The sequence below is a fragment of the uncultured Mobiluncus sp. genome, assembly GCF_902488535.1.
Taxonomy (GTDB): Bacteria; Actinomycetota; Actinomycetes; order Actinomycetales; family Actinomycetaceae; genus Mobiluncus.
The window spans coordinates 1-57,671 of sequence record NZ_CABTWO010000008.1 but is presented as its reverse complement, the minus strand read 5'-3'; the positions used below and the strand labels follow the sequence as shown (position 1 = coordinate 57,671).

Annotated in this window: 46 protein-coding genes and 1 tRNA gene (1 of these 47 running past the window's edge); 20 read left to right on the top strand and 27 right to left on the bottom strand. The window is 56.9% G+C overall.

The annotated features are described in order from the left end of the window. Positions 1-776, bottom strand: the 5' portion of a protein-coding gene (gene aroA, locus RDL66_RS04195; RefSeq protein ID WP_308535408.1) for a 3-phosphoshikimate 1-carboxyvinyltransferase. The gene continues 610 nt to the left of window position 1, outside the view; 776 of the gene's 1,386 nt are visible here — the first part of the coding sequence; it begins with the start codon at positions 774-776; its stop codon lies beyond the left edge, outside the window. Between the two features lie 68 nt (positions 777-844). Between aroA and RDL66_RS04190 the strand changes: the two genes are divergently transcribed. From RDL66_RS04190 to RDL66_RS04180, 3 genes are read left to right on the top strand one after another with little or no spacing between them, the layout of a single operon-like run. Then, positions 845-1,639 carry an inositol monophosphatase family protein gene (locus tag RDL66_RS04190; RefSeq protein ID WP_308535407.1) on the top strand — a complete coding sequence of 265 codons (795 nt, stop codon included), beginning with the start codon at positions 845-847 and terminating at the stop codon, positions 1,637-1,639. 60 nt (positions 1,640-1,699) lie between these two features. Beyond that, positions 1,700-2,950 carry an exonuclease SbcCD subunit D C-terminal domain-containing protein gene (locus tag RDL66_RS04185; protein ID WP_308535406.1) on the top strand — a complete coding sequence of 417 codons (1,251 nt, stop codon included), beginning with the start codon at positions 1,700-1,702 and terminating at the stop codon, positions 2,948-2,950. Then, positions 2,947-6,123, top strand: a complete 3,177-nt coding sequence (locus RDL66_RS04180) for an SMC family ATPase (protein ID WP_308535404.1) — start codon at positions 2,947-2,949, stop codon at positions 6,121-6,123. Before RDL66_RS04185 ends, RDL66_RS04180 begins: the two co-directional genes overlap by 4 nt. Here RDL66_RS04180 and RDL66_RS04175 read toward each other — a convergent pair. The 3 genes from RDL66_RS04175 to RDL66_RS04165 are packed head-to-tail and all read right to left on the bottom strand — an operon-like array spanning position 6,120 to position 8,591. Then, positions 6,120-6,638 (bottom strand): hypothetical protein, encoded by a 519-nt coding sequence (locus tag RDL66_RS04175; protein WP_308535402.1) that lies wholly within the window; start codon positions 6,636-6,638, stop codon positions 6,120-6,122. The genes RDL66_RS04180 and RDL66_RS04175 overlap by 4 nt on opposite strands. After that, the gene (locus RDL66_RS04170; RefSeq protein ID WP_308535401.1) at positions 6,631-7,959 is read right to left on the bottom strand and encodes an ATPase; all 1,329 of its coding nucleotides are present in this window, start codon (positions 7,957-7,959) and stop codon (positions 6,631-6,633) included. The genes RDL66_RS04175 and RDL66_RS04170 overlap by 8 nt, the downstream gene beginning before the upstream one ends. After that, positions 7,956-8,591: an SAF domain-containing protein gene (locus RDL66_RS04165; protein WP_308535400.1), complete on the bottom strand. Its 636-nt coding sequence runs from the start codon at positions 8,589-8,591 to the stop codon at positions 7,956-7,958. Before RDL66_RS04165 ends, RDL66_RS04170 begins: the two co-directional genes overlap by 4 nt. Positions 8,592-8,697: 106 nt before the next feature. Here RDL66_RS04165 and RDL66_RS04160 point away from each other — a divergent pair, with 106 nt between their 5' ends. Beyond that, positions 8,698-8,916 (top strand): helix-turn-helix domain-containing protein, encoded by a 219-nt coding sequence (locus RDL66_RS04160; protein WP_297722843.1) that lies wholly within the window; start codon positions 8,698-8,700, stop codon positions 8,914-8,916. 67 nt (positions 8,917-8,983) lie between these two features. Here the strand turns inward: RDL66_RS04160 and RDL66_RS04155 are convergent, their stop codons facing one another. Next, positions 8,984-9,493, bottom strand: a complete 510-nt coding sequence (locus tag RDL66_RS04155) for a hypothetical protein (RefSeq protein ID WP_308535399.1) — start codon at positions 9,491-9,493, stop codon at positions 8,984-8,986. Between the two features lie 184 nt (positions 9,494-9,677). On the opposite strand from RDL66_RS04155, the gene RDL66_RS04150 reads away from it, so the two are divergent. Then, positions 9,678-10,496: an Rv3235 family protein gene (locus RDL66_RS04150; RefSeq protein ID WP_308535398.1), complete on the top strand. Its 819-nt coding sequence runs from the start codon at positions 9,678-9,680 to the stop codon at positions 10,494-10,496. 10 nt (positions 10,497-10,506) lie between these two features. Here RDL66_RS04150 and secA read toward each other — a convergent pair whose 3' ends face one another. From secA to mtrA, 6 genes are all read right to left on the bottom strand, one after another. Beyond that, positions 10,507-13,347, bottom strand: a complete 2,841-nt coding sequence (gene secA / locus RDL66_RS04145; RefSeq protein WP_308535396.1) for a preprotein translocase subunit SecA — start codon at positions 13,345-13,347, stop codon at positions 10,507-10,509. A gap of 247 nt (positions 13,348-13,594) precedes the next feature. Then, positions 13,595-14,218, bottom strand: a complete 624-nt coding sequence (hpf, locus tag RDL66_RS04140) for a ribosome hibernation-promoting factor, HPF/YfiA family (protein WP_308535394.1) — start codon at positions 14,216-14,218, stop codon at positions 13,595-13,597. 164 nt (positions 14,219-14,382) lie between these two features. Then, positions 14,383-15,162, bottom strand: coding sequence for a phosphoribosyltransferase family protein (locus RDL66_RS04135; RefSeq protein WP_308535392.1), 780 nt, complete (start codon positions 15,160-15,162; stop codon positions 14,383-14,385). Positions 15,163-15,180: 18 nt separating this feature from the next. After that, positions 15,181-16,857 carry an LpqB family beta-propeller domain-containing protein gene (locus tag RDL66_RS04130; RefSeq protein ID WP_299293445.1) on the bottom strand — a complete coding sequence of 559 codons (1,677 nt, stop codon included), beginning with the start codon at positions 16,855-16,857 and terminating at the stop codon, positions 15,181-15,183. Next, positions 16,851-18,515: an MtrAB system histidine kinase MtrB gene (gene mtrB / locus RDL66_RS04125; RefSeq protein WP_308535438.1), complete on the bottom strand. Its 1,665-nt coding sequence runs from the start codon at positions 18,513-18,515 to the stop codon at positions 16,851-16,853. The genes RDL66_RS04130 and mtrB overlap by 7 nt, the downstream gene beginning before the upstream one ends. Positions 18,516-18,595: 80 nt before the next feature. Beyond that, positions 18,596-19,279: an MtrAB system response regulator MtrA gene (gene mtrA / locus RDL66_RS04120; RefSeq protein ID WP_299293451.1), complete on the bottom strand. Its 684-nt coding sequence runs from the start codon at positions 19,277-19,279 to the stop codon at positions 18,596-18,598. 139 nt (positions 19,280-19,418) lie between these two features. On the opposite strand from mtrA, the gene RDL66_RS04115 reads away from it, so the two are divergent. Genes RDL66_RS04115 through RDL66_RS04095 form a run of 5 tightly spaced genes read left to right on the top strand, consistent with a single transcriptional unit; the run spans position 19,419 to position 24,984 of the window. Beyond that, positions 19,419-20,711, top strand: a complete 1,293-nt coding sequence (locus RDL66_RS04115) for a glycerophosphoryl diester phosphodiesterase membrane domain-containing protein (RefSeq protein ID WP_308535389.1) — start codon at positions 19,419-19,421, stop codon at positions 20,709-20,711. Between the two features lie 32 nt (positions 20,712-20,743). After that, positions 20,744-21,481: a DUF4129 domain-containing protein gene (locus tag RDL66_RS04110; protein WP_299293457.1), complete on the top strand. Its 738-nt coding sequence runs from the start codon at positions 20,744-20,746 to the stop codon at positions 21,479-21,481. Beyond that, positions 21,481-22,638 carry a DUF4350 domain-containing protein gene (locus RDL66_RS04105; RefSeq protein WP_299293460.1) on the top strand — a complete coding sequence of 386 codons (1,158 nt, stop codon included), beginning with the start codon at positions 21,481-21,483 and terminating at the stop codon, positions 22,636-22,638. Before RDL66_RS04110 ends, RDL66_RS04105 begins: the two co-directional genes overlap by 1 nt. Further along, complete coding sequence (locus RDL66_RS04100; protein ID WP_299293462.1) at positions 22,639-23,598, top strand: MoxR family ATPase; 960 nt, start codon at positions 22,639-22,641, stop codon at positions 23,596-23,598. A gap of 51 nt (positions 23,599-23,649) precedes the next feature. Beyond that, positions 23,650-24,984, top strand: a complete 1,335-nt coding sequence (locus RDL66_RS04095; RefSeq protein WP_299293465.1) for a DUF58 domain-containing protein — start codon at positions 23,650-23,652, stop codon at positions 24,982-24,984. A gap of 8 nt (positions 24,985-24,992) precedes the next feature. On the opposite strand, the gene RDL66_RS04090 is transcribed toward RDL66_RS04095, so the two are convergent. After that, positions 24,993-25,490 (bottom strand): metallopeptidase family protein, encoded by a 498-nt coding sequence (locus RDL66_RS04090; protein ID WP_299293468.1) that lies wholly within the window; start codon positions 25,488-25,490, stop codon positions 24,993-24,995. Between the two features lie 163 nt (positions 25,491-25,653). Between RDL66_RS04090 and RDL66_RS04085 the strand changes: the two genes are divergently transcribed. Then, a complete protein-coding gene (locus RDL66_RS04085; protein ID WP_308535387.1) occupies positions 25,654-26,085 on the top strand; it encodes a DUF3499 domain-containing protein in 432 nt (143 codons plus the stop codon). Between the two features lie 48 nt (positions 26,086-26,133). Here the strand turns inward: RDL66_RS04085 and RDL66_RS04080 are convergent, their stop codons facing one another. Next, a complete protein-coding gene (locus RDL66_RS04080) occupies positions 26,134-26,649 on the bottom strand; it encodes an inorganic diphosphatase (protein ID WP_308535437.1) in 516 nt (171 codons plus the stop codon). Positions 26,650-26,835: 186 nt separating this feature from the next. On the opposite strand from RDL66_RS04080, the gene RDL66_RS04075 reads away from it, so the two are divergent. The 6 genes from RDL66_RS04075 to RDL66_RS04050 all read left to right on the top strand — a co-directional run bounded on the left by RDL66_RS04075 (position 26,836) and on the right by RDL66_RS04050 (position 36,351). Further along, positions 26,836-28,518, top strand: a complete 1,683-nt coding sequence (locus RDL66_RS04075; protein WP_308535386.1) for a D-alanyl-D-alanine carboxypeptidase — start codon at positions 26,836-26,838, stop codon at positions 28,516-28,518. A gap of 231 nt (positions 28,519-28,749) precedes the next feature. Next, positions 28,750-30,123: a PLP-dependent transferase gene (locus RDL66_RS04070; RefSeq protein ID WP_308535385.1), complete on the top strand. Its 1,374-nt coding sequence runs from the start codon at positions 28,750-28,752 to the stop codon at positions 30,121-30,123. A 33-nt stretch (positions 30,124-30,156) separates the two neighbouring features. Then, complete coding sequence (locus RDL66_RS04065; protein ID WP_308535384.1) at positions 30,157-31,176, top strand: methylenetetrahydrofolate reductase; 1,020 nt, start codon at positions 30,157-30,159, stop codon at positions 31,174-31,176. A 90-nt stretch (positions 31,177-31,266) separates the two neighbouring features. Then, on the top strand, positions 31,267-33,582 hold the full coding sequence (gene metE / locus RDL66_RS04060) for a 5-methyltetrahydropteroyltriglutamate--homocysteine S-methyltransferase (RefSeq protein ID WP_308535383.1): 2,316 nt from the start codon (positions 31,267-31,269) through the stop codon (positions 33,580-33,582). A 30-nt stretch (positions 33,583-33,612) separates the two neighbouring features. Then, positions 33,613-34,746 (top strand): homoserine O-acetyltransferase, encoded by a 1,134-nt coding sequence (locus RDL66_RS04055; protein WP_308535381.1) that lies wholly within the window; start codon positions 33,613-33,615, stop codon positions 34,744-34,746. A 135-nt stretch (positions 34,747-34,881) separates the two neighbouring features. After that, positions 34,882-36,351 (top strand): alpha/beta fold hydrolase, encoded by a 1,470-nt coding sequence (locus RDL66_RS04050; protein WP_308535379.1) that lies wholly within the window; start codon positions 34,882-34,884, stop codon positions 36,349-36,351. A gap of 45 nt (positions 36,352-36,396) precedes the next feature. On the opposite strand, the gene RDL66_RS04045 is transcribed toward RDL66_RS04050, so the two are convergent. From RDL66_RS04045 to RDL66_RS03995, 11 genes are all read right to left on the bottom strand, one after another. After that, a complete protein-coding gene (locus RDL66_RS04045; RefSeq protein ID WP_308535377.1) occupies positions 36,397-36,720 on the bottom strand; it encodes a hypothetical protein in 324 nt (107 codons plus the stop codon). 9 nt (positions 36,721-36,729) lie between these two features. Next, entirely contained in the window at positions 36,730-39,051 is a 2,322-nt protein-coding gene (feoB, locus tag RDL66_RS04040) for a ferrous iron transport protein B (RefSeq protein ID WP_308535376.1), read from the bottom strand. 7 nt (positions 39,052-39,058) lie between these two features. After that, positions 39,059-39,448, bottom strand: a complete 390-nt coding sequence (locus RDL66_RS04035; RefSeq protein ID WP_308535374.1) for a FeoA family protein — start codon at positions 39,446-39,448, stop codon at positions 39,059-39,061. 144 nt (positions 39,449-39,592) lie between these two features. Next, a complete protein-coding gene (ppdK, locus tag RDL66_RS04030) occupies positions 39,593-42,325 on the bottom strand; it encodes a pyruvate, phosphate dikinase (RefSeq protein WP_308535373.1) in 2,733 nt (910 codons plus the stop codon). Between the two features lie 282 nt (positions 42,326-42,607). Beyond that, positions 42,608-44,239: a hypothetical protein gene (locus RDL66_RS04025; protein WP_308535371.1), complete on the bottom strand. Its 1,632-nt coding sequence runs from the start codon at positions 44,237-44,239 to the stop codon at positions 42,608-42,610. A 155-nt stretch (positions 44,240-44,394) separates the two neighbouring features. Further along, positions 44,395-44,895: a sigma-70 family RNA polymerase sigma factor gene (locus RDL66_RS04020; protein ID WP_308535369.1), complete on the bottom strand. Its 501-nt coding sequence runs from the start codon at positions 44,893-44,895 to the stop codon at positions 44,395-44,397. 180 nt (positions 44,896-45,075) lie between these two features. Then, positions 45,076-47,730: an ATP-dependent Clp protease ATP-binding subunit gene (locus tag RDL66_RS04015; protein ID WP_308535367.1), complete on the bottom strand. Its 2,655-nt coding sequence runs from the start codon at positions 47,728-47,730 to the stop codon at positions 45,076-45,078. A 77-nt stretch (positions 47,731-47,807) separates the two neighbouring features. Continuing rightward, positions 47,808-48,290, bottom strand: a complete 483-nt coding sequence (dtd, locus tag RDL66_RS04010; protein ID WP_308535365.1) for a D-aminoacyl-tRNA deacylase — start codon at positions 48,288-48,290, stop codon at positions 47,808-47,810. 49 nt (positions 48,291-48,339) lie between these two features. Continuing rightward, positions 48,340-48,696, bottom strand: coding sequence for a DUF2516 family protein (locus RDL66_RS04005; protein ID WP_308535363.1), 357 nt, complete (start codon positions 48,694-48,696; stop codon positions 48,340-48,342). 1 nt (position 48,697) lies between these two features. Beyond that, a complete protein-coding gene (locus RDL66_RS04000) occupies positions 48,698-49,801 on the bottom strand; it encodes a folate-binding protein (RefSeq protein WP_308535361.1) in 1,104 nt (367 codons plus the stop codon). A 46-nt stretch (positions 49,802-49,847) separates the two neighbouring features. Then, positions 49,848-50,798 carry a beta-carotene 15,15'-monooxygenase gene (locus RDL66_RS03995; protein WP_308535360.1) on the bottom strand — a complete coding sequence of 317 codons (951 nt, stop codon included), beginning with the start codon at positions 50,796-50,798 and terminating at the stop codon, positions 49,848-49,850. 449 nt (positions 50,799-51,247) lie between these two features. On the opposite strand from RDL66_RS03995, the gene RDL66_RS03990 reads away from it, so the two are divergent. Further along, on the top strand, positions 51,248-51,868 hold the full coding sequence (locus RDL66_RS03990; RefSeq protein WP_308535358.1) for a DUF47 family protein: 621 nt from the start codon (positions 51,248-51,250) through the stop codon (positions 51,866-51,868). 12 nt (positions 51,869-51,880) lie between these two features. Further along, entirely contained in the window at positions 51,881-52,915 is a 1,035-nt protein-coding gene (locus tag RDL66_RS03985) for an inorganic phosphate transporter (protein WP_308535356.1), read from the top strand. A gap of 74 nt (positions 52,916-52,989) precedes the next feature. Here RDL66_RS03985 and RDL66_RS03980 read toward each other — a convergent pair whose 3' ends face one another. The 3 genes from RDL66_RS03980 to RDL66_RS03970 form a co-directional block, all read right to left on the bottom strand. Next, positions 52,990-53,979, bottom strand: a complete 990-nt coding sequence (locus RDL66_RS03980) for an NUDIX hydrolase (RefSeq protein WP_308535354.1) — start codon at positions 53,977-53,979, stop codon at positions 52,990-52,992. A gap of 119 nt (positions 53,980-54,098) precedes the next feature. Continuing rightward, a complete protein-coding gene (locus RDL66_RS03975; protein ID WP_308535353.1) occupies positions 54,099-56,585 on the bottom strand; it encodes an RNA degradosome polyphosphate kinase in 2,487 nt (828 codons plus the stop codon). A gap of 98 nt (positions 56,586-56,683) precedes the next feature. Next, entirely contained in the window at positions 56,684-57,319 is a 636-nt protein-coding gene (locus RDL66_RS03970; RefSeq protein ID WP_308535351.1) for a hypothetical protein, read from the bottom strand. Positions 57,320-57,580: 261 nt separating this feature from the next. On the opposite strand from RDL66_RS03970, the gene RDL66_RS03965 reads away from it, so the two are divergent. Next, positions 57,581-57,653, top strand: a tRNA-Lys gene (locus RDL66_RS03965). Positions 57,654-57,671: the final 18 nt, after the last annotated feature.

The window sequence follows — 57,671 nt, the reverse complement described above, 5'->3', positions numbered from 1 at the left end:
TCCTGGCCGATAACTGGTTCTGAGGCCACGTGCCAGAAGGGATTGCCATCCTCGGAGCTGCCCGGTGTAACGGTAACTCCGTGTTGAGACAGGCATTCTAAGGTCATCTCAATGTGCGGCAGCGAAGGCAGCGCTCCGGTTTTGGAACGAACGGTACAGCCGCCGGGTAACAGCGGAGCCGCCAACAACAGGGCAGATACGAACTGCGATGAAGCCGTAGCGTCTATGGTGATTTCCGCGGCAAGACGCCCTTCGGGAGGATAAATCGTACAGGGAAATACCCTCCCATCCGAGGATTCGTACTCGATATGGGCTCCCCACTGCGTCAGGGCATCCAAGAGAGGCCGCATCGGGCGCGTATTTGCTTGTGCATCGGCGACCAACCGCACGGCGCGCCCCAGCGCCACCGCCACGGCGGGGATAAAGCGCATGACGGTTCCAGCCAAACCGCAATCCACCGTAACGGGTGCATTATCCCGCAAACCGCCCGGAGAAACTGTGGAAGTAGACTGCGACCACAGTTGGGCCAGAGGCGTAATCTGTACCGGTTGGTCCACAACTGGGGGCCACGGCTCGATAATCGCCCCCAATGAGCGCAGTGCTTGTACCATGAGGTCCGTGTCACGAGCGAACAGGACTCCTGTGAGGGAGGCCTCGGTATCGCTGATGGCACCCAGCAACAATTCTCTGGCGCTCAATGACTTGGAACCCGGCAACGTCACCGCACCGAAAACGGGACCCTTCGCGCGGGGAGCTCGCCAAACTGTTGCTTGCATAAGTTCAGCTTAATGGAAAAATCGCGCCGTTGACCGTTTCTAAGCGTTTCTAGGGATAGGTTTAGAACATGAGTAGTCGCTGGGAAGAAGATTTACAGTTAGCACTGATTATGGCAGACCAGGTAGACGCCCTGACCACCAAGCGTTTCTTGGCTCCCGATTTGGAAGTCAGCGATAAACCGGATTTGACACCGGTAACCGATGCGGATCAAGCTGCTGAAAAGCTCATCCGGCGGCATCTGTCACATTCGCGAACTCGGGATGCCATCGTGGGCGAGGAAGAGGGCAGCACCGGTCTGGCAGCCCGGAAATGGGTCATCGACCCGATTGACGGTACTGCGAATTTTCTCCGCGGGGTTCCGGTGTGGGCCACACTGATTGGGCTAATGGAGGACGGCAAGATGGTGATGGGGGTGGTCAGCGCACCCGCCCTAGGATTTCGGTGGTGGGCTGCCGCGGGCAGTGGGGCGTGGACCGGCCGGTCGCGTTCCTCGGCACGCCAGCTGCAAGTTTCACGTATCTCTAACCTGAATCAGGCTTCCTTTTCCTACGCGCTTATCGGCGAATGGGCCGAGGCTCATCGTTTGCGGGGCTTCATGAATCTCTCTCAGCAGGTGTGGAGGACTCGTGCCTACGGCGATTTTTGGTCCTACATGCTACTGGCGGAAGGCGCGGTGGACGTCGCGGCGGAACCGGACTTGAATCTGTGGGACATGGGGGCGCTGTATCCCATCGTGACCGAAGCTGGCGGTAAGTTCACGTCCCTCACCGGTGAGGATGGCGTGAACGGACCGGGGGCAGTAGTTACTAACGGCCGTCTGCATTCCCAAGTTTTGCAGTATATTGGCTCAGAAACAGACTAATTTGCAAGGTTTTCAAAACTCTTAAATTTTCGCCTTCGGGGTTGCTCTTATGCTTGAGCCATGAAGTTTTTACACACCTCTGATTGGCATCTCGGCCGGGACTTTATGAACTATGACCTGGCCCCCTACCAGGACGACTTCCTGAGGCAAATCCTGGCGCAAATTAAAGCGCATCGTCCCGATGCTTTGCTGATTTCGGGCGACGTATTGGACAAACCCAATCCGGGAGACGCGGATTTAGACAAACTGTCCGGTTTTCTGAATGAGGCACGGCAAATGACTCGAATCATCCTCATTGCCGGAAACCACGACGGAGCCTCCCGGCTAGGTTTTGCCAAGGGATTCACTCTGCCGGAAGTCAATATCGTGACGAAAGCTGCCCAGGTTGGCACCGCTATCGAGGTTCCGGGACCCGACGGTGAACTCGGCGCGCTGGTCTACCCCATCCCCTACCTGTCTCCGTATCAGGATCGCGCGGAGCTATCCAAGTGGGTTGATGATGACGGGGTTTGTCATCTCGATGACACTTTGGAGCAGCCCGCCAGCAAAGACGACACGGCGCCGTTGCTCCCGGGAAAACCTGAAGTACTGTTTGCCGCGGCCCTGCGCCGCATCGGGAGGGATCTGGAACGGAGGAACACAGACGTGCCGATCCTCGCGATGGCTCATGACTATGTAACACAGGTAGATCCGAATAAGGAAGTGGAACCGCTGGGAAATCTCTATCCGATTCCGGTTTCCCTGTTGGATGAGCTCGCCGATGGACTGAAAGGAGGCCGCGGCATTGACTATCTAGCTCTAGGACACATTCACGGGGCGTATCCGGTAGATGGCACTGAAGTCACGGCCTGGTACGCGGGGTCTCCCCTGCCTTATCGGGTCAGTGAGAGCAACGAGAAATGCATCCTTTTGGTCGAGGTTGACCCAGATCACCAGGTCGAGGTTGAGAAGCTACCCTTGGAATTGCCTTATCAAGTGACACGGCTACAGGGCAGTATCGAGGACCTCACGAACCCCGACGACTCCCGCTACCAGCCCTGGCATCAGGCCTTTTGTAGCATCAACCTGACTGAAACGACCTTGCCACCTAACGCTTATAACCGACTGAAAGCGGTTTTCCCGCGAATGTTGAAGCTCACTCATTCCCAGGGCACCCTGACCGGGGCGCTGCAATCTGGTGCAGAGTTTCGGGAACTTTCTGAATTAGAGATTGCCACCGAATTCTTACGTACCTGTGGCATTGACACAAAGGAAGACCTCGCTTTGCTAACCGAAATATATGAAGACACCGTTGGGGGGACAGAGAAATGAAATTCCATAAACTTACTCTTGAAGGAGTGGGGAGTTTTTACGAGCGCACCACCTTGGACCTGGATGCACTAGCGGAATCGGGACTGTTCTTAATTACGGGCAATACCGGATCGGGAAAGTCCACTATCCTGGACGGAATTGTCTACGCTCTGTATGGAGACGTAGCTGGTGAGAGAGATTCCACAACAGATCGTATTCTCTCCTACTACTGGGACAAAGACTATCCTCCTGAGGTAGTGCTGGTGTTCTCTGCCCACGACAAGTTCTATGAGCTGCGTCGCACGGTGACCTTTACGAAGCCAGGGCGTAAGACTTTCACTCAATCCATCGCCCAGCTTAAGATGTCAGCTACCCCGAATTTTGACAACATTACCGAACCCATTGCGATAGGTAGAGACGTAACGAAAAAGGTAGTGAGTATCCTCGGCCTGGAGAAATCACATTTTCTGCAGACGGTCATACTTCCCCAAGGCCAGATTCAGCAGTTCCTGACCGCAGGGGCTGCCGAACGGCATGAGGTTTTATCCAATCTTTTCGGGGCAGAAAGCTTTATTGCCATGGAAAAAGCCGCTAAGGAACGTGCCTCAAAAGGCAAGGAAACCACCAAAGAGTACACCAGGCGTCTAGGTGAGCTGCTCACAACTGTGTATGCGGATCTTTCCAACGTTGAGATTACTGGTGAAAATGAAACCGCTTGGAACGAAGCTTTGGGGGAATTTGCGGCGGCAAAGGACGGGGCGGCTCAGTCGATTTCTGCCTTGGAGCAAGCCGGAGAGCCCCTCTTTGCTAGCGCCGCCAAAATTTTGCGCGAAGAAGCCGCTAAGGTTAGGGACGCCGCCGAACAAGCTCAGGTGCAATCCCAAGCGGCTCAGACAGTACTTACTAAAGCGGAAAATGAGCAGCGCATTATCTTAGAGGCGAAACAGCTTACTGAAAAACTTAAAAAACTCGTCGATAAGGAAACTGAGATTGCACAACTGGATCAACGCAACCAGAAAGCCGTGCACGCCAACGCCGTCATGGACACCGAGAAAGCAGAGCAGAAACCTTACCGGTCAGCTGAGCACCAGCGTGGCAGTATTCTTGCTACTTTGACTCAGCTGGTCGATAACGATGTGGATTTAGCCGAATTTAGGGACCAAGTATCCAAGCTGTCGGACACAAAATTGCAAACCTGGTTGGAAGGGGAGGAACCCAGTACCAAGTTGGCTGATCTGCGTGATGAGATGAGCGAAAAGATTAATGACAACCAAAAGAGACTAGAGGCCATCAAAGCCAATCTCACCCTCCAGAGTGAGAAAACTACCGCTGCCAACAGTAAGAAAGAAGAGCTGGAGTCCCTGCGCAGTCAGATTAGCCAGCTTCGTAACACCGCTGACAAAACCGCAGAAGCGTTGAACAAACAGCGCCTGCTACTGAAAGAGAAGAAGCAGCTTGCGGACGGGTTAGCCAGCCGGCAGACAGAGCTGAAAAATGCCCAGGAGCACCACGATTGGGCGAAATCGGCTGAAAAGTTAGCCAAGGATTTGAAAGCTGCCACTAAAAACGCTGCCCGTCTGCAAGAAAGCTACGACCGGGCACAGGAAAACGCCGAGTCCGTTTTACGAAAATGGTCTGATACCGCAGCATCTCGCTTGGCATCACAGTTGCAGGACGGGGAGTCCTGTCCGGTCTGCGGCTCTCTGGATCACCCGCATCCTGCAGTCGAAACAGCTGAAAAGACAACGTTTCAGGACTATGAAGCAGCTGCGAGCGAAGCCAAAAAGGCTCACGATAAGCTGTCTGAGGCAAACAATAAGGAAACTGAGATTAGCACCAGATTGCAAACAGTTACGGAACAGCTCCAGGGCCAGGATATAAAGTCCCTGACTGCGGCCCTCTCTGTAGCTGAGAAGGCCGTCAGTGAATCCACCACAGCGAGCAACCAAGTACCCGAGTTGGAAAAGAAAATTTCCGAACTGGAAGAATCAGACAAACAAAACCAAACCGAGCGTGAAAATCTCATTAAACAGGAAGCAGGATTAAGCGCGGAGGTGGAAAACCTCCACGAGGAAATTCAGGCGTATGCTGAAAAAATTCGGGCGGAGTTGGCAGATTTTGATCCCGATTCTGACCCGCAAAACTTGTTAGATACGAACCAGCACAGTCTGGACGCGGTCAAACAGCTCGCCAAGTTTTATGATTCCTGGCTTCCGATCCGACAAGAGTGGATTAGCGCTCACGAAGCGTTGCGCAAGTCTTTGACAGACCACGGTTTCGAGTCAGTAGCCGAGGCCCAAGCCTGCGCCAAGCCACGCCAGGAACTGGAAGCTGACCAAAAGACCGTCACTTCCTATCATGAAAACGTACATGGTTTGCGCTCGCAACTGGACACCGATGCGTATCGAGACAAAGCCGCAGCCAAACTCCCCGACCTGGAGAACCTTCGTTCTGCGGCGAAAACCAGCGAGCAGAAGTATCACTCTCTCACCCAAAAGTCGGCGTCTTTGGACAGTTCCCACCAGAATTTGTGCACCCTCAAGGAAAGGTACGAAAAGACCAAACAGGAATGGGACAAGGAAGCATCAAAGATTGCCGGATTTGAACGCTTGTCCCAAGTGCTCAATGGAGAAAACCCGATGAAAACTACTTTGAGCGCTTACTACTTGAGCAAGCGTCTGGGACAGGTGACTTTTGTAGCTAACCAGTTGATCTCTGATGTTTCCGGGGGGTACTACGAAATCAGGCATAACGAAAACTATGAGTCTGACCGCAATCAGAAATATCACGGACTGGGCATCGAAATGTACAACGGCGCTCAGGACAAGGTGGTACCGCCAAAGTCGCTGTCCGGGGGCGAAAAATTTTACTGTTCACTCGCTATTGCCCTGGCTCTTTCCGAAGTCGTGCAACGAGAAAGGGGCGGCATCACCCTGGAAAACATTTTCATCGATGAAGGTTTCGGCACCTTGGACAATGACACCAGAGAGGCAGTCATGTCCGCGCTGCACAGTCTGCAGAGGGAGGGAGGACGCTGCGTAGGAATCATCTCACACGTCAATGAATTGCAAGAGGAGATTCCCCTCCAGGTTCAGGTGCGAAACTATCAGAGCGGCAATACCACGGAACTGAAACCAAGCGGGAAACGCAAGATTGGCTCCTACCTACAAATCAACGGTTTGGATGCAGTCTAGCTCAAGCCCAGGAATTCTCGCAGGATCTCCAGCTCGGAGCCGTCAAACCACAGCAGTTCCGGTAACTCCAAGTCCTGAGGGGACTTCCCCGTCTGCTCCGCGCGCAGCTGCGCCAGTTTTGCCACTTCTGCGCCAGCCGCTGGCTCGTCTACGTGGTAGGAAACCACTTCAGAATACTGAATCGGGCGAGTCAAGATGTATCCTCCCGCCATTTCCGGGCGGCAGGGTTGCAGGTCAGTATCCGCGACTTCCGCCACCGCCACCACCCGAAGCGGCTGGGAACTTTCGGTTTGCGCGTCTAACGATTTCAAAGCGGCGGCATGTAAAGCCTCGTCTTCCGCCACTTCTCTGTCCTCCCCATGCAGCTCGCTGGGGGCAGGAAAACCGGCAGCAGCACACCAGGCTTTGTCCACGACCGTGACCAGCGCCCCCTCCCACGTTTTGTCCCGCAGGGATTGAGGGCAAAGCGCGATGTAAGCACGAATCTTTTTTGCCTGACGGGGGGCTTCACTCATTTTCAGGTTCTTTCTGTTCGCCGCGTTTGAACTTCAACAGTTTGTTCTCCCGGAGCTTTTTTCGTCCCGAACCGCGCCGGGGCAACAAACCGAGTTGTTTATAAATCTCATTTTGTAGCCCTTCCAAGTCCTCCAGCACCCCAGCGTGAGGATTAGCTGTCATCACGTCACAAGCAGCCACCAGGGCACGGTCAAAATCTTCTCCGGCTTCTCGCACCACCACCACCGGCAGGTTCGGAACCGAAGCAGCCACGACACGAACTATGGAATTTCGCCAGTTCGCTCCTCCCACAGAAGCCCGCCCGCGATTCACTACCGCCAAGGTCGGGCAGCTCCACAGTTTCTGTTCACGAGCCCAATTGTGATTGACCAACAGCCGGCGGATTCCCACCGGGTCGGCCAGACCGACCTCTACAACCAGGTCGGCAACGTCAAAAGTGCCCAAGGCAGCCCCGTAACGGGTCGGCCCCATCGCGGCCAACAAATCCGACTGGTCGTCTGCACCGCTCGACAAATCCACCAGAATCCAACGGTAGTTAATCCGAGCCATCTCTAAAAGGGCTGACAACGAGTGCTGGCCGACCTCACGCCAACGCTCCGCCTTGGTCAGTCCAGTCAACAGGTCAACTCCGAAACCCACCCGCGTCACCAACTGCGGGAAACTTTCCGGTTTCAACTTTCCTTGTTCCGCTAGACGACATCCAGTCACCACCCCGGAAGTGTCTAAGGCAATCCCCAGCATCTGCACCAAAGACGACTCGACCGTATCGGCATCGACCAGCAGGACCCGACCATAGTTACGCAAACGCGAGGCGATGTTCAAAGCTAGCGTAGACTTTCCCGGTGCTCCCACCGGACCCCAAAAAGCGATTATCTGACCTACTGAACCGGCCAAATCCGCATTTTCGGTGCCGAATTCTTCACGAGGATTGGGGGGTGGTGGAGGCATAAGGGTGGACATCATCTGCCCCAGCAGACGAGCCGCCTCGCTCTGTTCAGGTTCCTCCACTCGGGGATCCGCTTTGGCTAAAACCGAAATTCCCCCTCGACTGTTCAACTGATCCACGTCTTCCAGCGGAGCAAAAGCAATGATGGCAACGTTTTCGGCGGCTAGCTCCTGGACAGTGGCACCCTCCAGTTCCAGCATCTCGGTGTCCACCGCTACCAGCTGCACTAGGTGTGCCTTGGCTATCGATAACAGCTCCGTGGCATCACGGCAGCGCCGAATAACTTGCAGAGGCAGAGAATCTGACTCAATAGTCCGGATAATATCCGCTTCCAAATCCGGATTCAGGCAAGTCGCTACCCCGATGAAACTCATGATGACACCGGTATCGCCATCAGCGGGGTTTTCGTTCCGACAGCAGCGAGGATAGGCGACAAGTCCTCTTCCGGTACGCTAATTTCCACATTCGTCTGATTTTTCGATCCGAGAGCCGTTTCAGACTTTTTCTCTGCTAGGAACACGGCTTTGTCCGCCAGTTTCTGAGCATTTTCCGGCGGGGTATCCTGCTCGAACGTGCTGGCAGATTTTTCGTCAGGGAGCTGCCAAATTTCGAGGTAATCGCCTTTCTTCACGCTGCTTGGCAGAGGCGCGGCGAGATTGAGAACAATCCGTTTGTTGTAGGGCTTGGTTTGGCTCAGTGAGGCTTTGGGGAGCAGCTGTCCCACGGCAATAGTTTGCACGACCACAGTGCCTTCCTTCAGCTCACCTTCGCGCAAGTACTGCCCCGCCGCCCGACCTGGATTTGCTGAAATAACCTCAACATCGTCGGATTGAACGGTTTGTCCAGCAACGAGCGTTGTCTTTGCCGCTAGGTAACCCTCAAGGTGACTGGCCAGCCGCACCGTAACGATGACCAGGATTACAGCCAGTACCATCAGGGCAATCCCCAGTATGGTACGCCGATTTATGTACCGAGATTTACTTGATATTTCCGAACCAATAGGCATACGAGACCTCCCTCGAAAACCTGCTTATAGGCTTTATATCATTAAAATATAGAAGCATAGGACTGTTTTTGTGGTGGTTTTATAGCATTTGATGTATCATGATTATATGGAATATAACTTTTACACCATTGCTGATGTTGCCGATATGTTGAAAGTTTCCCACGGTGCCGTGCGTAACCTCATCAACAACGGAGAGCTCAAAGCTATCCAAATTGGCGGGCGCGGCCTCTGGCGCATCGAGGAATCCGCGATGGAGGAATACATCAAAGGACAATACGCCCAAAGTGAGGAAAAAATCGCCTCCGGGGCGGCTCTGGTGGAGTAAATCCCCTTATCTGGCAGCCCCCGAAATCAGACCCAATCAAGACAGGGGTTATTGCCAGTAGTTTTCCTCAGCGCGGGCAAGATACATAGAGCAGCGCTGAGAGTGCAATGGCTTCATGGCGGCCGTGGTCGACAATATCCACGAAGTCGGCACCCACTCGCTCAATACAACCTTTCAGAGTCTGATTCCGGGTGGTGAACTGAATCTCACGGCGGGCGGCGGCAAACTCACGCAGTTTCACCGTGCCTGGAATTCTGGCCTCAACCAAAGTGGGCCACCGCGGAGCGGGTCCTAAGCTAGAAACGACTTCGATGGCTGGATACCTGATAAAGATGTCCACGCGCAGCAGGCGCAAAATCAGCCAATTCGCCGCGGCGTCAGCGACTTCGCCACGCAACGACTCCCCGTTGATGAGCTGAATCTCGACCGTAGTGCCTACACTGGCTAATAAACGACCGGATAGAGTCACTTCCGCGGCATCCGCCGCCGACAGCTCGGTAGCCTCCACTTGGCGCTGCGCCCGCAGTTTTGCAGCGAAATCAGCTGAGAGATCATCCAGAAAATCGTCGTGTTCCACGCGCTCCAGTCTAGCTCACTTGATTTGTCTACAGCAGCAAACCTTCCTACAAAGTATCAAAAATGCTGTAAATACGCTCAAAATGCCAAATATTGACAAAGTAACCGGCATGACACTATGATACGGAATCAAACGTTATCAAACGTACTATAACTAAATAGAACTCACTACCAAAGGGAAAACTATGGAAACCACACTTCTTGAACCTAACGCTGCTGAAACCAATGCCTCTCCCCGGACGACTCACGCTGAACTCAATGCGGGACCCACCCCCGAACCCGCAACGCCACTACTTGCTGGCGCACCCTCACAACTGGCCGCCGGCGCCACCGAGAACCTGCTGATGGAAACTGAACGAGGATTCCAACAGGAAGTCAAGCGTCATCAGCCTGATTCGAATGACCTCAAGCACGCTGCCGCACTCGTGACGAACCAGCGGCCTCAACCGATGGTGGGTCCCGCCTGGAAACGCCGTCAGGTCGCCAAGCCATCTCTGCGGAGCTTGGTTCAGGCAACTTATGCGCAACGTGGTCAGGCAGTGAAATCAGTGCCGCCACAGCACCAAACGGGAAAATCAGGGAACACCAGAACCGATCTGGCCGACCAAGCCCGCGCCAGTTCCCGGGAAAACTCTTCCATCGAAGACGTCCAACACTCCCCTCGCGTTTGGGCCGCTCAAATGGCTCGGTGCGGGCTGGAAATCATTGAGGGAATCCGTCCTTTGTCCCAGATGACCCGCTGGGCCTCGCCGCAGGCTTATCGATACCTCGAACAGCGGCGAAACGCTATTGGCTCTAAACAAAAGCCACAACCCGGACTGATTGGAGGCAAAACGCGCCGGGTTTCACCGGTGAGGGTGCTCAGTGCCCACAGTCGGGCGACCTCAGCGACAACGCACGAAGCGGTCATCGTGCTAGACGATGGGCAGCGCACTCGTGCCGCCGCGCTAACTTTAGAAAACCGCTGCAATCAGTGGATGATTGCCGCGATTCGCCTGGGCTGAACTGAGAAACTCAGCCCCGCCGTTTTGCCGCGCGGCGCTGTGCCCGGTTGCCCTGCGGAGCCGACTCAACCGTGCCATCACTGGAATAGGAAATTTGAGCGTTCATCGCCTGATGACCGGTATCTCCCATAACCGTGCGATTCGCTGATACCGATTTCAGACCGGCTCTGCGCCCGGATTTCTTAAAGTTGCGGGCTTTCTTTTTTGCCGCGCTCTTAGAGATAGGCTCTTCCTTGGCCGGTGTTGGTTCTTCTGCCGCCTGCGCCTGGCCTTCCCCGTCCCCTGAGGCTTCCTCAGCTGCCGCCCGCTGCATAGCGTCAACAAAGGCCTTGACATACCCAAACACATTCTGGACGGTCTCTTCCTTGATGCGTCCCATCATGGCGCTGAACATGAGGTAGCCCTCAGTCTTATACTCCACCAGGGGATTGCGCTGTCCCATCGCCCGCAGCCCGATACCTTCCTTCAGGTAATCCATTTCGTACAGGTGCTCGCGCCACAACCGATCCACCACCGAGAGCAGAACCCGCCGCTCCAACTCTTTCATCGGCTCATCGCCCAGCTGGGCTTGAGCTATGGGATTATCCGCCAAAGACTTGCCGGCTAACTCATATTGCAGCTTGGCGTCGTCAACCAACTGTTCGGTGATGAAATCCGTGGTCAAAGCCGATTTCCCGCCGACCGCATTTTCTAAGTCTTCTACCGAAAGCGACACCGGGTACAGATTCTTTAACCCCGCCCACAAGGTCTTTAAATCCCATTCGCTGGTATCGGGAAGGTCTGTGGCCTGCGCAACCGCGTCCGCAATGGTGCCCTCGATGAAAGAGTCAACCGTGGCCGAAAGATCCTCCCCACGCAGCACTCGTCCCCGTTCTCCGTAGACAGTTTCGCGCTGCTCAGTCATCACGTCGTCGTACTTCAAAACGTTCTTGCGGATTTCCGCGTTGCGGCCCTCCACCTGGGTTTGCGCCGAACGAATCGCGCCGGAAACCATCTTAAACTCCATGGGAATATCCTCGGGCAGTCCCGAACGCATCATGTTGCCCAGCCAACCTTGGTTGGCAAAACGCATCAGCTCGTCCTCCATAGACAGGTAGAAACGAGAGCGACCGGGGTCGCCCTGACGCCCCGCACGGCCTCGCAGCTGGTTGTCGATACGGCGTGATTCGTGGCGTTCCGTCCCCAAGACATAGAGCCCGCCAAGTTCCACAACTTCGTCATGTTCCTGAGCCACCTTGGCTTTGGCATCTTTCAAGGCTTGGGGCCAAGCGGCCTCGTATTCTTCGGAGTTTTCCTCCGGGTCCAGCCCGCGGTCCTTCAAATCCTGTACCGCCAGGAATTCGGCGTTGCCGCCCAGCATAATATCGGTACCGCGCCCAGCCATGTTGGTCGCGACCGTGACTTGGCCTTTCCGGCCAGCCATCGCCACGACCGCGGCTTCACGTTCGTGCTGTTTCGCGTTCAACACCTGGTGGGGAATCTTCCGCTGGTTCAGCAAGTGCGAAAGGTATTCGGATTTCTCTACCGAGGTGGTGCCGACCAGGACAGGCTGACCACGGTGATAGTTTTCTTCGATGTCTTCAACGACTGCGTTGAACTTCGCTTCGGCGGTTTTATACACCAAATCGTCTTTGTCCTCGCGAATCATGGGTTTGTGCGTGGGAATCGGCACCACGCCCATCTTGTAAACATCGTTAAACTCGGCGGCCTCAGTCTCGGCGGTACCGGTCATCCCGGCACGCGAACCTTTCGGGTAGAGACGCACGTAGTTCTGCAGGGTAATCGTGGCCAAAGTTTGGTTTTCCGCCTTAATCTCCACGCCCTCTTTGGCTTCAATCGCCTGGTGCATCCCTTCGTTGTAGCGCCTTCCCGGCAAGACACGCCCGGTGTGCTCATCCACAATCAGCACTTCGCCTTCGGGAGTCACAATGTAGTCTTTGTCCAGCTTAAACAGCTCTTTAGCCTTGATGGCGTTATTCAAAAAACCAATCAGGGGCGTGTTGGCAACCTCGTAGAGATTATCGATACCCAGGTAGTCCTCAACTTTGTCAATACCCGGTTCCAAGACCCCCACGGTACGTTTCTTTTGATCCACCTCGTAATCTTCGCCGGCATGTAAATCTTGGACAATCTTGGCGAAATCCGTATACCAGTGGTTCACGTCTCCTTGAGCCGGACCGGAAATAATCAGAGGGGTACGGGCTTCGTCAATGAGGATGGAGTCCACCTCGTCGACGATGATGTAGTTGTGTTCCCGCTGCACCAAGTCTTCGACTCGCTGCGCCATATTGTCACGCAAGTAGTCAAAGCCGAACTCGTTGTTGGTGCCATAGGTGATGTCGCAGTTGTACTGTTTGCGACGTTCCTCCGGATCCATCTGAGCGATGATGATGCCGGTGCTCAGACCCAGGTAACGGTACACGCGACCCATCAATTCGCCCTGGTAAGAAGCCAGGTAGTCGTTAACGGTCACGACGTGTACGCCTTTGCCGCTCAGAGCCCGCAAGTAGCACGGCAGCGTAGCTACCAGGGTCTTGCCTTCACCGGTTTTCATTTCGGCAATGTTGCCCCAATGCAAGGCCGCCCCGCCCATAATTTGTTCCCGGAAGTGACGCAGTCCGAGCACCCGATCGGATGCTTCACGCACCGTTGCGAAAGCTTCAACCATGAGGTCGTCGAGTTTCTCTCCCTCTTCTAGGCGCTGCCTAAACTCGTCGGTCTTCGCCTTTAGCTCGCTGTCGCTCAGCTCGCGGTATTCATCTTCAAGCAGGTCCACCGCATCAGCAACTTTCACCAGCTTTTTGAGAACTTTACCTTCACCGATACGCATGAACTTATCAAGTAAGGACACGTTTTGCCTTCCTTTTCAGGTCTTTAGGATTGCCTTACAGGCCTATCCATTGAGGTCAACAGCCTTTTATCCACGATTGTCAAGAGTTTGACCCAATCGTGATGACTCAGCCTTGACTATTTTAGTTGAAAGCGCCTATTTTCGCGAAAGCGAGCGGCGAAACTCTGGTTCTTGGCGGCAGCCACATCGGCACACCGGGGATAAAAAAGAGGGACCCCGGGACGGTGCCCCAGGGTCCGGTCCTATCTCAATTGTTCAGCGTGCAGGTCGCGTCTAGGCGAATCACGCCATAGGTCCAGCCTTTCCGGTGGTAAACCACTGCTGGCTGCTTCGTCTCGGAGTCAATGAACAGGTAGAACGGGTGACCCACCAATTCCATCTCATCCAGAGCTTCTTCGACACTCATGGCCCGGCTCTCGTGCAACTTTTCGCGCACGATGACAGGGGAATCACCCAACTGTTCCTCACGAGACTCGCCCAGTTTCAAAGGCGGTTTCGCGGCGGGAGCCGGGGCGGTTCCCGGAAGCTGCACGTCCAGTTCCACATCCGGGGGAATCTCATACTTGCGGTGGTCCTTGGCCCGATCCCGAGCTCGGCGCAGACGCTCAAAAAGTTTCCCGGCGGCGATGTCCACAGCGGCGTACCGGTCTGACGAAGATGCCTCCGCCCGCACCACGGGTCCTTTGCCGAGAACAGTCAGTTCGATGCGTTCCGCAGTATCAGCTTGTCGCGGATTCTTTTCATGTGTCAATTCCACATCGACACGCTGCGTACGGGGAGCCAGCTGCTCCACCTTGGCCATTTTTTCCTCGATGTATTCCCGAAAATTCGGGTGGATTTCAGCATTACGTGCTTTCACGGTGATTTCCATGAGGGCCTCCTTAGGCTAAGAATTGGGTTCCAACTATCATTTGCTGGGACGGAGTGTTCGGTTCTCACCTCTTTCTCACGCGGGTGCACTCCGGTGTGTCACCTGCGATTTTTGCGTGTGCTTTATATTTTAGAGCACACCGCAGAGCCGTGCAGGACTTCCACTTATTTTTCGGAATTCTGTGGGGGTGTTGAGGGCATTTCACTCCGAGATGAAGCAAAAACCAGCCCCGCGAGCACTTCAGCATCTAAGCCTGACAAAACGCGAATCATTTCTCTGAGCGTCGCTCCGGTGGCGCTAACATCATCGATTATCAGCAGGGCCTTACCGGCAAGTTCTTGTTTCGCCACCGCCGCACTGCCGCGAATCTGCATTTTGCCGTGCCGGTTCAGGTTACGGGCCTCCCATCCCAAATCGGCCTGGGTCGTCGAGCCTGCCGCCAGTTCCAGGATTTCCAGCACGGATGCCTGACGGCACAGTCCCGCGCGGACCGCTCCCCGCGCCGCGCCCTGGGCAAAGGCGGCGGCAACCTCAGACGGATCTCGGGGATGGGCGGATGGAGCCGGAACCACAAACATTTCCCCCCGGATTGTACCATCCGTTCCAGATTCGTCCCTAACCAGCAGCCCCTCTGACACTAAGCCCTGCACTGCCGATTGGCCAGCCGCTGTGAAATATCGGCGTAAATCCCGCCGTTTATCATGCTTACCAGTCAGAACCACGCGCCGCATCGGACCGTCATATTTGGCGATGGCAAATATTGGAACGTCTGTTACATTATCTTCGTTCTCGCTGATTTCCAACGGGAACGGACGCCCCAGCATCTGCGCCAAACAGTTGTCACAGATTTCTTCGTCCCAAGCTCCACAACCCACGCATTCCGTAGGCAGCAGCACCTTTCCCAGTTCCCCTGCGGCATCCCATAAACTCGAAAAACCCACCATAACGCGTCCCTAACGAGGCTAACCGGGGTAACTCGGGTCGGCGACTCCGTTTAGAACTTGCTGCCAGTTTCTGCCGGAGCGCTTGTATAAATCACCGCCTGCGGTAACCAGATAAATCTGATTTTCTTCCTCACCAGCAGCCAAATCCACCGCGTTCTTAACCCCCGGCAATGTTGATATCGGTCCGAACAGCGGAGCGATTCGGACGGTGGTGCTGTCTCCCGTGCCGGTCAGTAACACCAGGGAATCTCCTTGCAGCCACGCTATTGCGGAAACAACTTCGTTTCCGGCCTGCAAAGCCACGGGTGCGGAAAAAGATTTGGGAGTCCCCGTCCCGTCCCGGATTACCACCGCTACACTGACAATGTCGGCCTGACCTACGTGGTGTACGAAAGCGATTCGCGTCCCGTCAGGGCTGACGGTGAAAGCATGAACGGGGTCTCCGGTCTCCCACGGCACTTCCAAATTCACCCTGGTTCCATCGGGACGCAGCGCGACAACCTGGCGCGGATTAGCCGTATCCAGGGTCCAAATCCAGCCGTTTCGATCGATGGCAGCAGCCAGCAGTTCTCGCCCGCTATACAGCTGCGTCGCCGCCCCACGCGCCCACAGATAGAGCCGGCGATAACTGGAGTCTGTAAAGGCGATTTCGTCACCGGCAGTGGAAATAGCCGGGTTCGTAATCTCACCGGAAGTCACCGCACCGGCAGGAACCAGGACTTCGGTGGCGCCGGAATTCAGACGCACCACGTTGCCGTCCTTTACCATGATGGGGAATTGTGGCGTGGTGCTTTGTGTGATGGGATTCGTGTTTTCCAAAGGAACTTTGCCGATGCTCAAACTGACGGTAGAAATTCCCGAAACGTCGCGCAGGGTCGATTCCATCTGCCAGTAAGCCAAATTAATCGTGGTGGGGTCGTTGAGAGCGTCCGGGACATTTAAAGACACGTTAGCGACCCCGTCAAAGACATCCACCGCTCCCCCAGCCAAAGTGCTGCCGGTGGGGAACGCGGAACGAACCGCCCCTTTGAAAGCGTTTTGCGGCCCGGCCAAGAGCGCATTAACCAGGTAGGTTGGCAGCCGTCGGCGCGGATACCAACGCAAATCCGGGACCAGGGCTCCCCCGTCCATGGTGAGGAAGTACACCGGAGCCGAAGCGTAAATCGAGCTAAAAGCTGATTGGGAAAGCACCACCCCATCCTCTAGAGCCGCGATACGCCACTGGTTGTCAGCGGGCTTCACTAGGGAAAACACGGTGCGGACCCGTTCGGTCGGACCCGCCACGGTATAGTTTCCGTGTTCGTCGACACTTCCTAGCGCGCGGGCGGTCACTTCGACAGAGCCATCGCCCAGCTGACGGGTTTCCAAGGCGGAATCCGTGTCAAAAATCTCTACTTGGGCATCAGGGCGCCAATCCATCGCCGCTTTGGGAGCCAGGAACGAACGCGCCACGGTGAAATCATCAGAGTACCCCGCGGAGCAGGCGCGAATAAAACCGGTCACGATTTGTTCCACGGTTGCATTCGGGACCGGTCCGGGGGCGCTTAAACCTAAGAGCGGCTGGTTGGAACCGACTCTCACTTGTGAATCATTGACCGGTCCGGCAGTCGGCAGTGCGGCGCAGCCGACCAGACTGAGGGTGGAAATCCCCACGAGGACAGCTCCCCACCACCGGGTTCGACGTTTGTTTAGCATGGCTCCTCCCCATTCTTCCCAAGCGTCCGGGTCGCGTTCGTCGAGGTTTCTGGCTGCTCCGGGGCGGCCTGAGGGGGAACGTAACTGTCTAGAGTCGGTTCCACGTAATCGGTGATGTCCAGCGGTGACGCCCCCATCTCCATGTCGTGACGCCGCGGCAGGGTCAGCAGGAAAGACGAGCCATAACCGGTCTTGCCCCACGCCTGCAGGGTGCCTCCGGACAGGCGAGCGTCCTCCAGAGAAATAGCCAAGCCTAACCCGGTACCGCCCGTGGTCCGCGCTCGTGCCGGGTCAGCACGATAGAAACGGTCAAACACGCGGCTGGTCACTTCCGGTGACATCCCCACCCCGTGATCAGAAACCCGCAAAGCCACGGCGGTTTCACTGGAATCGGTAGTAATTACTACTGGATTTCCCTCGGAATGCTCGATGGCGTTTACCAGCAGATTACGCACGATACGCGTCACTCGGCGAGCATCGAGCTCGGCTGCGCAAGGGTACTTTGGCGGGTTAAGAATGACCTGGCAGCCCACCTTTTCAGCCAAAGCGGCGTTGTCCTCCACGACCTGTTCAGCGAGCTTGTTCAGATTCACCATCTCATAATCGAGCCGGGCAGACCCGGAGTCGATACGCGAAATTTCGAGCAAATCGGCCAGCATGGCATCGAATCGATCAATTTGGTCATGCAGCAATTCCGCGCTTCTCAAGGCGGCAGGGTCGAGTTCTTCGCGCGCGTCATAGATGACGTCATCGGCAATCCGCATAGTTGTCAGCGGGGTGCGCAGCTCGTGAGACACATCGGAAACAAAACGCTGCTGCAGCCGGGACATTTGACCCAAAGTATTGATCTTGGACTGCAAAGAATCCGCCATCTTATTGAAAGAATCGGCCAGTTGTGCGGTTTCATCCTCACCTTGTGAGAGCACGCGCGCGTTCAAGTCCCCAGCCGCTAAACGTTCCGCGGTGCGCACCGTGCGGCGCACCGGCACCAGCACGGAATAGACCACCACCCAGGTCATGCCCGCCACCAGCACCAGAACGGCGACTCCGCCACCGCCTAAAACCCCCATCACCAGGTTGATTGCGGCTTGCTCATCAGCCAGGGAGTACACCAAGTAGAGTTCGTGAGCACCCGCTAGGGGCAGGCTCACGGCAGTCCCTACCACGATACCGGGATGTCGTTTGCCTTGCGCGTCCGTAATTTCGATGGACTGCCAATGCTGGCCGCTCTTTTGCTGTACCGCCTCACGTAGTTGGGAGGTAATGACTTCCCGCATATTTTGGGTGGCGATTTCGTTAATCACAAAGGAAGAGGTTTCGCTCGGATTACGTAAAATCAGCACGGCTGGAGCGCTAGAGCCGGAGGTGAGGGTGGAGATTGAGGTGACCACGTCCTGAGCGAGGGACTGTACCTGTTCCACGGTCGAAGCCGGAGCCTGGTCGAAACGATTTTGCGCCGACCGCGCTTGGGTGGCCGATTCTTCTAGCACCTGATTCAACCGTTCTTGAAAGATACCGTTTTTGATGGCTGTGGAAGCATAAATCCCTACCGCGAACAGAATCACCAACGTCGCGACCAGCATGATACTGGCCATCCGCAGAGCCAGTGAACGCCGGAGCCGTTCCGGTACCCACGTCGATTCATTAAAACCAACCAAATAGCGGGTGGCGCTGCCGAAGAACTGCGAGATTCTTCGCTGTCGGCGCGTCCGGCGAAAAGTCAGAGATTGCGGGGAACTCACTGAGGTTCAGTCCCAATCCGATAACCCACCCCGCGCACCGTGCGAATCACAGTCGGGTTGTCCGGGTCCAGCTCGATCTTGGCCCGCAACCGTTGCACGTGCACGTTGACCAAACGCGTGTCGGAGGCGTGGCGCAGTCCCCAGACCTGTTCCAGCAATTCTTCACGGGAAAACACCCGTCCTGGTTTAGTGGCGAGAGCGACCAAGAGGTCGTACTCCAAGGGAGTGAGGTTCAAAGATTTTCCGTCCCGACTCACTTCATGGGAGGCTAGGTTGATTTCTACCCCCGCTGCTTTCAGGACGTCATGTTCAGCGGCTTCTAAACTGCGCAGCCGCGCGGCGACCCGTGCCAGCAGCTCCTTGGGCTTGAAAGGCTTGGGAATGTAGTCGTCCGCTCCCGCTTCCAGACCCGCCACCACGTCGGTGGTGTCGGATTTTGCGGTCAGCATGATGATGGGGACATTAGAAAACTCGCGGATTTTGCGACAAATCTCGATGCCGTCCATTCCCGGCAGCATCAGGTCGAGCAGCACTAGGTCAGGTTCAACTTCGCGGAACTTGTCCACGGCTTTCGCGCCATCGGCACAAAAACTTGGCTCGTAGGCGGATGATTCCAAAATAATGCCAATCATCTCGCTCAAGGCTTGGTCATCGTCTACTACCAGGATTTTTGCACTCATACTCCTATTTTGACACGATTTCACAATTTGCGGGGAGACCCGCAGCCAAGCTCGGCATTAAAAGGGTTTTTCGGTTTGAACGAGCGCATCTGCGCCGTGTCGTGGCAATATTAAGTGAACCATGTATTGGAAAGGCATCATGAGCGACAACTCTTATTCCTCTCAAGACACTCCTCCCGGAAACAACCCCGGCGAAACCGCTCCGGTATCGAGCCAAGGCAGCCCGGTGCCGCAGCAACCTCCGTTTACACCGCCAACCGCGGCTGCCCCGGGCAGCTTCGACGCCGGCTCGTGGACGCTGACCCCGGAGGACAGCACCAGTAAACCGCAGTCTTTCCCAAATCCTCTTCCGACCCCGTACCCCGCTGGGGCCGCCCCGCAAACCCCCGCCCCGAACTTTAGAACGAGCGGTACAAACAGCTTCAACGGTACAAACCCAGCAAACAACACTGGATTCGACCCCTATGGTTTGAACTATCAGCAGGTCCAGCCCGGAATTATCCCGCTGCGTCCACTGAGTCTTGGCGATATTTACAACGGAGCTTTCTCTGCTATCCGTCAGGCCCCTTCTGTCATGTTCGGTCTGGTTTTGGCTCTCTGGGCGGTACTTGGAGGGGTAATGGGAGCGCTGTTTTATTTACTCACTCCCGACATCAACACCTACCTTTCCAACGACTTCAATTTTGACAGCACGGAAGCTTCGTTGGACGGTTTGCTGGAGTTTACGGAATCAACGATGCTCATAAGTGTCATCACGAGTCTGCTCCAGATGTTCGTCCTCTTTTTGACCTTGGGAGTTTGCGTGGCTGGATTGGGGCCGTTGGTTTTGGGTCGCCGCCCTTCGGTCGCTGATGCGTGGCAAACTTTGAAAGGCCACGTCTGGGGGATCGTCGGCTATTCTCTGTTGCTCATCTTGGGGTCAGCCCTGTTGCTGGGGCTGGGTCTGCTTCCGCTGGGTGGGTTTTTCCTGATTAACATCAAAGATGTCGGGGCATCGCTGGGCTTACTGGGTCTCACTTTCCTCACCCTCGCAGCCGTCGCGGTATTTTCCGCCTGGTTCTATATCAAGCTAGCTTTTACCATCCCCACTGCCATCATGGAAGATATCGGCATCATTCCCGCCCTGAAACGCTCTTGGAGACTGACCAAAGGCAGCTTCTGGAAGATTTTTGGCGTCATCTTGCTAACTTCCCTCATTGTTTCATTCCTGACCTACGGATTGAATGCTGTAATCAGCTTGATTATCTCAGCGGCCATGATGGTTAGTCAGAATTTCTCGGTAATGATGTCTCTCTCCGCCATTTTAGGCACCATCATTACCGGGCTGGCGATGCCGTTCTATGGAGCAGTTTTAGGTCTGCTCTATGTTGATACGCGGATGCGTCGCGAGGGTCTGGCAGTAAGCCTGCTCCAGGCGGCTCAGCAGGGCTGACGGCGGCACTGCAGAAAGGACTTTGGGTAAGGATGCTGAACATTTCAACGCAACTGGGGAGCTTGTGGCTCCATCATGTTGATTTGTTCAGCCAAGTGTTGGCGGATGTGTCAGACCGGGAGGGGCGCGACAAGCTCGAAGATGAGCTGTCCAAACCGGTATACCAGGAACGCCCCTCCCTGCTGAAAAAAATCTTGGAGTGGTTTGCCGACAATTTTTCGTCCGCAAACGTCAATCCCATCTTGCCTTCTTGGCTGTGGCTGATTGCCGCTCTGATAGTGGCGGTGCTGGTCATCGTCATCATGATTTTGTTCACTGGAAACTGGAGGTTCCACGAGCAAATCAAGCCGACCCTCACTGATGAGGCTGCGGTTTTCGAGGATGACCGCAACGCGGTGCAGTACCTGGCGGCAGCCAAAAATGCTCTCTCACGCGGAGACTACTCGACGGCTTTCTTGGAGCAATTCCGCCACCTGTTGCGTCTTTGTGAAGCCAACGAACTGCTGGTAATCACCCCCGGACTCACCGCCGGGGAAGGCAGCACCGCCCTAAGCCGGGCAGTTCCTGCCCAATCAGAGGAATTATCTTGGGCAGCCAGCGTGTTCAACGCGCTACGGTATGGGCGACGACAGTCGGACAACGCCCAGGTGCAGAGGCTTATTTCCCTAGATTCTCGCCTGGATTCTTTCGTTTCTAATCGTTCCCACGCCCGCGGTGGCGTCGCCGTCTCGCCGCAGGAAGCTTTGGCACCGGCGGGAGGTGCAGTCTGATGAGTAGCGCGACCCCGCCTACAGCCACCCCGCGTATCTCGGAAGCGATTTTTCGGGGTCGCTGGGTTATCGGCGGTCTGGTATTGCTGGCAGTTTTTTCCTTTCTCAGCGCTGTGCTGCGCGCGCCTACCGATGATGTCAATCTCTCGATCCGCAATCCGAAGGGCAGCGGGACGATGGCTCTGGCCGAAGTACTGCGCCACCAAGGTGTGCTGGTCAGTGACCTGTATTCGGTGCGTGACCTCGAGTCCTACAGCTCCAAGGACACTGTAGTCATCACCAATACCAACCAAATCGACGATGCCACCCTGCGGAAAATCCTGCACACTCCCACAAATCTGTTGATTATAGGAACTTTGGCGCAAGGAAAACGTTTCGACCCCTACGTACAATCCGTACCCGCGGGATCTCCCAAGGAAATCAAGGCTCAATGTGATTTCCCCGGCGCAAAGGCAGCCCGCACCATTTCTTCCAGCCGTGGCTCGCTCCGCCCTCTGCGCCAGCCCGAAGCCGCGTGCTTTCCGCTGCAGGACAACGCTTTTGCCTATGTATCGTTTAAACGTCCCGAAGGTTTCCGCCTAGCTTTGCTCTCCGAGGATAGCCTGGCGCGCAACGACACCATCACCGCGGCCGGTAATGCCGCTTTGCTGTTGAATCTGTTGAGTTCCAGCCCGCGGGTCGGTTGGGTCAACGGCACCACGTTCCAGCAGGGTGTTGACCAGAACGGTAAGGCTCAGCCCCTCCTTCCCGATTTCTTCCTCAGTTCCCTGGTGTATTTATTCGTGGCAGCATTCGTGTTTACGTTGGCACAAGGGCGCCGCTTGGGTCGCGTAGTTCCCGAAGAGTTACCGGTCGTGGTGCATGGCGCCGAGGCGGTTTACGGTCGCGGACACCTGTACGAAAAATCCGGGGCTGTGGCAGTGGCGGCTCGTAAGGCTCGGGAATACACCGCCCGACGTCTAGGCACGGCTTTGCACATTCCGACCCCGACAACCCCGCCAGTCATGGTGCGGGAAGTGTCGCAATACACCGGGGTTGACGAATCTCAGGTCTATGACCTTCTCTACGGTGAGGTGCCTGTCACCGACCGTGGGCTGGGAAACCTATTGCACGACTTATACTTACTCACCAAAACAAATCCGCGAAAGGAAAGCTAAATGGATATCCAAGACCCGACTTTGCGCAAGCTCATCGCGTTGCGTACCGAAATCAACAAGGTGGTGAAAGGCCAGGATGCGGTGGTAACCGGGCTGGTTATCGCGTTGTTGGCGGAAGGGCACGTGCTGTTGGAGGGCGTCCCCGGTGTCGCCAAGACCCTGCTGGTGCGAACTTTGGCGAAGTCGCTGGACCTGAACCACAAGCGGGTCCAATTCACTCCGGATTTGATGCCCGGCGACTTGACCGGTTCACTGATTTTCAATGCCCAAGAGTCTTCGTTTACTTTCCGGGAAGGTCCCATTTTCACGAACTTGCTGCTAGCGGATGAAATCAACCGCACCCCTCCGAAAACTCAAGCTGCCTTGCTGGAAGCCATGGAGGAACACCAAGTCACCACCGACGGGGTGAGCCGTTCTCTGCCAGAACCGTTTACGGTCATCGCGACCCAGAACCCGGTGGAATACGAAGGTACCTATCCCCTTCCCGAAGCTCAACTCGACCGGTTCTTGCTAAAACTCGATGTGCCCCTGCCAGCACGGGAAACCGAGTTGGAGGTATTACAGCTGCACCTAAGCGGTTTCAACACTCACGACCTTGATGCCGCAGGGGTGAACGTGGCGGCCAACGCGACGGACATCGCGGCGGCTCGCCAGGCTGTCAAGGAAGTCAAGGCCAGCAGTGAGGTGCTGGGCTACATCGTCGACCTAGTGCGAGCCACTCGGGTGTTACCGCAGGTGGAGTTGGGAGTATCGCCGCGTGGCGCGACGGCCCTGCTGTCGACTTCCCGGGCTTGGGCATGGTTGTCGGGACGCGATTACGTCACCCCAGACGACGTCAAGTCCCTGGTGTTGCCCACGTTCCGCCACCGTTTGCGGCTGCGTCCCGAAGCCGAAATGGAGGGCGTCAACGCCAAGACCGTCCTGGACAGCGTCCTGGCCACGACCCCGGTACCGCGCTAAACGCAGCGTAACCCAGGTTCCACAGTCGAAAAGATACAGGGGAGGCGAAAAATGGCGGTTTCCAAACGCCTGGCGTTCTTGATAGCGCTGGGTATTCCGCTGGTGCTGCTGACTCACTGGAAAACTGGCGCCTTTTTCTGGCTGCTGGTGTGCCTGCTGGTGTGGCTGTTTGACGTCGTCGCTGCTCCCAGTCCCCGCCACCTGGAGATCACCCGCTCCCTGCCCCACACGCTGCGTCAACGCACCGAAACGCCATACACCGTGAGCGTGAAAAATCCCACCAAACGCAAATTCCGGGCCGAGATGCGTGACGCGTGGCCGCCCTCGCTCCAAGCCCTGCCACGCCGGCAACATTTGGTGCTGGACGCACAAAGCTCTACCACTTTACAGGCCAGCTTCACCCCCCAACGCAAAGGCACTTTGCGCAGCGATGCCGTCACTGTGCGCTCTTATGGACCCTTGGGGCTGGGCGCCCGGCAGTTCTCCGCCCCTATCGTGCAGGAAGTGAAAGTCCTGCCGGAGTTTCGCAGCGCCAAGTACCTGCCCTCCCGCCTGAAAACGTTACGCCGTTTGGAGGGCAACTCCCTGGTGATGCAACGCGGGCAAGGTTCAGAGTTCGATTCCCTGCGGGAATACGTTCCCGGCGACGACGTGCGCGACATCGAGTGGCATTCTTCCGCGCGGCTGCGCACCCCGGTGGTAAAAACTTGGCGCCCTGAACGCGACCGCAACGTCATCATCTGCCTGGATTCCTCGCGCAGTGCCGCGGTGCGGCTTGATAAATACCCTCGGCTGGATGCCTCTATGGAGGCGGCTCTGCTGCTCGGGGCATTGGCTGGCAGTGCCGGGGACCGGGTACATCTCATCGCGTTCGACAATCAGATTCGTTTCCATATCCAACCGGCTCGAGGTGTCGGACTCATCACCGAGATGGCTCAAGCCTTGGCTGAATTGCAGGTTTCGCTCACCGAAGCGAACTGGTCAGGGCTCAGTCACACTTTACTTTCCGGGTTGCGGCAACGTTCTTTGGTTGTGATTTTGACAGGTTTGGAAGGCGGGGCGGAACGTTCCGGCTTGATGCCGATGGTAGAGGCGCTGTCCTCCCGTCATCACGTCCTGGTGGCGAACTCTTTAGACCCCGAGCTAACCCGTTTGGCTCAACTGCCCGGCCAATGGAACCTCGATGATGCCAAGCAATCGCTGGGTCAGTTCAATCCCGCTGACGCTTTCCTGGCGGCAGCGGCGATGGCGGAGCTGAACGAGCACGAGGAAGCCGGAAATCTGTTGCCTCTGCTAGGGGGCCATTTGTTGAACGCCACCCCGGAAAAACTGCCTCCCGACTTGGCGGATGCCTACATTTCGTTAAAACGCCGTGGACAGATTTGAGACGCTGTTTACCAATACGGGTCGATATCTTCGGGATGTTTGCCGATGAGCTGGGAAGATTCCTCCAACACTACCCCGTGAATGAGGGAACGCAAATCATCCGTGGAGCGGGCGCGCTGCTCTAGGGGACGGCGATACACCACAACTTGGGCGGGCAAACTTTTGCCTGGGTCAGCGCCGAATCCTCGACCTAGGACAACTGACTCACTCTCCCAAGGTGCCGGGTCCGAAGGGGGGACGTCTTCCACTCCGTACTGGATAGTGGCTAGTTCCGGGCAGACTGCCACCAGGGAACGAACTTCCTGAATGACCAGTTCGTCAAAGGTTTCCCGACGAGTTCGGTAACGTGGCAGCATCGCCGGAACTAAAACTCCGCGATTGCCCCGGCCGTGCCGATCACGGCGCACATAGGCACGCCGCAGCCGCGGTCCGCTGCTGACATCCCAGCGAATCTCGCCGCCCAAATCCAAAACACGAACCCGGTTGGTTCCAGCTTTTTCACTCATCGCCTCTAGCTTATCCCGCGGCGGCAACCGGGTCGAGGATGTCCCGTAAAAATCGCGAACACTCTGAGCTAAGCTCGCAATCCCGGCTCTATCCCGGCCCGGAATCGGTGTCAGCAAGCGAGCCTGAGTGCCCCCGACCCCTGGGGGGCAGTATGCTGGGGAGGTGACTTATACGCGCCGTTGTTCCAAACCGAGCTGCCCCAACCCAGCGGTAGCGACGATGACTTTTGACTATCGGGAACGCAGCGCAATCATTGGCCCACTCAGCGCCCATCGGAATCCCGGAGCATACGATTTTTGCCGTGAACACGCCGAAAAACTGACAGCACCACGGGGCTGGGAGGTCGTCCATTTAACGAATTCCTTTACGCCCCCGCCTCCCAACGATGAGGAACTGATGGCTTTGGCTAACGCGGTAAAGGCAGCGGCGCAGAATCCCGCCCCTCGCCAAACTGTGCATCCCGAAGGCTATCGCGGTCCCCTAGGGAGGGAACCTCAGCCGGGGTTGGGCGATACCGCACCCGGAACGCCCGACACCCCAGGGAAACGCCACGGTCATCTAACTTTGGTGCCGCCCCCGAAACAAGTTAGCTAAAACATTAGACCGGCCAACGAACTGTTGACCGGTCTAAGTACCATTCGTTCACAGATGAATGTAAGTATGCGCGTCAGGGCCTTCCTTGTCACGGAAACGCTTCCATGAGGCGTGAATTTCTTTCTCCGCCTCTTCCCGGCCGACCCAGTTAGCCCCTTCCACGGACTTGCCGGGTTCCAGGTCTTTGTAAACCTCAAAGAAGTGCTGGACTTCCAGGCGATGGAACTCCGAAACATCCTCCAGCTCGGTACGCCATGCGGCTCGCTGGTCAGTAGCGGGGACGCACAAGACTTTGTCGTCGCCGCCGTGTTCGTCAGTCATGCGGAACATCCCCAGCGCCCGGCACTTGATGACACATCCGGGGAACGTTGGTTCTTCCAGCAGAACCAGGGCATCGAGCGGGTCGCCATCCATGCCTAGGGAATCATCGATGAAACCATAGTCATCGGGATAGCGAGTTGAGGTAAACAGCATTCGATCCAAAACAATACGACCGGTCTCGTGGTCGACTTCGTATTTATTTCGGTTCCCCTTCGGAATCTCAATGGTCACATTGAACGTCAAAAAATCTTCAGCCATTATTTTCTTCGGCATCCTTACTTTTTGTGCCACCGGTGTCTCCGGATTGGCGTTGCTTTGCACCGATGTCACCTGCTTTGGTGAACATCGCTGTAAACTATTGTGCCACACCCGCACCCCTAAGCGACATCTTCTATACTAGATAGGGTTGTTTCCAGATAACAGAACCGTGTGACGGGGGGGTCGGTGCGCACCAAAGGACGCGTAAACGCAGCAATAATCGCAGGTGCCATAGTTCTCAGCGGCGCTTATGTTGGTGCTGACGGAGCGGACTTGGTGCCGGGGTTTCTGACCTTCAAAGCACCCCTGCCGCGAGTGGTTCCTTTCCCTGACTCTCCCATCATGAGCCCCGAACCTGCCGAAATTCCGCTTTTTGCCAAATCCACTAACTTCGACGCCAATACGTATAAAGCCCTGGTGCGTGAGTTCGCCGCTGATTACCGCCTCGCAAACGCGAAACTGTCCTTTTGGGTAGGCGACCGGGACGGCGCGGAACTGGCCTCTTACGAACCTCAAAGCGCCTTGACTGCCGCTTCTACGACAAAACTGCTCACCGCGGTGGCGGCGTTGCACGAATTCGGCCCGGAAGCGCGGGCCCGCACGGTCGTGGCCTGGGACAACGATAAGCGGAAACTATACTTAATCGCCGGCGGGGATGTGCTGCTGGGGTCGGGAGCGGACGCCCCGCGTTCCATCAAAGGCTACGCCGGTCTAGACGCTCTCGCGGCGGACACCATAGTGGCACTTTCTTCCCAAACTCCAGGGGAATCTGAGCAAGCCAGCGCAAGTCATCAGCCCTCCCCCACCAAGGAACGGAAAACCTCTGCTCCCAAAGCACCAGCCTCTCGAGGCAAATCCCCCGCGGGCAGCCTGCTGAACGGCAAGCCCTACACGTTGGTGCTGGACACCTCCTGGTTTGGCTCTGAAACAGCCTCTCCTTTTTGGCGTAAGGGGGACGACCGCTGGGTCGGTCCCCTTCAAGGCATGGCCATCGATACCGGGCTGATTGACCCGAACGCTAATAAGGGATACTACCCGGACGCGGCCGGGGTCGCGGGCCAGGCTTTTGCCCAGTCCTTGAGCCGTTTAGGCGGGGCGGGACCAGCCAAAGTCGAGGTGGGGAAATCGGGACTGGCCTCGAAAGAACTCCTCGACCCGCTCTCTGCCCTACCGGAAGTGAACACAGAGGTTGCCACCAGTCACGGTCCGACCCCGATTGCCTACGCACAAGGAGCCCCGCTCGCCCAGGTGGAGCGGCAAATGTTAAAGATTTCGGATAATACTTTGGCAGAGAACCTCGGTCGGCTGGTAGCGCTGCACCGCAACGCAAAACCGACTTTTGCCGCCTCTGGAACAGCGGTTATGGAGTCGCTACGGGAGTTGGGCTTGGACTTGGGCAAAACTGAACTGAAAGGCTGCTCGGGGCTGTCCTATAACACGCGGATACCTGCCCGAGTCCTTGCGGATGTGGTGCGGTTGTCAATGCGTAAAGACCACCCCGAGCTGCACTCTGTTGCCGCCAACGTCCCCGTTGCGGGGGCAGATGGCACTTTGGAGCACACTTACCAAGGAACCCTCGCCGCGGGTGTGGTTCGCGGTAAAACCGGCACGTTAGGAATTACGAATTCTCTGGCCGGGACATTCGTGCGCAATAACCAGGAGTTTATTTATGCCCTGGTCATCTCTGGTTATCCTGACTCTCAAGGCGGTCCCAGTATCCAAGCAAAACAGATGTTCATCAACGGTTTGCTCGGCGCGAAAACCTCTTTCTCTAACGTCGACCCAAAGAGCCAACCTCCCACTGCCCCTCCCGCTGGCGCCGCACCACCGAATCAGGAAGCTCCCGCCAACTAGAATTGCCCGATTCCACATCTTGAAACACCGGTTTAGCTTTTTGGTCCTGAGGTTGCTACAATCACAGCATGACTAAACGAATGCCTCGCTGACGTGCACGTCAGCCTCTAAACGTCCAGTGCCGCGTCCGGTACTGAGCATTCGTATCTCCATGTTCCTGCGTGCCCGTCAGAGCCAAAAATCTTTTGGGGACAAGTTTGTACAGCCATAACTCACGCAAAGGAAACTACGATGTCTAAAACCACTATTGGACCCAACTGGGTCGACCACCCCGAATGGGGCTTCGATACTCTGCAAATTCATGCCGGCTACACTGGCGATCCGACCACGGGCACGCAAACGGTGCCGATTTATGCCACGAACGCGTTTCACTTCCCGAGTGTGGAATCGGCGGCTGCCCGTTTTGCTTTGCAGGAGCTGGGGCCGATTTATTCTCGCTTGGGCAACCCCACCAACGATGCTTTAGAAGCCCGGATTGCCGCACTGGAAGGCGGGGTCGGGGCGATTGCCACCGGGTCGGGGCAAGCTGCCATCACGCTAGCTATTTTGACTTTGGCATCGAAAGGTCAAAATGTGGTGGCTTCAAACTCGATTTACGGGGGCACGTTCAACCTGTTGGGCCACACTTTGGACCGCCTGGGTATCGAGGTACGTTTTGTTGACAATCCTCGTGACATTAGCCAGTGGGCGGCCCGCACCGACGCGAACACGGCGGCTTACTACGGGGAGCTGGTGCCTAATCCGCAGGGAGACGTGCTGGACCTGGAGCCCTTGGCTCAAACTGCGCACCAAGCCGGGGTTCCACTCGTTGTCGACAATACGGTTCCCACCCCTTACCTGTGCCGTCCCATCGAGTTCGGGGCGGATATCGTGGTGCACTCCGCCACCAAGTATCTGGGCGGGCACGGTTCAGCCATGCTCGGTATCGTGGTTGATTCCGGCCGTTTCGATTATGCCGCGGCGAAAGCGGCTCCGCGTTTCCCCGGCTTTAACACTCCCGACCCTTCCTATCACGGCGTTGTTTATGCCCGTGATTTCGGTGTTCAAGGGGCGTTGGGCGCGAACCTGGCGTTTATTTTGAAGGCGCGGGTAGAAGGCCAGCGCGACCTCGGTTTCGTAGCTTCACCTTTCGCGGTATGGGCGGTAGGACTGGGAGTGGATACGTTGAGCTTGCGGATGGAACGCCACATTGCCAACACTCGTCGAATCGCTGAATTTCTGGAGTCTCAGGTCGGCGGTGGCTTAGTAGAGACAGTGCGGTGGTCATCGCTGCCCTCCTCCCCCTTCTATGCCTTGGCGCAAAAATATACCCCGAAGGGGTGCGGTTCCCTGCTGAACTTTGACCTGGCAGGCGGTCTGGAAGCCGGTAAAGCATTCATCAATTCCCTGGAATTGCTGGCAAATGTCGCTAATATCGGAGACGTGCGCTCCCTCGCGATTCACCCGGCCTCAACGACTCACGCCCAGCTGACTACAGCTGAGCTGCTGGCACAGGGCATTACCCCCGGCACCGTCAGGCTGTCGATTGGCATTGAAGACCCCAAGGATATTTTGGCTGACATTGAGCGCGGTCTGGCCGCGGCACGGCAGGCGAATGCCGCGTAACCGGATAAAACTATCACTCACTTAGGAAAACTGATGACTATCAAAGACCTCTATGCGGCACCGCACCCCGCGCTGTCGCCTCCTCGGGAGAACAGCGCTGCGCCTCACGAGGCCGGGTCAGGGCGTGATCTGCGGGTGTCGTATGAGCTGTATCCGCCGCGCAATGCCCGACCGACTTCCCAGGCATGGGCGGGCATAGACCGGCTGTTAGATTCTCGTCCCGATTACGTCTCGGTCACGTTTGGAACGAGCGGTACATCACCAGATGCTTCGCAATCTGTCCTGTGGCACGCTTTAAAGCGTTCGGGGCGGCCCGTCTTGGCCCATCTGACCTGCGTAGGAAAGACCCGAGCGAACCTAGTAGGAATCATCCGGGACATGATGGACTTGGGAGTGCGTGATTTCCTAGCGCTGCGCGGGGACGATATACCCGAGGATGAGCTGGGAAAAACGGAACCAGACGAATTTGACCGAGCATTCCAACTCGTGCAGCTGATTCGAGAGGTTTCCGCCGATTACCTCGGGGACGCGCAAGCCGTCAGTATCGCGGTGGCTGCCTATCCGGCAGGCAGCATCCAGACCCGCACGGATGCGGTTCAGGCTCTGGTGGAAAAGCAAGCGGCTGGCGCCGATTTTGCTATCACTCAGGTGTTTTACCGAGCCCAGGACTATGCCGAGTTGGTTCAGTCGGCAACGTACCAGGGCGTGACGATACCCATCGTTCCGGGAATTATTCCGTTTACAGATGTCAGCCGCCTCCAGCGGTTGGAGGGTCTCACCGGGGTCCCGGTACCGGAAAGGATTAAGACCATGGCGAATATCACCGATCCCGCAGAGAGAATCTTGGAGAGCTTGGGCGCTACCCTGGACTTCGTCAACGACCTCATCGAAGCCAACGCACCAGGCATTCACTTCTATACTTTCAATCGGCCCCGGCCGGTCTTGGACCTGGTGGAACACCTGCGTTCTCGCGGTTTTGCTCACGTGGACCAGGAGGATTCACACGACCTGCTCGGCCTGATGAACGCCGCCATGCACCGCATCTCTCCTTGAGGCCCTCGCCCGAAGAACCCGATGAAACCAACCGAACCGAACTTAACAAAGAAAACACACATTAGAACCTACTGAAGGGAATTTTAGAAAATGACTGAAAAGCAAGCTTTTCCCGCCGCGACTGTTGCGGGATACCCCCGAATTGGCGCGAACCGCGAATTGAAGCGGAGCCTAGAGCACTATTGGGCTCAAAAAATCGACCGCGCCACTTTCGACGCCCAGATAAAGCAACAGTTGGCGACTCGAATCAACCACCTGAAAGACTTGGGGTTGAACGAACCGGGGTCAAATCCCGCGGACTTCGTGCTCTATGACCAGGTTTTGACGCTGACTTGTGCCCTGGGGGCCGTACCCCAGCGTTTTGGTAACCTGGTACGCCCCGACGGTTCCCTGGACGTGGACGGAGAGTTCACCTTGGCGCGGGGCGTAGATGATAAACCCGCTTTGGAAATGACCAAGTGGTTCGACACGAATTATCACTACCTGGTGCCTGAAATCGGCCCCTACACTCAGATTTCCGCCGTAGCTAATCCGTGGCTGGAACAGGTCAAGGCCGGGGGCCCTGCGCTACGTCCAGTCCTCATCGGTCCGGTTACCTATCTGTTGGGTGCCAAAGCCAGCGCGGATGCTCCGGCACATTTCCACCCCCTGCAGCGACTGGACGCGGTGTTGGCTGGATTCGAGATTTTCCTCAGCCAGTTCGCGGCGGCCGGCGTGACTTGGGTGCAGCTTGATGAGCCGGCTTTGGTATGTGACACCTGGTCCACTTCCCGCGAGGAAGTGCTGGCGGCGGCTCGTAAGACTTACGAATTCCTGAGCAAACTGACCAATCGCCCCCAAATTTTTGTCAACGCCCCCTACGGGCCGCTGGGTCTCGATGGGCTGAACGTGCTGAGCGCCACCGATGTGGAAGCCATCGGTTTGGATATGGTTGCCGGCCCGGTACCCAGCAGCGAGGACCTGCAGACTCTCGGGAACAAAACCCTGGTGGCGGGCATCGTATCGGGTCGCAACGTGTGGCGTACCGACTTGCACCAGGCTCTTGAGACTTTACAGACGATTCACCAGGTCGTCCCGAACCTCAGCGTGTCCACCTCGACTTCGCTGCAGCACGTCCCCCACGATGCGGCCAGAGAAACGTCCCTGGATCCGCAAGTGCGTTCCTGGTTGGCTTTTGCGGACCAAAAGATTGCCGAGGTACAGACTTTGGCGCGCGGCTTGGCAGATCCCAGTTCCATTGCCGCTGAGTTGGCGGAAAATGCCGAGATCTTGGCTTCCCGCGCCAACCATCCGGGAGTGAAACGAGCCGAGGTGCGTCAGGCTACCGCGGCCGTGACGGCGGCCGATCGGACTCGTGCTCCCTATCCGCAGCGTTTGGCGGCACAAGCGGAGATTCTGCAGTTGCCGTTGCTGCCCACCACCACGATTGGTTCTTTCCCGCAAACCACCGAGATTCGCCAGGCACGGGCTGCGTTCCGCCGCCACGAAATCGACGAGGCTCAATATGACGAGGAAATCCGCAATGAGATTGCTCGGGTCGTGAAGCTGCAGGAAGATCTCGGTTTGGATGTGCTGGTACACGGGGAAGCTGAACGCAACGACATGGTGCAGTTCTTCGCCGAAAACTTAGAAGGTTTCGCCACCACGGAACACGGCTGGGTGCAGTCCTACGGTTCGCGTTGCACTCGACCCTCGATTCTGTGGGGCGACGTCACGCGTTCCCACCCCATGACGGTCGAGTGGTCGACTTATGCCCAATCTCTCACCGCAAAGCCGATGAAAGGGATGCTGACCGGCCCCGTCACCATCATGGCGTGGTCATTCGTCCGCGACGATGAGTCTCGTGCGGAGGTCGCGGACCAGCTGGGGTTGGCGCTGCGCGCTGAAATCGCCGACCTCAATGCGGCTGGCATCAAAATCGTGCAGGTGGATGAACCGGCCATCCGCGAGCTGTTGCCGCTGCGCGCTGCCGGACGGGAGAATTATTTGCAATGGTCGGTGGGAGCTTTCCGCTTGGCCACCGGCGGGGCACCAAAAGAGCTGCAAATCCACACCCACCTGTGCTATTCCGAGTTCAACGTGGTGGTGGACGCGATTGATCACCTGGATGCGGACGTCACCTCGATTGAGGCCAGCCGCTCCAAGATGGATATTTTGCCGGCAGTGCACGAGCACGGTTTCGAGCGCGGGCTGGGGCCGGGGATTTGGGATATTCACTCGCCGCGGGTACCGAAACTCGATGAGGAAGTGGGGCTGCTGGAAAAGGCTGTCGCTGCTTTGGACCCCCACCAAGTTTGGGTCAACCCGGACTGCGGGTTGAAAACCCGCGCCTACCCCGAAACGGTGGCCACCTTAGAGAACTTGGTCGGAGCCGCGAAGGCGGTGCGCGCGAAACTCGAAGCCTGAACCTGAAAACCGTCGAGCCTAAGGATAGCGATGCCCGAAACGAGTGAGTTGATACCGGTCAGTGGAGCTTGGAAACCCACTGACCCCAAAGGAAACCGCCAGTTTGCGGCACTGGGAATGCTGAAGTTGGAGGGCGGGTCAGCCCTGCCGGGCGCCCGGCTCGCCTTTGAAACTTTCGGCACTTTGAATGCGGACAAATCCAACGCTATCCTCATCAATCACGCCCTCACCGGAGATTCTCATGTGTACGGTGAAGCCGGGCCGGGCCACGTCACGCCAGGATGGTGGAACGAGGTCGTCGGGCCCGGTGCCGCGGTGGATACGAATCGGTGGTTTGTGGTTTGTCCCAACGTTTTAGGCGGTTGTCAAGGTTCGACCGGTCCCGCCAGCTTGGCTCCGAACGGGCGCGCCTGGGGGTCGCGTTTCCCCCTCCTGACGACCCGCGACCAGGTGGCGGCGGAAAAAATCCTCATGGATCAGCTCGGTATTCCCCGCTGGTTTGCGGTCATCGGCTGTTCGCACGGGGGACACCGGGCACTGGAGTGGGCGGTGACTTATCCCGAACAGGTGGAGCGGCTGGTGGCGGTGGCTACCGGCTGCGCCACCACCGCCGAACAGGCTGCTTGGTGCCATGTGCAGATGCACGTGCTGGAACTGGACACGAATTTTCGCAACGGCGACTATTACGATAATCCCCCTGGTCAGGGGCCATTCCGTGGGTTAGCTTTGGCGCGGGAGGTGGCGCACACTACCTACCGTTCACCCAAGGAACTGCAGGAGCGGTTCGGGCGCGATCCGGGTTATCGTGAGGATCCGCTCTCGGGAGGCCGTTTGGCAGTGCAGTCTTACCTGGACTATCACGGGGTGAAGTTGGCGAAACGCTTTGATGCTGGGTCCTACCTGGCGCTGACTCGCTCGATGCTGACTCACGACGTGGGGCGAGGCCGAGGCGGTTTAGAAGTCGCGCTCTCTCGAGTGCAGGCTCGCGTCCTGGCCTTGGGAGTGGACTCTGACCGGCTGTTTTACCCGTCCCAAACGCAACAGCTAGCGCGTCTGACCCGTCGCAGCCAAGCGGTCATCATTCATTCCGATTCCGGCCATGATGGTTTCTTGATTGAAAACGAACCTGTCGGCCAGGCTATTGGTGAGTTCCTCGCCGCTTAGGTCACTCCTCTGGCTAGCGATGGGCTGGCTCAGCGCCCTGTCAGCTAATGCTTCGGACCCGATGCGTTAGCGCCACAGCCTTGAGAAATCAGCCATTCTCGCGCCGCGTCACACCGGTGGCGTTAGAATTTGAGAATGCGATACCTGCCTGACGTACTGGGACCCGGATTCGGCGCCGCTAAACTCCAGTTAGAACCTGATCAGATTTCCCCGCGCTCTGCCACCTTGGTGCGCTACACTCCCGCAGAGGATCCAAAATCACAGTTGCCCGACCGTGTAGTTCCGGTTAACGTGAAACCAGGTGGGGGTCCCAATCAAGGTAGTTTCAGGGTTCTTTCGCCCTCAGCTAGCCCGCAGCAGCGTGCCGGGAGCTACCCCAATCATTCTGACGCGGCGGCACAGTGGGACGATTCACCCGCTCGAAACCTGGATTACCTGCAGGATTACCTAACTTCCGAGCTGCGGGGTCGCGAAATTGAAGCTGTTGACGAGCTTGATGCACCCTCAGCTCCGCAATTTATTGCCGTCTATGTTCACGGCTGGAATGACTATTTTTATCAAGCCCACCTGGCCCGGATGATGGCCCATTTGGGTGCCGCGTTTTACGCTCTTGAACTGCACCGTTACGGTCGCAATATGCCGCGTCGGTCGGGCCTTATCCCCTTCAACTGTTACGAGGACGATTACACCACCTACGACCGGGAGTTGGATTGGGCCATCGCGACCGCCCGTCAGGAGCATCCTGATTTGCCTGTAGTCGTGATGGCCCATTCCAACGGTGGTGCTGTAGTTTCCGGGTGGGCATCGCGGCACCACGATGCCTATGACGGCCTCATCTTTATTTCTCCCTGGGTGGTGCAAGATGTGTCGGGAATTCCCGCCGGGAATACGATACGCAACATCATTGCGAAATATCTGCGGGGGCTGCATATACCGATGCTTGGCCCCGGGTCTACGGTCTACCAGGATTCTCTGGTGGGCTATGCCACTATTGGCTCTCCCCTGCCCCGGCGCTTGGTGCCTTTTGGCAACGATCCGGCGGTGTGCGGTTGGGTCACAAATCCGCAATGGCGTGTTACCAGCGGAGCGCCCATTCTATTTGGATGGCTCTCTGCCATCCTCAGCACCCAGCAGTGGTTGGTGGATCATGCTAGTTTTTCCAACCAGCCGGTGCTGTGTCTGACCGCCGCACATGACCCGGATGATTTTTATCATCCTGAGATTGCCCGGGTTGACCGTCTCATGGCTCAGAAACGGAAATCTGCCGGAATGTCACCTCTCCGTCAGAACCTGTTAAAACACCGCCTTTATTGGTCAATCACGTCAAAGTCTATTCTGAGCAAAGGCAATACTTCTGAGCAGGAAACTCCCTATGAAACTGCACTTGTGGACTGGAGCGAGGCGGCGCGCCACACTGACACAGTATTGAACGAAAATCTCATCGAAGAACGGATTACTACCCTTTACGGTCAAGTAGGCGGCGGATTAACGCTGCGCCAAATGTCCGGTTTGCATGACTTGACCCTATCCCAGCCTTTAGAACGCGCCGAGTTTTTCGCGGAAGTCGCGGCGTGGATAACTCACTCCGGCATCCTCAGCAAATAAGCAAATCTGCATCCAGATGCTTACTACCTGGATAGATATCCTTATTTAAATCAGACTTAAGGGACAGCCGACACAGTGAAGGCTCTGTTGCTCGCTCACGGAGGACACGTCTCCCGGCGTGCAAGCCCCGTGCGCACAAGACACGTTTAGCGAGTTATTTCGGTCTGCCAACAGTCCCGTGCGGCGCAGATGCTCCAAGAGCAACTGTCCATGTTCCACGCTCAAACCGCTGCGTCCTAACGCAGCTAAGAACGTGGAGCCTTGGCCCAAAGAGTCAATAAAGATTGCGGCACGAGATTCACCGGGGGCGGACCGCAGTGTTTCACCCGTAGCCTGTTTTTGGGATTTAAGGCCATCAGCGCTGTTCATAAGCTTACCTCAGACAAAAATGCGGCCAACTTGGAACACTGCTACCGCGAGCAGCCAGGCGATGACCAGTTGTCCTCCTACCGCCGCAAGGACGCGTCGCGCCCCGAGCTGACGCCACTGTTCGGCGACAGTAGCCAGGCAGGGGGTATAGGTCAAAACAAAAATCAGGAATGCCAGAGCGGCCACGGGGGCTGCCGCCGCGCTGCCCGCGGAATCGATGAACGTTTGCCGGGTCAATTCACGCATCGTCGGAGTGGGATTCCCCTCGTCTTGAGCGGCGTCTACGTCTTGGTCGGAAATATCCGCATCGGTGTAGGTGGCCGCTAGTGCGCCCAGCATAGTTTCTTTCGCGACAAATCCGGTTATCAGCGAACCTGCCAGGTGCCAGTCGCCAAAACCGGCGGGAGCAAAAACTGGGGCTATCGCCGAAGCCGCCACTCCGTAGGCAGATTCGTTGGCCGGCAGGGAATCCCCGAAGCGGCCCTCGCCAGTAACGGGCGTAACCATCAGGAACCAAATCACGATAGTCATCACTACGATGACCTTGCCCGCGCCCTTGATAAAAGCCCAGGTGCGCTGCAGGGCCGAACGAGCCAAGATGATGCCTCGGGGAGTCTGGTAGGCGGGGAGAACCAGCATCAGCGGCGCGCCGGTAGAGTCGCGCATGAACAGCGGACGCAGCAGCAGCCCTCCCAAGACCACCATGACTATAGAAAGGAAGTACATCAACCACACCACTTCGGTGGCATGAGTACCAAAGAACACCTGCGCGATAAACATATAGACAATCATGCGTGCCGAACAGGTTATGTAGGGGGTGAGGATGACCGCCATCATACGTTGACGGGAATCCGGAACGGTACGCAGCGCCGCCAAAGTGGGAAGGTTACAGCCAAAGCCCACGATGAAGGGCATAATGACGCGTCCGTCTAAACCAATGGCACGCATCATGCGGTCGCCCAGGAAAGCAACACGAGCCATATAGCCGGAGTCTTCCATTACCGCTATGGCGGCGAACATAACCAGCATCAGCGGGGCGAAAGACAATACAACCCCTACACCGGTAAACAGTCCGTTTATCAAAATACCCTGCAGAACCGGGTTATCCCACCCCATCCACGTCAACCAAGTCAACACTCCATCGGCTAGAGAAGGCGCATGGAATACCGTGATGTCCTGTCCGGGAACTCCGATAGAGGAAAATGGCAGCTTTAGGAGTCGGGCAGGAATCGTGAAGTCCCAACCGCCGACGGCATCGAAAATTCCTTCGATAGGATCTTGGAAAATCGCGGCGAACGTATTAGCCAGCCAGAACACCACGTACATAGCCAACATGAAAAGTAGCGTTCCGGATAAAGGATTGAGCAGCACTCGATCGACTTTGTCCGAACGCGTCGCCCGCGGAATCTCGATACGTTCTTGACGCAGACCAGATTCGATATTTTCAATCCAATCAAACAGCAAAGCCGCCCGCTGGGTTTCTTCTATCGGTTTGGTGATTAGCTCTGGAAGAGGGCGACCCGAAGGTTGACACGGTTGACAATTTGTCCCGCCGCAGGGGTTGGAGAGATTGGCAACCGATAAACCACTTTCCGCATTGGCCTCAACCGACTCGGAAGTCTGGGACAGCGAGGCTTTCGCCGCCACGACTGCCGCCGGGTTATAGCCGGGAGCGTGTTTATCCCAGGGCAAACCGCTGAGGTAAGTCGGATTCCGTAACGCCAACGCAATCAGCTGCGTCGCGTCACGCAGGCCTTCGCCGGTACGCGGGTTCACCGTCGCCACGGGAACTCCCAGCAGGCAGGAAAGATTATCCGCATCTATAGCCTCGTCGCTCTGAGCAGCGACGTCCTGCATGGTCAGGATGACCGCAACCGGCAGGCCGGTCTGGGCTACCTGAGCCAACAGGTACAAGGAGCGCGACAACGCGCTGGCATCTAAGAGGGTAACGACCAGGTCAATTCCCCCATCGTCGCGTCCGATGTCGGTTATCGAACCGGGCTGTCCCGCCAAAGTTTGTACCACCACGGACTCGTCAGGCGAATTGGGCACCAGCGAGTACGTTCCGGGAGTGTCGATGAACCGCACGCCCAACGACTTATTGAAACCGGTAAAGACTTCCACCGTGGTTCCGGGCGCATTCACGACCGTTTGATGCATTCCGGTTAGGGCGTTAAATAGCGAAGATTTCCCCACGTTGGGGTTTCCTACCAAGACCACATTGGTGGTATCACGCTTGGGCAGATAGACACGATGTGCGTGCGTGGCGGCTGTTGCGGTTGAGCCATCAGCAGATTTGGGCGGCAGCGGATTACATTTGGGGCAGCTCATCGGATGTTTACTCTCCGTTTTCCGCCGCGGGGATACCTTTCGGGGAGCCCTCACAGTTTGCGGTGATACCGCAGACCGCCAAACGTGGCTCGAACTGCGGCGAAAGGTCGTGGAGAGCCAACGCGGCCTCGAGGGCGGCCTTTTCCTGGTCCAAACCGAGCTTCTGCGCAAACTGGATACAGGGCCGCACCAAGGCGGACCGGGCAAAACCGCGGTCTACCGCCAACCGAGTTCCGCGTACGAACAAAACACGACCCCCGAAAGCACCCTTTTGCGTGACCGTGAAACGCGTCCCCGGACGCAGACCCAGCTCGTGAATCCGCCCACAGAATCTGGTATCGCACCCCAAATCCACCATAATCATGGGAACCCCAACAGGACATTCACACAATTTCACGAAACTAAGCCTAACCTAGCTAAAATCTTTTTTCAACAATTGTCTTGCGTTATTAAAACCCATCCTCACTAAAACCGCTGGTACCGGGCCCTTGACGGAACCCGGCACCAAAAATGCGGTTTATTTAATAAGGGATGCTACGGACTACTCGACGCCCTGCGTAGCGGACTCGTCCCACTTCAGATGCTCCGCGGCAGCACGACCAGCCTCGAGACGCGCCACCGGCACCCGGAACGGCGAACAAGACACGTAATCCAGTCCGACCTGATGGAAGAAGTGAATCGAAATCGGATCGCCACCGTGCTCACCACAGATACCCATCGGCAGATTCGGTTTGGTGGAACGTCCGCGCTTCACGCCTTCGGCGACAACACGACCCACCCCGTGGGTGTCGATAGATTCGAACGGGGAGACCCCGAAGATTCCGGCTTCTACGTACTGCGGGAAGAACACGCCTTCCACATCGTCACGGCTGAATCCCCAGGTGGTTTGGGTCAGGTCGTTGGTGCCGAAGCTAAAGAATTCGGCTTCCTTGGCGATGGTGTCAGCGGTCATGGCGGCGCGTGGCAGCTCAATCATGCAGCCCACCGGAACATCGAAGGTCACGCCGTATTCGCCCTGAACCTGAGCAATGATTTCTTCGGCTTCATCGCGCACCAGCTGGAGCTCACGAATGGAGCCAATCAGCGGAACCATAATCTCGGGATGCGGATTCAAGCCGTCCTTCTTCAGCTCGCAAGCTGCCGAAACCAGCGCCTTCATCTGCATCTTGAACAACCCCGGCAGGTAAATACCCAAGCGGACACCGCGCAGACCCAGCATCGGGTTTTCCTCATGCATCCGGCGCACGGCCTCCAGCATATGCTGGTCTTCCTCCGAGAGCGCCCCGCCCTGAGCTTTCGCCACCGCGTTCTTAATTTCCAGAGTCGTCAAGTCTGGCAGGAACTCGTGTAGCGGCGGGTCAATGAGACGAACGGTCATATGCTTGCCGTCCATAATCTTAAGCATTTCCTTAAAGTCGCCCTTTTGCAGCGGCTCCAAGGCGTCCAGAGCATGTTGACGTTCCTCGGACCCTTCGGGGGAGAGAATGAGTTTCTCTACCAGGGGACGGCGATCGCCGAGGAACATATGCTCGGTACGGCACAAGCCGATGCCTTCCGCACCAAAGTCCAGAGCCCGCTGCGTGTCCGCCGGGGTGTCGGCGTTGGTGCGCACCACCAGGCGGCGAACTTCATCAGCGTGGGTCATCAACCGGTCGACTGCCTTAATCAAGTCTTTCTCATCTTCGGTGGCCGAAGCATCCAAACCAGCCTGCAGACCGTGAGAAAGGTAAGTGGTGACAGGGGAATCCTGCACCGGTACCGCGCCGAGGAACACCTCGCCGGTACCGCCGTCAATGGAAATCTCGTCTCCTTCGCGCAGGACAGTATCCCCCACGGTAGCGGTCTTGGCGGCTTGGTCAACCACGATGGTTTCCGCCCCGACCACACAGGTCTTGCCCATACCGCGAGCCACCACAGCGGCGTGGGAAGTCTTGCCGCCGCGGCTGGTCAAAACGCCCGCAGCCGCAACCATGCCCCGCAGGTCGTCGGGGTTCGTCTCGCGACGCACCAGGATACACGGCACTCCCGCATCAGCGGAGGCCTCGGCAGCATCGTTATCAAACACAATCTTGCCCACTGCGGCGCCGGGAGACGCCGCCATACCCTTGGTGAACACCTCCGGCTTACCGGACATGTCAAACATCGGGAACATCAAGTTTTGCAGCTGTTCGCCGGTGACCCGCAGCAGGGCTTCATCGGTGGTAATCAAGCCTTCGTCAACCAGCTGCGTGGCGATTCGGAAAGCCGCGGCCGGAGTACGTTTGCCCACGCGCACCTGCAGCATCCACAACTTGCCGCGTTCGATGGTGAACTCGATATCGCACATATCTTCGTAGTGGGTTTCGAGCTTCCGCATGATACCCAACAGTTCGTCATAGGACTTTTTGTCGTGTCCCTCCAGGTCTTTCAGGGTTTCGGTATTGCGGATACCGGCCACCACGTCTTCGCCCTGAGCGTTCATGAGGATGTCGCCATACACTCCTGGACGACCCGAGGAGGGGTCACGGGTGAAGCACACTCCGGTACCGGAGTCGTTGCCCATATTGCCGAACACCATGGTCACAATGTTGACGGCGGTGCCCAAGTCGTGGGGGATCCGCTCACGGCGACGGTAGATACGGGCGCGTTCAGAGTTCCAGGAGCGGAACACGGCTTCAATAGCCATGTCCATCTGTGTGCGCGGATCTTGCGGGAACGGCTTGCCGGTTTGGGATTCAACGATTTCTTTGAACTGCGCGGTGAGTTCTTTCAGGTCGCTGGCATTCAGATCGGTGTCTGCCTTAGCTCCGCGGTTCTTTTTCATGTTTTCCAGCGCGTCAGAGAACAGGTCGCCATCAATGTCCTGCACGGTTTTGCCGAACATTTGAATCAAACGGCGGTACGAATCCCAAGCGAAACGGTCGCTACCGGCAATCTTGGCCAAGCCTTCCACAGATTTGTCGTTCAGACCAACGTTCAAAACGGTTTCCATCATGCCGGGCATAGAGAACTTTGCGCCGGAACGCACCGACACCAGCAGCGGATCCTCAGCCGCACCCAACTCGCGGCCAACGGTTTCTTCCACCTCACGCAAAGCCTTGGTGACCTGCACGGTAGTTTCCTCCGGGACTTTGCCTTCCTTCAGGTAAGCCCGGCAGGCATCGGTAGTAATCGTAAATCCCGGGGGTACCGGCAACCCGAGGTTGCTCATCTCCGCCAGGTTTGCACCCTTGCCACCCAACAGGTCCTTTTGATCCTTATTGCCTTCTGCAAAACGGTAAACGAATTTGGGCATGTGTTAAGCCTCCAACTTTTTCGAAACAATCTGCGCACAACGCGCCAAAACTATCCTAGCAATATTTCGTTCCTCGCTCACACCGCCCTATTTTGCGTCCCTTCACGGGTTTCGCCATGTCCCGAGCCCCGGGTACAAAGCCACGTCCTCACCGCTCTAATCGCTCCCCCTAGCCGTGCTATGAAACGGAGACGCAGGAAAACACAGCAGGTTCCCCTCCCGCAAAACGGTGGAGGAACCTGCTGAATGAAAGGAACAGATATAAAAGATTCTGTAAGGGGCCTATTCCGCCACTGCCAAGACGGTCCAGACCCGTCCTTGGGAGTCGGTCAACAGATAGACCGGCATATCCAGGATTGAGCCGTCCTTTTGCTTGACTGGCTGGCTAATCAGCCTCGCGCTGACCAAGTCGATGCGGCCATCAATCTTATCTGGCAGCCCCTTCTGGTTGCGCACATCCAAAGGACCATACTTCGGGTCGTTGAGGCGCTGCACAGCCTGAGCCTCCGAGATGACCTTGTACTCGCCAATCTTCGTTTCTTTACCCAGATTGGCGCGAATCGAAGCCACTCCGGTTTCCGAAACCACAGCTTTCCAGTTTTGGGTTTGTGACTGACCGGGCATCTTAACCGGGACACTCACCGTGGTCAGACCGTCTTTCTGGGTGGTTCCCGCCGCACTGCTCATCACGGTGGCTCCCAAGGAAGCCGCCACCTTCTCAACTTGGGCGATAGCTTTCTCAGAAGAGGGCGCGTTTCCTGCCACTTTCATTACACAAGGGGTCGGACCCGGCGAGGGGTTCTGGGTTGCCTGCGGTTCTACGGATTCTGTCGGCGAAGACCCGGAAGGATCCGTGGTTTCGGTCACTATCAGCAACACTTGTAGCTGACCAATCTCGACCACTGGGCCAGGCAAGTTGGTGGTGTCAGCGGTATCGACGTTGTGTGTAGCTCCCTTTGTATTGGAATGGCTCGGTTCCGGGCTGTCCGGGCGCACCGCCGGGGGAACAGTCTCGGTCGGGGTCTCAGTTGGAGTCGGGGTCGGCGTCGAGGTCGGCTCAGTCGGGTCACTAGGTTCCGACGGAGTGGTACTGGGAGTAGTCGGGGTATTCGGAGCCGGAGTTTTGCCGGTGTTGGAAGTAGAGTTCCCGGTCGGATTCTGGGTCGCGTCGGGATTGGGCAACTCCACAGTACCGTCTCCGGGTTTCACCGGCACGCATTCCATCCGCACCGCAGAGGGGTTATCAAAACTCAAAGAAGTCAGCTGACCCATAGTGACCGTCAAAGTCGCCCCTTTAGCGTCGGTGACGGTAAACCCGGAGCTATTCCTTTTAACTGAACCCCGCATGCCCAATGAATTCGCGACCTTCTGGACTTGATCAGCGGAAACGTTGGCTCCCTTACCCAACCGTGAAATCGGGGCTTTGGTAGGAACAGTGGAAAAATTGCCCGCCGCTACAAACTCAACATCACCGACCTTTTCCAAGCGCTGACTAGCTCCGGGCACCATAAGCTCGGAACCCGCGGCGGTAATAATCGGACCATCCGTAATCACGACACCATCGCCCTGATTGGGCACTTCACCTGGTTCGCCGGGGGAAAGCACGCTCCACCCGGTGAAACCAACCACCGTCGCAGCCGCGGCCGCACTCAAACCAACCAGCCAGTTGCGCCGCACTGCCAGCGTGTGACGACGCACTGCCAGAGACACGACTTCCGCCACCGGGGCTTGGGTATCCGCGGTTTCCACCGCAACCACGTGCGCAGGCGGCTGAGTCTCAAAAGCCAACCCTTCGGATTCCATCTGGGCAGCGATCTTAGCGCGCAAAGAATCCAAATCTACGGGCAAATTTTGGGCAGGGTCGAGTGAGCGCAGAGCTTCCAGCCCGCTCATCTCGATTTTGTGGTTTTCCACTTCCCTGTCCTTCTTTTGGGCGGTAATCGTTGTAATTACCGCGCTTCGTCGTTCTTATTTATTAAAACTTGGCTGGTCGAAACCGTCCTCAGGCCCGGCGCAGTTTCGACCTTGCAACATATACATGTAACCGGCCTGGCGTTTCTTACACTTTCCTAAGAAGTATTTTTTTCAATCGCTTCCTCCAGTCGTTTCCGCGCCCGCGACAATGCTGCATCCGCGGCTGAACGGCTCACTCCCAGGTACTGTGCCAGATCATTGCCGCTCAAACCTTCCCATGCGACCGCCAAGAGAATCTCGCGATCGCGCTCACTGAGGCTCAGCAGGGCCGCTCGCATCCCGTGATCCTCCACGACGAGTTGAGCCGGATCGGCGAAATCGGTGGAGTCCAGGTTTTCCTGGTTATCTCCCATGGGCAAGGATTTCTTTTTGCGGTACCAGTTCGCCAAAGTCAAGCCCGCGGTTTTGTACAGCCAAGGCAGTTCTGCGCCAGAGGGAACGTCGTTTTTCTTCTTCCACATCACGACGAAAACTTCCGCGGCTAGGTCCTCGGCGTCGCTATAGGCTCCCCGTCTATAGAGGAACCGCACTATAGCCTTGCTGTGTTCAGCAAATATCCGCTCAAACCACTGTTCATCGTGGATAGCGGTGGACATAGGTTCGGCCTCTCCCTTGACGCTGTGCAACGAAATAGTTAACTCATACGAATATACCCCGTAACGTGCTCAACCATGAACCCATCACTGACTCGAATCTAAAAAGAACCGGACCCGAAGTTGTGGTTAAATACCTTGCGGGCCCGCCGAGGCGGACCCGCGAGTTGGTTTAGGTGGCGTCTAGGAAGCAGGTTCCTTTTCCGGGGACTCTTCCGCTTCTTTGGCAGCCAGTTCAGCTTCCCGAATCGTCGCCGCGGTCACGTCTTCGAGCTTGCGGCGCTGTTGCGCCCGCCCCTCGGGCAGACCGTCCTCGCCGGTAAACTTGAACTCAGCGTCGTCAGTGAACTCCCAATCTGTCCCGTTGACCTTGTCCGCAGACTCGTGCTTGATGAACTTCGGCTCGACGTCAACTGTAACGGTCTGGCCTTCACCCAGTTCAGAGAACAGAATCTTTTCAGACAGGACGTCTTCGATTTCACGCTGTACCGCCCGGCGCAACGGACGAGCCCCCAGTGTCTTGTCGAAGCCCTTATGCGCCAGCAGAGCTCGCGCCGCGGGAGTCAGCCGCAAAGCCATGCCCTGATCCAGCATCCGGTCGTCGAGCTTGGCGATCATCAAATCAACAATCTGGAGGATTTCGCCCTTCTCAAGCTGCGGGAACACTACGATTTCATCCACACGGTTGAGGAACTCGGGCCGGAAGTGCTGTTTCAACTCTTCCTGAACCTTGCCCTTCATCCGCTGATAGTCCGTGGACAGCTCACCGCTGGCCTGGAAACCGGTCAGCACACCCTTGTTGATTTCACGAGTGCCGAGGTTCGTGGTCATGATGATAATGGTGTTCTTAAAGTCGACCAGGCGACCTTGCGAATCGGTGAGGTGGCCCTCCTCCAACACCTGCAACAAGCTGTTAAAGATGTCCGGGTGGGCCTTTTCCACTTCGTCGAACAGCACTACGCTGAAGGGCTTGCGACGCACCTTTTCGGTGAGCTGACCGCCCTCGTCGTAGCCGACATAGCCCGGAGGTGAACCGAACAACCGAGAGGCCGTATGTTTCTCCGAGAACTCGGACATATCCAGCTGGACCAGGGCGTTCTCGTCTCCAAAAAGGAACTCCGCCAGTGCTTTGGCGAGCTCGGTTTTTCCCACCCCAGTCGGGCCGGCGAACACAAACGAGCCGCCAGGACGCTTCGGATCTTTCAAACCAGCGCGGGTCCGGCGAATGGACTGAGACACCGCCTTGACTGCCTCGTCCTGACCGATGATGCGCTTGTGCAGTTCATCTTCCATCCGCAGCAGCTTCGAGGATTCTGCCTGAGTGAGTTTGAACACCGGGATGCCGGTGGCCATCGCCAAAACCTCGGCGATTTGTTCCTCGTCAACTACCGACTCGGAGGTGTCTTCACCTTGGCGCCACTGGGATTCCTTCGCCGCGCGTTCTTCGGTCAGATTCTTTTCTTCGTCACGCAGCTGGGCAGCCTTTTCGAAGTCCTGGGCGTCAATGGCGGCCTCTTTCGCTTGGCGAGCCTTGGCGATTTTTTCGTCAACTTCTTTCAGCTCCGGCGGCGCCGTCATCCGCTGGATCCGTAAACGCGCCCCGGCCTCGTCAACCAGGTCAATTGCCTTATCCGGTAAGAACCTGTCAGACACATAGCGGTCAGCAAGCTGCGCCGCGGCAGCGAGAGCCGCGTCAGTAATCATGACGCGGTGGTGAGACTCGTAGCGATCCCGCAGCCCCTTGAGGATAGCAACGGTTTCTTCCACACTGGGTTCTTCGACCTTCACCGGCTGGAAACGGCGTTCCAGAGCGGAATCTTTCTCAATGTACTTGCGGTATTCGTCAATGGTGGTGGCGCCGATAGTCTGCAGCTCACCACGCGCCAGCATCGGTTTCAAAATCGAGGCAGCGTCAATCGCGCCCTCCGCCGCGCCAGCACCAACCAGGGTGTGAATCTCATCAATGAACAAGATGATGTCCCCGCGGGTGCGGATTTCCTTCAGCACCTTCTTGAGACGTTCCTCGAAGTCGCCGCGGTAGCGCGAGCCCGCCACCAAGGAGCCCATATCCAAGGAATACAGCTGTTTATCTTTCAAAGTTTCCGGGACGTCGCCGCGGACAATGCCCTGGGCCAGTCCCTCCACCACAGCGGTTTTGCCTACCCCGGGTTCGCCGACCAAGACCGGATTGTTTTTGGTGCGCCGGGAAAGAATTTGCATGACGCGTTCCATTTCCTTGGTACGCCCGATGACCGGGTCAAGTTTGGACTCGCGCGCTGCCTGGGTGAGGTTGCGTCCGAACTGGTCCAAAATCGCCGAGTTACCCCCGGCGTTGGGGTTATCCGCCCGTCCGCCACCGACACCCACAGTATCGCGACCGCTCTGTTGAGGCTGGCCGCCTTGATAACCGGAGAGCAGTTCGATAACGGTCTGGCGCACATTGTTCAGGTCAGCACCGAGTTTGATGAGGACTTGGGCGGCGACCCCGTCGCCTTCCCGCAGCAGTCCCAGCAGGATATGCTCGGTACCGATATAGTTGTGCCCCAGCTGCAGCGCCTCGCGCATCGAAAACTCCAGCACCTTGCGGGCGCGCGGAGTAAAGGGGATATGGCCGGTGGTGGGCTGCTCGCCCTCACCGATAATCTCAATGACCTGAGCGCGCACGGCCTCCAGCGAGATACCCATCGTTTCCAAAGCTCGCGCTGCGATACCGTCGCCCTCATGGATGAGACCCAGCAGCAGGTGCTCGGTACCGATGTAGTTTTGGTTCAACCGGCGGGCTTCGTCTTGGGCTAACACCACCACCCGGCGGGCTCGGTCGGTAAATCTTTCAAACATACGTACTCCCTTTTATACTCGCTACCAATTTATGCCCCCGCATCGCGAAAACGCGACCGTGTTCACTACCGGCTAATTCACACTTCCAACAGAATCGTGAAAGGCCCGTCATTGGTGAAACTGACTTTCATGTCCGCCCCGAAAATTCCCTGTTCAACCCGCATACCCTGGTCCTGCAGCGCTGCCCCCACCGCATCAACCAGCGGTTGAGCCACCTCTCCCGGCGCCGCCGCCACCCACGAGGGCCGATTACCCTTGCGAGCGTCTCCGTAGAGCGTGAACTGGCTAATCAGCAGCACCGGCAAACCCAACTGGACCGCAGACACTTCCGCCCCACGCGCTTGTGAAAGTTTCTCAGACCCACCATCTGCATCGTAGGCACCGGGGGCGTCAAAAATGCGCAGATTCGCAATCTTGCGCGCCATTTTTTCGACCTGTGCCGTGCCATCGGTATGCGTGACCCCCAACAGCACCACCAGCCCAGGGCCCGCAAATTCACCGGTAACATCCCTGTTGACCACGCACTTTGCGCCCGTAACACGCTGAATCACTGCCCGCATCGATTGTCCCTTTCCTGTTCTGTGTCGTTTTGGCCGGTCTGTCCCGAGTTCACCAGGGCGTGGGGGGACGTTGGCCGGTTCCTCGCGAGTTCTTGCCCCGCCGGCGCCACGAAGCCACGGCGGGACGCACATCGGCCAGGTAAACGGCCGGAATGATTAGCGCCATCATCACCCCGAACAAACCGACGAAAGCGTTAGGCGTTAATCCCAGGAAGGAAATCACCAGCGCCAGTAGGTTCAGCAGAGCCCAAAAGTTGCGAGTTCGTTTTCCTTCCGTTGGGAAAGCTTGGGCCGGGGTGGTTAGGGCGTGGATCAAGGCATACAGGCTCATTCCCACCACGACCAGGACCAGTCCCAGCACCAGTAACGCCTGCACCGAGTTTATAGCCGCGAAAACTGTCGACATTTTATTTCCTCGCTTTCAATCCCAGTAAGCCGCCCAGTTGGCTGTCGTCTAGGCGGCGCGGGTTTTCTCCGCTCGGATCCACGATGACGCTTTGGGCGGCGCGAATCCCCTCCACCAGTAACATTTCCGCGGGGTCAACCTGGCGTTTGACCAAGCCCAGACCGATTTGACCGTCCGTGGGGTGGTACGCCACCGAGGTCAACACCCCGACTTCGGAGCCGTCAGACTCCAAAGTGAGGGGAGAATCTATGGCCGGCAGCTCCTCACGCGACCCATCTAGGTCCAAGAACGTGAGTCGGCGCGGAGGACGCCCCCGGTTGGTCAGTTTTGCCACGGTTTCTTGACCGGGATAGCACCCCTTTTGCAAACTGACGGCGACACGCAGCCAGTCCAACTCATGAGGGAGGGTCCCCGGTTTGCCCTCGCGGCCTAGGCGGGGGCGCCACAGGGAAATACGCACGGCTTCCCAAGCACCCAAATCGGCCTTTACCAGACCGCTCGCTGCGGCTGTGGCTTCAAGCGCCGGCAAGTCCAGGCGCGAAACTACCGCCAGTTCGCGGTGCGGGGCGGCGGGGTCGTCCGCCGGATGGCTTACGCTCGCGGCGGTAAAGACGGTTGTGTTTCCCACCGGTCCGGGCCACGGATCAGCCCAGGTCACGCGGCTGTGTTCGCTCCAGAATCGGGCTACCGGAGAGATAACATCGCTGGTTTTCAGATATCCCAAGACCGCGAAGTCCGCGCTCGCATCAGCAATCTCAACGCGGGAACGGAACCGCATAGAGCGGAAAAACTCAGCGGCACCCCCCGGTTCTTCAGTCAAAATCCACACTGAGCTGCCATCATCGACGGCGAAAAAGCTCAACTCAATGTGTCCGGTGGGGTCGAGGATGAGGGCTTCACGCGGCGCGGCAGGCTCCCAGTTTGAAAAGTCCTGGGTGCTGACAGAGTTTAGCCAAGCCCAGCGATCCGGCCCGGAAACTTTCAGCACTCCCAAGGGAATCTTGGCGTAGCCGCGGCCTTCGAGCAGTTCGGGGCCATGATTCCAGCCCGCGTCTATCGCCGCTCCCGGCCAAATTCTGTCGATACTCGGATAGGTCACCTGCATTTTTACCCCCATTCACCACTTTGGACGCAAACGTGAGAAACATCCTTCAAGCAAGTGTAGGGCCCTCCCCCACTAAAAGCCGCGCCAGAATATAGAGCGGGACAGACGCAGCCAGGACTGGGATGAAAGCCTGACTCACCGCGGCCGAAACTGTTGACGGAGCCAAGTCACCGCTGAAAATTACGGTCAGTGATGCGAACGCGATTCCATACACCACTCCCAACAGCAGACCGGAGACCAGAGCCACGGTCAGGCTGGGGAGGTGTCCTCCCGCGAAAAGCACCATCTGATCTCGCGCGGTTCCTTCCATCACGAGGATGGCCGCCCCGGCCGCCAAACCGAAAATTACCGAGAACAGGATTCCCGTGAAAACTCTCCATTTCAGCTGCCAGTTGGCGCTCATCGCCATGCCGATACACCCTCCGATGAGGGTGACTGCTCCGGGCACCAACAGGAAATACCACAGCGCTTCCGACTCCAGCATGACCCAAGCCCCGGCGGTAGAAACGATGAGGATTCCGGCCGCGTTACCCGCTACTGAGTTCAGTAAGTTTTCCCTGGGGTTACGCAGCATTTCCGCGATGAAGACCCCAATCACTCCCAAGCCTACGACTTCAGCCACTATCGAGAAATCTTCAAAAATTCTTCCCGTCAGTAAAGCCAACACCCCGAAGATGGTCAGCAGGATGAAAGACGCCCGCGGGGCGGGAAGATGCGCCAGGTGCGCCCAGCCGAAAGCGAAACACACTACCGCAATGGCCGCAGCTACGGTCAGGAAATCCGAGGGGAGTACAAAAATCAAGGACATCCCCAGCGCAGCCAGGGCGGTAATAATCTCGGGGTGGGCACAGATGACCCGCCCTATCAGGGACTCGGGAACTTTCGGTAGCTTTTCAATCTTTTCGGCCTGGTGTTCCTCCCGCCGCACGCGGCGCGTAATTTTTACCGTATCGGTCAGCGAAGGGTCCGGTATTTCCGCGTTGGGCTGGGAAGTCATGTTCCGATTCTCTCATAACTTCGGCAGTTCTCAGGAACAGACCGTTTCACCGGTTCCGAGAGGGTTAAACTTTGAAGGCTCCGACGTGCGGAGCCTTCAACGACACCGAAACCGTAAAGCGCCTGTCGGCGCGAAGGCCGCTCGTAGCGGCAGTATATGGAGCCCGGGGCTTCTACGGACATCGATGTCTTATATTTAAGTTACCACACCAGCGAGACGTTGTCTCGAGATTTTACTTAATTTACTTTTTAACTCCCCTTTAACCTGACAAAGTTCCTGGCACCACCGTTTACGACCCTGACTTTACCCCGGAATTTACACCGTTTTTACAATGTTGGTTCCAAACGGATAGAGTAAACAGAGGTAACCAGGAAGGCCCCGCCGGGACTATCGAAACCGTCTCTCCGGGTCGCCAGGTTTGCCGAATCCATCACAAAGAAGGGTGAAAAATGGGCCTGTTCCATCGCGCCAAAGACGAGGGATTTTTCGAGCAGCTCACCGAAATTGCCGGTAACCTGATTGAAGGTGCCGATATCTTGGCAAAGTTGATGGCGCTCCCGCCCGAACAGCGCGACGGGGAGCGCAACGACTTACACGCGGTAGAGAATTCCTCCGATGATTTGACCCACGCGTTCATGAACAAAATTAACCAGACTTTCGTCACCCCCCTGGATCGCGACGACCTCAGCGAACTGGCTTACCGGCTCGATGACTGCATGGATTTGATTGACGACGCCGGGAACCTCATCGTGGTCTATCAGCTCCAGGAGCTCCCCGAATGCTTGCACAAACAGGCGGCTATACTCCAAAAGTGCGCCACGGTTACAGCCAAAGCCATGCCTCGGCTGAAAACCCTCGACGAGTTACGCGAATACTGGGTGGAAGTCAACCGCTTAGAAAATCAAGCCGACCAGATTTATATGCACTGCCTATCCGACATTGTCAACAACAATCCTGACCCGATAGCAGTTATCAAACTGAAAGACATCACCGAGCGGCTTGAGGATGCCTGCGATGCGTTCGAGCATCTGGCTGCTCTGGTCGAAGGTATCGCAATCAAGGAATCTTGAGGGTGCTCCCGCATGGACATTTCTCTGGTACTGGTTGTTTGTGTCGTTATCATCGCAGTTGTCTTTGATTTCACTAATGGTTTCCACGATGCTGCTAACGCCATTGCCACCGCTATTTCTACACGGGCTTGGGCACCGCGCACCGCTTTAGCTATGGCTGCGGTCATGAACTTGGTGGGGTCACTGCTGGGAACAGAAGTGGCGAAAACCATCGGTTCTGGAATCATTGATATGTCAGGATACGCTACGGCGGTTTCCCACGCCGAAAGGGCCCACGGCCTGTTGATTATTCTCGGAGGCCTCATCGGGGCGATTTGCTGGAACGTTATTACCTGGTATTTCGGGCTGCCTTCCTCGTCCTCACACGCACTGATTGGTGGCCTCGCCGGGGCAGGTTTGGCTGCGGGCGTCACGGTGAACTGGGCGACAATTACTTCTCACGTCCTGATTCCGATGGTGGTTTCCCCGCTCATCGGCTTCACTTTTGCTTACGTGCTGATGAGCTTGGTCATGGTGTCTATGAAAAACCTGGCTTACCGCCGGACCATGCGTAAATTCCGGGTTGGTCAAAAGTTTTCTTCTGCCGCACTAGCCTTGGGGCACGGTTTGCAGGATGCTCAGAAGACCATGGGGGTCATTTTCATTGCTCTGGTAGCTTCCGGTCACGTCGACTTGGACGACCCGATTCCTCTGTGGGTCAAGTTGGCGGCAGCTATGGCCATTGCGGCCGGCACCTTCGTAGGCGGGTTTCGTATCATGAAAACCTTGGGTTCGAGGGTGATTCATGTCGATCCGGCAAACGGTTTTGTCTCCGAAACGGTGGCCGCGGGGGTGCTGTATTTCACGGCTTTCATTTGGCACGCTCCGATTTCCACCACTCATACCGTAACCACCGCCATCATGGGAGTGGGCGCGACCCGCAGACTCTCCGCAGTGCGCTGGGGAACGGCCGGAAACATTGTGGTGGCTTGGGTTCTGACTCTTCCCGCCGCCGCCGCGGTAGCTGCCGCGGTCTACACCCTGTTGGAATTCCTGTTCCGGATTTAGACAGCGCCACCCACCGACAACCGCACGAACCCGAAAAACCGGGCGGGCGGGCTTGTGACTAGCGAAAAATCACATTAATCCAGCACGTACCCGACGGGGGGTTCAGCTTTCGCGCGCTCGGCGGCAATGAGTTTTGGTTCGCCCTGGGCGTCCGAGATTACGTGAACGATCAAGGACTCCCCGGTTTCCAGAGGTATCAGGGTTTCTTCTAAGAAATCGTTTCCCAAAGCCCGAATCAGCGGAATCAGGACCGGGGCATGGGAACACAGGGCGGTCGGCCCTTCCGTGGGGGCTGCCTTGAGCTGTGCGCGCAACAGTTCCAACCCGCCATAAGGATTAGCGGCGAAGCCGTCTTCGCTCAACACATCGGGGTATTCACACCTAATCCCGCTGGCTTTCAAGTACGGGCGTATCGTTTGCTCGCAACGTTTCCACGGCGAACAGAACAGTCGGGAAATCCCGAAAGCGCTCAGGGTGGAGGCCAGCGCCACAGCCTGGCGCTTACCGCGTTTTTTCAAAGGACGCAGCGAATCATCGGTCTTCCACTTCAGACGATTCTTGGCTTTTCCGTGGCGCACCAACATAACTGGAGTCGAGTCGCCCCAACCCTGTCGCAGGTATTGCTCAGCTTGTGTCACCAGATTGCGGTCATATTCTTGGGTTAAGAGTTCCTGCGCTTGGGCCTGGTTGACCCAACGAACCTCGTTTATCTCATGTGGCGAGGCCGGTTCCACGTAAGGCCGAGCCAGTATCGCCGCACTGTGGCGCACCTGAGCCAGCCAGTACGTGACCTGTTTCTCGACACCCTCCACCGGGTAAGTCGTGAGACCGAGCTGGGGCCCCAGGCACACTTGCACCCCGGTTTCTTCGGCAATTTCCCGCACCGCACAGGCCGGCAGCAGCTCGCCGGGTTCCAGTTTTCCCTTCGGTAGGGACCAGTCATCGTACTTTGGCCGGTGTACGACCAAAAATTCATAAGGGGTTTGGGTGGGTGCGCCCTCCAAGGCCGGACGCAGTTCCCCGCCTCGACAAACCACCCCGCCGGCAGCCAGAACTCTACTCATTACCTTCCCTTTTCTGTGTACTCAACTCTGTAAACTTCACCAACCGGGCTGATGCGTGCCATATCGAGGCGGTCTCACCCCGGCTCGGTGCCTCACTCGAATGCCGTGACATGTCAACCTCAATGCCGGGAGACGCCGCCGCGTCCCGACACTCGCGAGGAGGCGTGGTTCATCAAAGTTTCCTGGATGTCCTCCAGACGCAGTCCAGCCTGGTTCGTATTGACCCGCACCCACTGCTGGTCAGGCATCAACCGCCACGAGGCGGTGGTGTCTGCCATGCCGCGTTTGACTAGATCAACCAGATATTGGATCTGCTCCGGGTCCACGATTTTCACCAGCGCTTCGACGCGGCGATCCAAGTTACGGTGCATCAGGTCCGCGGAACCAATCCACACTTCCGGGTCTCCGTCATTCTTAAACGCATAGACCCGCGAGTGCTCCAGGAATCGTCCCAGGATAGAAACGACCCGAATGTTATCGCTGAGACCGGGGATACCTGGCTTAATGGAACAAATACCGCGGACCTGGACCATCACCGGAACCCCCGCTTGGGAAGCCCGATAGAGTGCATCCGTCAAACGCTCGTCCACAATCGAGTTGATTTTGAACAGGATTCCCGCTTTCTTGCCCGCTTTCTTGTTGGAAATTTCGCGGTTTATCCGCTCAATCAAGCCATCGCGGATAGAGCGGGGCGCGACCAGCAAACGGTGGAATGTCGAGCGCGGCGCGTATCCGCTGAGCTGGTTAAACAAACGGGTCAGGTCCTGGGCGACCTCGCGATCATCGGTCAGCAGACCCAGGTCCTCGTAGCCGCGAGCGGTCTTGGGGTGGTAGTTACCGGTGCCCACGTGACAGTAGCGATGCATCCCGTCGGGTTCTTGACGTACCACCAGACACAGCTTGCAGTGAGTCTTAAGACCAACCAAACCGTAAACCACGTGAACCCCGGCGCGTTCCATCTTGCGAGCCCAGCCGATGTTGGCTTCCTCATCGAAACGCGCCTTAATCTCGACGATGGCCACGACCTGTTTTCCGGCGCGGGCCGCGTCAATCAGAGCCTGGACAATCGGGGAATCGCCCGAAGTTCGGTACAGGGTCTGTTTGATTGCCAAAACGTTCGGATCTTGAGCTGCCTGCACGATGAATTGCTGCACCGAGGTGGCGAAAGAATCATACGGAAGGTGTATCAGCACATCGTGGTCGCGAATGGAGCTGAAAATATCCGAGGTTTTCGATGATTCTTTCTCGGCCAGCCCGCTCGGCGTCACGGGAACATACGGAGGGTATTTGAGCTGGGGAATATCCAGGTCATGCAGGTCATTGAGACCGCGCAAGTCCAGCGGCGCAGGCAGCCGGAACACGTCGGAAGTCCCGATTTCAAGGTTTTCTTTTAAGAAATCCAGCAGGAGCGCCGGCATGGATTCCGCCACTTCCAGACGTACCGCCGGCCCGAAACGCCGCTTCGCGAGTTCGGATTCCATCGCGGTCAAAATATTTTCCGCGTCGTCCTCCTCGACTTCCAGATCTTCGTTACGGGTCACCCTGAACTCGTGGGATTCTTTGATTTCCATACCGGGGAACAAGTGGTCGAGGTGTGCGGAAATTATCTGTTCAATGGGGACAAAGTTGACCTTTTCCCCCGCCAAAATTACGCTCGAGGGGTCGTTTTCGACCCCGTTTTCGGTCACTGCCACGAAACGCGGCAGGATAGGCGGCACCTTGATACGCGCAAAGTGTTCTTTGCCAGTGTTGGGGTTACGCACAATGATCGCCAGGTTCAGCGACAGTCCGGTGATGTAGGGGAAGGGGTGGGACGGGTCTACTGCCAGCGGCGACAGGATGGGAAACACCTGGTTGCGGAAGTACCGGTGCAGGATTTCGTGATGGGTTTCGTTCAGGCTATCCCAGTCAGTGATGACCAAACCGGCTTTATCCAGAGCCGGGCGAATCTCGTCTTGGAAATAACGGTAGACGTTGCCGGTCATCTCGTGTGAGCGACGGCTGATTTCGCCTTCCAGCTGACGCGGCGTCAACCCGGAAGCGGAAACCGTCGCAAACCCAGCGGCGATACGGCGCTTCAGCCCCGCGACCCGCACCATATAGAACTCGTCCAAATTGGAACAATAGATAGTCAGGAACCACGCCCGTTCCAACAGGTGCAGGCGCGGGTCTTGGGCCTGTTCAAAGACACGCTGGTTAAAGGCGAGCCAGGACAGTTCCCGGTCGGCGAAGCGGCCTTTGGGTAGTTTCGGCAATCCGTCTGGGGTCAGCCCTTCTTCTTTCTTTAGAGAAAGGGGCTTGTGGTCGGCTTTCTTTGAGGACTTGTTCTTTTTCACCTTCGAGCCCAAGCCGTCCGCACGGGCAATCACTACCGGGTCAGGCAGATGCTCGGGCAGTTTTTCCTCCCGGGACGTATCCGGTTCCGTGAAGTCCGCGTCATCGTATTCTTGGGAGCCACCGGGATCCAAATCTTTTTTCGGGAACATTTCCTCCGCGGTAGCGCCCGCAAAGAGGGATTTCTTTTCTGCACCGGGCAAGGGGGGAGGAGCCGGAACTCCTGTCTCATTGTTTTCCTGTGTATCTTGGTTTTCTTGGTTCTCAGACACCTTATGTCCCCTCAACTTTTTAGTTATTTTTGCTCACGTATTGCCTGGGTTTGCACAGTTGTCCGTCCCACCACTGGGTGCGGCGAGCGGCGCAGTCGTCAATCCAAGCGGCCTTCGCGATACATGGTCGCCGCATCTAGCAGCTCGTCGGCAGTAGCCAGCAATGCGTTGTCCCGCAGGGTCACCGCGTTGGCCAGCACGTCCTGAGGATTTTCCTTCATCCAAACCGACTCGCTGGCTGCCAACACCCGCAGCACAGCTTGAGACGTATCCAGAAAATCGGCGAAATTATCGTCGAAGCTTCCCCCCAGGATTTGTCCCAACTGTTTTTTCCATTCGGGAAAATCCAAGGAATGAGCCCCTTCGATATCAAGATACTCAGAAAGCCGCGGCGAATTCAACCCCTGCTTAAAGCGCGTATTCACACCTTCCGGGTAACGTTTCACCCACTGGTCTATCAGCAGGAGCCGCCACAAAACGCCTGGCAAAGTATTGACCGGGGAACGCGACCACAGCTCGGCCAGTTCGTCTACGCCGTTGTCCCGCATATGTTTCAACAGTCGTTCCTTGGTTTTCGGATCGGGGTCAGACCACTCCCCATTGGGGGATTTCACCAAAATCCGAGCCGAGGTGTGGGCTGATTCGCTGGACAGCGCCGGATCTTCCTCGCCTTCCAAGTATTCCAAGGTTTCTGGTTCGATGATGGCCGGGCGTCGCGGCTTCCTGGTTTCCATGGTTCCTCCCTGTTCGATTCACCTTAATTATCCCCGTTCACCCGGGATTTTGTGTGGACTTGGTAACACGGAAGGTATTTTCCCCACGAACAGTGCCTGACTGGTAATGACGGGACAAACAGGCATAGAGCTACAGAGCCCGCACCAGAAGCGCCTGTAAGGGCTAGGATTGCGTGACAATCCGTTGTGGGGTCTGATTTCAGGAGCGAACCAGCCGCTCAGTTGTCGTTACGCAGACTTTTTACCTATAATCTTTCCTACGGGCCTATAGCTCAGTTGGTAGAGCAGCGGACTTTTAATCCGTGGGTCGAGGGGTCGAGCCCCTCTGGGCCTACCTTTGTGGGGGCGTGGG

What these genes read in the sequence shown, in the direction of transcription:
- hpf (WP_308535394.1), bottom strand. Translation starts at nt 14,218, where the DNA reads ATGGAAATCACCGTGAAAGCACGTAATGCTGAAATCCACCCGAATTTT.
- RDL66_RS04170 (WP_308535401.1), bottom strand. Translation starts at nt 7,959, where the DNA reads ATGAGTTTCATCGGGGTAGCGACTTGCCTGAATCCGGATTTGGAAGCG.
- RDL66_RS04110 (WP_299293457.1), top strand. Translation starts at nt 20,744, where the DNA reads ATGCTGAACATTTCAACGCAACTGGGGAGCTTGTGGCTCCATCATGTT.
- RDL66_RS04005 (WP_308535363.1), bottom strand. Translation starts at nt 48,696, where the DNA reads ATGTCGACAGTTTTCGCGGCTATAAACTCGGTGCAGGCGTTACTGGTG.
- RDL66_RS03980 (WP_308535354.1), bottom strand. Translation starts at nt 53,979, where the DNA reads ATGAGTAGAGTTCTGGCTGCCGGCGGGGTGGTTTGTCGAGGCGGGGAA.
- RDL66_RS03970 (WP_308535351.1), bottom strand. Translation starts at nt 57,319, where the DNA reads ATGGAAACCAGGAAGCCGCGACGCCCGGCCATCATCGAACCAGAAACC.
- RDL66_RS04105 (WP_299293460.1), top strand. Translation starts at nt 21,481, where the DNA reads ATGAGTAGCGCGACCCCGCCTACAGCCACCCCGCGTATCTCGGAAGCG.
- RDL66_RS04165 (WP_308535400.1), bottom strand. Translation starts at nt 8,591, where the DNA reads ATGCCTATTGGTTCGGAAATATCAAGTAAATCTCGGTACATAAATCGG.
- dtd (WP_308535365.1), bottom strand. Translation starts at nt 48,290, where the DNA reads ATGCGGGCAGTGATTCAGCGTGTTACGGGCGCAAAGTGCGTGGTCAAC.
- RDL66_RS04150 (WP_308535398.1), top strand. Translation starts at nt 9,678, where the DNA reads ATGGAAACCACACTTCTTGAACCTAACGCTGCTGAAACCAATGCCTCT.
- RDL66_RS04065 (WP_308535384.1), top strand. Translation starts at nt 30,157, where the DNA reads ATGACTATCAAAGACCTCTATGCGGCACCGCACCCCGCGCTGTCGCCT.
- RDL66_RS03985 (WP_308535356.1), top strand. Translation starts at nt 51,881, where the DNA reads ATGGACATTTCTCTGGTACTGGTTGTTTGTGTCGTTATCATCGCAGTT.
- RDL66_RS04100 (WP_299293462.1), top strand. Translation starts at nt 22,639, where the DNA reads ATGGATATCCAAGACCCGACTTTGCGCAAGCTCATCGCGTTGCGTACC.
- mtrA (WP_299293451.1), bottom strand. Translation starts at nt 19,279, where the DNA reads ATGAGTGCAAAAATCCTGGTAGTAGACGATGACCAAGCCTTGAGCGAG.
- RDL66_RS04160 (WP_297722843.1), top strand. Translation starts at nt 8,698, where the DNA reads ATGGAATATAACTTTTACACCATTGCTGATGTTGCCGATATGTTGAAA.
- RDL66_RS04045 (WP_308535377.1), bottom strand. Translation starts at nt 36,720, where the DNA reads ATGAACAGCGCTGATGGCCTTAAATCCCAAAAACAGGCTACGGGTGAA.
- RDL66_RS04090 (WP_299293468.1), bottom strand. Translation starts at nt 25,490, where the DNA reads ATGAGTGAAAAAGCTGGAACCAACCGGGTTCGTGTTTTGGATTTGGGC.
- RDL66_RS03995 (WP_308535360.1), bottom strand. Translation starts at nt 50,798, where the DNA reads ATGACTTCCCAGCCCAACGCGGAAATACCGGACCCTTCGCTGACCGAT.
- feoB (WP_308535376.1), bottom strand. Translation starts at nt 39,051, where the DNA reads ATGAGCTGCCCCAAATGTAATCCGCTGCCGCCCAAATCTGCTGATGGC.
- RDL66_RS04130 (WP_299293445.1), bottom strand. Translation starts at nt 16,857, where the DNA reads ATGCTAAACAAACGTCGAACCCGGTGGTGGGGAGCTGTCCTCGTGGGG.
- RDL66_RS04070 (WP_308535385.1), top strand. Translation starts at nt 28,750, where the DNA reads ATGTCTAAAACCACTATTGGACCCAACTGGGTCGACCACCCCGAATGG.
- RDL66_RS04095 (WP_299293465.1), top strand. Translation starts at nt 23,650, where the DNA reads ATGGCGGTTTCCAAACGCCTGGCGTTCTTGATAGCGCTGGGTATTCCG.
- RDL66_RS04015 (WP_308535367.1), bottom strand. Translation starts at nt 47,730, where the DNA reads ATGTTTGAAAGATTTACCGACCGAGCCCGCCGGGTGGTGGTGTTAGCC.
- RDL66_RS04115 (WP_308535389.1), top strand. Translation starts at nt 19,419, where the DNA reads ATGAGCGACAACTCTTATTCCTCTCAAGACACTCCTCCCGGAAACAAC.
- RDL66_RS04175 (WP_308535402.1), bottom strand. Translation starts at nt 6,638, where the DNA reads ATGAGTGAAGCCCCCCGTCAGGCAAAAAAGATTCGTGCTTACATCGCG.
- metE (WP_308535383.1), top strand. Translation starts at nt 31,267, where the DNA reads ATGACTGAAAAGCAAGCTTTTCCCGCCGCGACTGTTGCGGGATACCCC.
- ppdK (WP_308535373.1), bottom strand. Translation starts at nt 42,325, where the DNA reads ATGCCCAAATTCGTTTACCGTTTTGCAGAAGGCAATAAGGATCAAAAG.
- RDL66_RS03990 (WP_308535358.1), top strand. Translation starts at nt 51,248, where the DNA reads ATGGGCCTGTTCCATCGCGCCAAAGACGAGGGATTTTTCGAGCAGCTC.
- RDL66_RS04020 (WP_308535369.1), bottom strand. Translation starts at nt 44,895, where the DNA reads ATGTCCACCGCTATCCACGATGAACAGTGGTTTGAGCGGATATTTGCT.
- RDL66_RS04050 (WP_308535379.1), top strand. Translation starts at nt 34,882, where the DNA reads ATGCGATACCTGCCTGACGTACTGGGACCCGGATTCGGCGCCGCTAAA.
- RDL66_RS04000 (WP_308535361.1), bottom strand. Translation starts at nt 49,801, where the DNA reads ATGCAGGTGACCTATCCGAGTATCGACAGAATTTGGCCGGGAGCGGCG.
- RDL66_RS04185 (WP_308535406.1), top strand. Translation starts at nt 1,700, where the DNA reads ATGAAGTTTTTACACACCTCTGATTGGCATCTCGGCCGGGACTTTATG.
- RDL66_RS04055 (WP_308535381.1), top strand. Translation starts at nt 33,613, where the DNA reads ATGCCCGAAACGAGTGAGTTGATACCGGTCAGTGGAGCTTGGAAACCC.
- RDL66_RS04135 (WP_308535392.1), bottom strand. Translation starts at nt 15,162, where the DNA reads ATGGTGGGTTTTTCGAGTTTATGGGATGCCGCAGGGGAACTGGGAAAG.
- RDL66_RS04180 (WP_308535404.1), top strand. Translation starts at nt 2,947, where the DNA reads ATGAAATTCCATAAACTTACTCTTGAAGGAGTGGGGAGTTTTTACGAG.
- RDL66_RS04190 (WP_308535407.1), top strand. Translation starts at nt 845, where the DNA reads ATGAGTAGTCGCTGGGAAGAAGATTTACAGTTAGCACTGATTATGGCA.